Genomic DNA, 57,671 nt, shown 5'->3' with positions numbered 1-57,671 from the left:
GAAGAACCACAAGCGGTATGCTATGACTGGTACGCACGCCACCGCCATACTGCCGCAGATGAATTACAACAATTGCCTTTAATTTTAGTATGTGATGTTGGCGGCGGAACGACAGATTTAAGTTTGATTGAAGCAAAACACTCAGATCAAGGTGAGCTATCACTCGACCGAATCGGCGTGGGTGAACATTTAATGCTAGGGGGTGATAACCTCGACTTAGCCCTCGCGCATTTGGCTGAGCAACGTTTCAATCAATCGAAAAAACTCACAGCCGCAAGTTTAACCAAACTGATTCAACAAACTCGACAAGCCAAAGAGCAGCTGCTTTCAAACCAAGCACCCGATGAAATGAAAATCACGATGCTCGGCAGCGGCTCAAAACTGCTGGGGGGAACAAAAAGTATTTCCCTGACCAAGCAAGAAGTGCATCAAATCGCCCTAGATGGTTTTTTCCCAATATCTTCCTTTAATGACGTTCCAAACAGACGCCGCAGTGCCGTTGTTGAATTTGGTTTGCCTTATGTGGCAGACCCAGCGGTCAGTAAGCATATCGCCGAATTTTTGACCCAGCATCAACACGTGTCACGCAGCGCTCTAAAGCATGAGCAAAACACCCCCGCCATTCCGGTTGGGCTTTTACTTAATGGCGGCGTGTTTAATAGTGAATTAATTACTTCACGCATTATCCAATTACTAACACATTGGCGCGGTTCTGATATCACCGTTCTTGATAACCCTCATCCCGACTGGTCTGTTGCATTGGGTGCGGTTGCCTTTAGTAAAGCTCGCCGGGGTGCACAACTTAAAATTGGCGGGGGATCTGCCCGATCTTATTTCTTGCATCTACCAGAAAGAAATAAACTAGGTAAAGCATTGTGTCTTCTTGCCAAAGGCACAGAAGAAGGACAAGAGATTCGACTCACCAGCCGACGTTTTTCACTCACGTTAGGTGAACCGGTTCGTTTCAACCTATTGACGTCCACTCATGACACATTATCCAACAATACCGCTCTACAAAATGGCATTTTGGTGCCCGTTGATCATGATATGTTTAGCCCTCTCCCGCCTTACATTACGAGCTTGGATGGTACAGATGAACCAACCATGCATGCCAATCAAAAGCAGAGAGTGGAAGTGCAACTGGCTTGCCAGCTGACCGAGGTTGGCACACTAAAAATTGAGTGTGTCAGTGTGGAAGATGAGAGTAAACGCTGGCAACTTGAATTTGAAGTACGTAACCAACAAGCCAGTGATGATGAACAAGTTAAACTTCATCCTCGCTTGCAAGACTCGAAAGATCTGATCACCCGCCTTTACAGCGGCAATAAAAATAGTGCCGATAGTCAGGCAATAAAAACACTCAGCAAAGACTTAGAAAAATGGCTAGGAAAACGAGATGAGTGGGATTTTACTACGCTACGTCACTTATTTGATTCGTTCACACAAGGGAGAAAGCGTCGACGTCGTTCTGAGCAGCATGAGAAAAACTGGCTACGTTTAGCGGGTTTTGCTCTTCGACCTGGGTTTGGTGACCTAACCGATGCATGGCGCATTGAACAAATTTGGAGTTTATACCAACAAGGTATTCAGTTTCAGAATCATCAAGGTTGGAGCGATTGGTGGGTATTTTGGCGACGTATTGCTGGTGGATTAAATCAAGAACAGCAGGAAACCATTTTGTCCGATATTGCCAGATACCTTCATCCTGGAGCAATGAAAAACCCTAAATCGGCACAAGAAGCGCAAAATAAAGGTTATGAATCGATGGTACGACTTGCGGCTTCGCTAGAAAATCTAGAAGTGGAAGATAAAGTGTTATTAGCAAGCTGGTTTTTAAATAAAGCCATCAACCATACTCAATTTGAACAAGCACATTGGTGGGCGGTTGGCCGACTAGCATCTCGCACTCCATTATATGGCAGCCACCATTCGGTTATCCCCCGAGAACAAGCAGAGCAATGGCTTCCTAAAATACTGGAACAAAACTGGCAAAAAGAGCCAATGATAGCCTTTGCTGCAGTGATGATATGCAGAAAAACAGGCGATAGACAGCTTGATATTTCAGATCAATACCGCTCGCAAGTGTTAAGTAAGTTAAAACAGAGTAGAGTCGCGGAATCTTGGGTCGCGCTTGTCGAGGAAGTGAATACTCTTTCAGAAAGTGAATCAAAGCGTGTATTCGGTGATGCCCTGCCAAATGGACTAATTTTACTTAACCAATAACATCAAAAGCACCATATCTTCGATTTTACCTTTTACAAGCCCCCTATGGGAAAAGCTATGAGGTATGGTGCTTTATCTCTAGATGAGTTTATTTCTATTAACTTGATTCGGCAATACAACGAATTATCTCTAAATTTTTCAACAAAAAATCAAATATTTCGATCTCTGCACATATTTAACGCCATGCTAAGCTCGCATTTTTGTATAAACCTTGTAGAATCTCTCATACTCACAGCACATCGAAATGATGATGGATAGCGTGAGATCTATACGTAATTACAATAATTCAACTTTACGTCGTTGGCTGTCATTGTTGGCATTTCATAAATTATGGTGCCGTTTTCATCGGGCAAATAATCTCAATATTTGTTTCAAGTGATGTATTTAACTAATTACTGTAGAAGTCATGAACGAAGATAAATTTACTAATGTCTACCGCCTACCAGGCTCATTACAAATTCGAATTTCCAAATGGCAAAGAACCTTTAAGGGTACGTCAGATTTGGTGCTACACCAAGTATTGGTCGCAAGAAACAAGCAATTTAGGAAACCCAACTTTTTCCCAAAAGGCTGGTGCGTAAACCTATTTGATGAAAATGATATTTCGATTACTCATCATGGCCGTTATATCCAAACGAGCATGAGAACGATGATCGATCGTAAAGTATCGTATAAGCGAGTCTATCTATCACGTGTTCCTCTCGAGCAGGCGGAGCCGGCCTTGCGCAAATATAAGCAAGAATGGATTCGTAACTTTAATCGTATAGCAAAAGAGTATAATCAGAGTAAGAAAAAGCAGTTCTTGAATTTTGCTAGAGAAGAAGCAGAGACACTTTATCCATCAATTCCTAAAGAAGGTTTTGACAAAGCGCTATGGAATAAGTTGGTAGTTTCCAAATTAGGCCCTGCTCAGAAATACAGCAACCCTTATTTCGTTAAGCAGGCTGATTTTTAGTTAGTAAAAAGCCAGAGTAAACACACTCTGGCTTTTCGTCATCGACTTAATGAGACTTTATCAAGTTATCGTGATTATGCGTAATTCGCGTCAACTAATTCACTAACGTCAACTTTGTTTACTTCCGCACGGCTTTCTAGCCATTTCACGACTTGTGCTTTTTCTTCTTCTGTCACTGAACGGTAACGATCCGTTGCACACAAGAATCCTTCGAATAGCTCTAGACCACCGCCGCCGAAGCACAGACCAATGCTGTCTATGTAATCAATAAACTCATCAACGAAGAGATCATATTGCTCGAAATCTTTGATAGATGTCGCGCAGCTAACTTCAAAACCTAAAATCGCAAATTCACCTAAAAATAGTTTTTTACGGATACGGCGGTTTTTGTTTTCTAGCTTCTCAATTTTCATCATCTTCTCTCTTTCGGTTTGAATGGCGCTTTTATACACCTTTCGACTTCATTTCCCAAATGATTCCTAAACAAAACCATCTCAAGTGGCCAATTTCAAAGCAGTCCGTATATTTGACTGGGCACTTCTCTCACTGAAAACACTGCGTTAACTCTACTGTAGCGAATATATAAAACAGTTAAGCCGAATAGCTAAAAGAGAAGAGCCACTTCAACGGCTCCTCTCTCTTTATTAGATTGATGAGTAATTTGATCAATGGTTAATGCTGAACACCAGATGGATTTTCACCAAACTCTGCCTGCTCATAGATATCAGCCAAGCTCTTTGCACGTTTAGCAACCTTGCGACGTTTTGTTGGTTCAAAGTACTGCTCGACTTGTTTTAGCGTTTCTTCATGTTCTTGAGCAGATTGGACAAAGTCTGGATTGGCTAACGCCTCTTGGCGAAGGCGGTTAACTCGTTCTAACGTTTCCCACAACATATTTCACCTCCAACTTTACTGTATATACATACAGATTAGTAGAAGCTATTACGATGTCAAGTTTTTTACTGTTTGTTTATACAGTTTTTTTTGAAAAAATAAATAGATATCAGCAAGTAGCTGATGCTGTTGACTCGCGTTGAATAAGCTGACCTAAATAGCACCGAGCCGTAACTAGTTGAATATTTTTCCTTTCAGCCAGCTGTAGAGCTAATTCCACCGCGTCTTTCGTTAACTGCTCAATCGGTAAAGAGACCGTTGATAAGCTAGGGACTGAATAAGCCGCTGCGGTTCATCATTAATACCAATCACTGACACATCAGAGGGGATCGAAAGACCATGTTCGTGCAGGGCTCTCATCGCTCCTAACGCCATATCATCGTTACAGGCTAAAATAGCACTAAAGATAGCTTTTTGTTCTAAGAACTTCATAACTGCAGCATACCCTGACTGCATCATATTATCGCCTTCAAACGTTAAAGCGGCGTCAAAAGCAATACCAGCTTGTGCAAGTTTGTAGTGGTTGGTGGTTTGGGTAAAAATAATGATCACCAACGCCATCAGTAATCACTCGAGGTACTTCATGAGCCCCTTTCGATAAAACATCAACAATGCTGATGCCTTTACTTGCTTTATCCCAACCACCTTCAACTTGGTGTGCTGCAACCGCACCACCCCATAAAAAATTTTTTGGAAGCCCACTATTTTGCATCGAATCCACCTTTCATTTCACTTTCATTCAGAAAACATAGCCAATGCATGTTGACCACATCATAAACGATTCAACTCACCCATTAAGTAATTATTTAAGCTAAACAACGTAACGTTTCGTTTTGAAGTAATCGCAGACATACATTCCATAGCACTTTCAGCGTGACTGCTGTATGCTTGCGCCTTTCCGCAACATGATGCGGATCACTATTCTTTTACATATCGAGACATTTTAATGAGTTTTGCCTCTCTGGGTTTATCTAATGCTATCCTGAAAGCTGTCGCTTCTCAGGGTTACGAAACACCATCGCCAATTCAGGCGCAAGCCATACCAGCCGTACTTGAAGGCAAAGATGTGATGGCAGCTGCTCAGACAGGCACAGGTAAAACCGCAGGATTCACCCTTCCTATTTTAGATTTACTCGTGAAAGGGCCGAAAGCAGGACCGAACCAAGTTCGTGCTTTAATTCTCACTCCAACCCGTGAGTTAGCAGCCCAAGTTGCCGATAACGTCACCACTTATGGACAGAATTTACCGCTTAAATCTGAAGTGGTTTTTGGTGGGGTCAAAGTGAATCCACAAATGATGAAAATGCGTCGTGGAGTGGACGTTTTGGTTGCCACACCAGGCCGCCTGCTTGATCTCTACAATCAAAAAGCGATTAAATTTAATCAGTTAGAAATATTGGTTCTTGATGAAGCTGACCGCATGCTGGATATGGGTTTTATTCGAGACATCAAAAAGATTCTTGCGTTACTGCCGCCTAAACGTCAAAACCTTTTATTTTCAGCGACATTTTCTGATGAGATAAGACAACTAGCGAAAGGGTTGGTCAATAATCCAGTCGAGATTTCAGTTACACCACGCAACAGTACCGCTAAAACGGTTAAACAGTGGGTTCACCCCGTTGATAAGTCTAAAAAACCGTCGTTGCTGATCAAATTGATCAACGACAATAACTGGAAACAGGCACTGGTTTTCACGCGCACTAAACATGGTGCAAACCGTTTAACTGCCCAGTTAGAGAAAAGTGGCATCGCTGCTGCGGCTATTCACGGAAACAAGAGTCAAGGTGCTCGTACCAAGGCTTTAGCCAACTTTAAAAATGGTGAAATTCGTATTCTTGTTGCAACGGATATCGCTGCACGTGGAATCGATATTGACCAGTTACCACAGGTAGTCAATTTTGAACTGCCGAATGTCCCTGAAGATTATGTACACCGCATTGGTCGTACTGGCCGTGCTGGCGCTGAAGGTAATGCGATTTCTTTAGTGTGCGCTGATGAAGCGAAAGATATGTTTGCTATTGAACGCCTGACGCAAAATGTGCTAGAACGTATTGAAATTGAAGCTTTTTCTCCGGTCAATAAACTGCCAAACTCGCCATCACTTTTGCCTATGAAAGCGAAAAAGCCAAAGAAACCTAAAAAAGATAAGCCAGAGCATAACGATGGTCAACGCTCAGGTAATGTGGCCAACGGTCGCAACGCCAATACGTCGAACAAGCCCAAACGCAACCCAAGCAATGCAGTTACTACCCAAGGTACGAAACCAACTCGTAGTGGTGGACAAAATCGACCTCGACGAGCTCCCAAAAGCGCTCTGGCGTAAGACCATCAATTATCTTTAACGAGAAAAGAGGTGTCTAAGCCTCTTTTCTTGCTTTCACTGAACCATAAACTTGAATGAAAAAAAGCCGATTCCGTGAGTATCCCTTTTAGGTTTTCTCGTTCAAAGCCTTGTTTCGCTTTTCGCTTACTTGGATGCACTTGAATAGAAAGTGGGGTCTCTGCCGCTAGCACTTTAAACAAAAAAGGAAGGTCACCAAAACGTGCCGCCGTGTAGTCACCTAAGATATCCATTTTGTTTTATTCAATAACGTCTGACAGTGGCTCACCAGTTTCATTCAGTCTAGAGCAACCATTAGGGTGAGCACCCATCCAGATCTCAGCCTGTGGTTCTTGAGCCGGATTATTAATACTAAACAGATCATGAATGGAGTTTCTGCTACCCCATGCGTAGTTTTGAATAACATTATCTAGTTTATATAGATACATAACTACTCCTCACTTTAATCTAATATTTTGGCGCCAAGCTTAAGTGTGGCTGCAATATTACGGGCTGTACGAATGAGGTTACTTCTCGCTTCAGTAAGGACTTGTTCTAGTGGTTGCGGAGAACGAACTGTGCCAAAAGTACAATTTATCGTACTGTATAACTCATCAATTTCTTGGCCCAGTGAACCAGCAATGCCAATGATTGGAATGTCTTTACGCAGTGCGCGCTTTGCAATGCCAAAGGGAGCCTTTCCTTCTAAGGTTTGGTTATCCATTTGCCCCTCCCCTGTTATTACAATATCAGCACCTTCTAGTACTTTGTCCGCATCCAGTACATCTAGCACCATCTCAATACCTTGCTTGACTTGAATGTCGAACAAAAGAGATAGTCCCATCGGCGTACCGCCAGCCGCGCCAAAACTCACTGTTCCAGAATGATCGATGGCTGTTGTCTTAGCGCTCACAGCGGCAAAATGTGCAACGGCGATATCTAGCTGTTTAACAAGCTCTGGCGTTGCCCCCTTCTGTGGGCCGAAGGTATAACTCGCACCATTTTCACCAATCAGTGGGTTTTCTACATCACACGCAACGATAAATTCCACCTCCTTTGTTCGCGGGTGGATATCCGAGAAATCAATAGTTGTAATGTCAACCAAGGCAGCACCACCACGAGCCAATTCATTACCTTGTTCATCTATTAGTTTAACGCCCAACGCTTGTACAATTCCTGCACCCGCATCATTGGTCGCACTGCCTCCTAACCCAAGTAAAACCTTAGAAACGCCAAGATTTAACGCTTCCTTAATTAGTTCACCAGTGCCATAACTTGTCGTTAACGCAGGATTTCGTTGCTCATGTGGAACGAGGTCGAGACCTGAAGCAGCAGCAAACTCGATCAGCGCAGTTTGGCCACCATCCAATAGAGCCCATCTGGCTGTGATAACCTCGCCTAAAGGGCCAGTAACTTTAGATTGACGAACCTCACCCTCAAGTCCTTGCATCAATACCTCGACCGTCCCTTCACCTCCATCTGCCAATGGCAAATGAACATATTCGGCTTTGGGGAAGATTTGAGCAAACCCGGCTTCTATGCATTCGCATACTTGTTTAGCTGATAACGACTCTTTAAATGAGTCAGGAGCTATAACAATCTTCATAATTGTGCACCATGTCCGCCCAGTAGCTTGGGCGGAGTCTGTATTGGTTTAGAACTTAACTAGGAACGACTTCGCCTGACACGCTTGGAGCACGCCAAAACTCTGGCTAGCGACTTCAGTATCACGTACTCGTTCATCCATGCTGGTCTCTTGCCATGAAGTGACCGTGCTAGTGAAAGCGACGCCATCTTCTATCTCACCAGTTTCTGCTGGGTTGTAGACACGTAGGATCAGTGCATCTTCATCTTCTGCTTTCTTAAGTACGCTAAGCACCGCGCCTTTCTGCGTTTTAGTAAGAAGCGAGTAAGTTATCGGCTTGTCTTGCTCACCAACGTTTAGCTTCATAGCGTTGTACGGGATCTTGTTGTAACACTCGATTGGCGTTACATAATCTCGTGCTTTAGCCATAACGTTGGCCTCGATATGGTTACCAGCAAAACCAAGTAAGCTGAACTCACACGCTAACTTGCCACGCGTTTGCGAATCTGGAGTTGGGATCTTGATGCCTGAAGGACGTCCCGGACGTAGCAACAGCTCCTCTTTACCCAGTACGCCGACACCACGTAGCAAAGTTAGTGCGAAAGTGTCACGCTCTTCATTGCTTTGGCTCGAAACCACTTCAAACTCACGCAGGCCATTAGTCATGAACGCCAAACCACCAGTTTGATTCTCTACTGCTGCAAAGTTCATCAGTTGATAAACCGGTACTGGAGCTTCTTTCCAGCCTTCTTGCTCCCACACTTGCATCGCAGGGTCGTTGGTTGGACGTGTGATTAGACCAAACTGGTTATCTGCCACCACATTTTCAGATACAAATGGCGTTGGAATTAGCACGCGCACACGGTGATCATCTGCTTGGTTATCTAGCTCCATGCGAACTTCGATACGGCGTGAACCGGCTTTAAGTACCACTTGACAATCGACATCGACAAATCCGTTTCGTCCTGTGCGCTCTTCGCGCTCTTGCAGATTAGCTGGTACATCCATTCGTAGTTTGATGCTAGCAACAGATTGGAAGCCTTCATGTTTAATATCGGTTTCTACCTTGAACTCATCTGAGTAAAGCAGCCACTCCTTACGAGATGGAGAGTAGTCGTACTCATCACCATCATCTGAACCATCTTCAATTCGCAGCACTTGGTCATAAGTCATCTCAGTCTCTTTATCCAAGATGGTTAAGGTACCGTTGTCATTCACTTTAATGGTGTAGAATTCGTTCTCTAGTAGGTAGTCTTTCTGATCGGCAATTTTTTGAGTGCCTTTCTCGTTGCCTTGGATATGCAAAGTGGTAAAGCCCATCGCAGGTACAGATTGTTTAATCTGAATATCGTACTCAATAAACGGATCATAGTTACCATAGTGAACGATTTGGCGGTCAATTTTGCCTGGGTCGATCACTCGCTGATCTTGGATGAAGTACTCAACTGGGTTGCCATTATCATCAAAGATATTGAACTGCTCTGCACGGATAGTGATGGTGGTGTTTATCACCTCTTCACGTTCGTATGGCGATAGGTTGAAGAAGGCTAATTTGTCGCAGCCTTCATGAGCTGGCATATGGTCAACGATTTTACGCTTGTAGAATGTGATCAGATTGCTCGCCATATCGTCGGCTAGGATGTAGCGATTAAGAATCTCAGCGTGCACCTTGTCTGAACAGCAGCAACCGATAGAGTCGTGGGCATGGTTCTTCATGCTCTCTTTCCACATCTTCTCAATCAGACCGTGGTGGTATTCAAAGCCTAGTGACCAAGCGATAGAAGCGAGCGGTTCTAGGATATTGACGATCTTGTTCTCTACCTGAGCATGGATCAGCTTTATATCCATCCGAGTTGACGAAATCGTACGGTGTACACGCATGTATTTACCGTCGTTAAACTCGCCTTTTACGGTGTCTAGTTGATCGCGCTCTTGCTTGATGCGGTCGAATACCTCTTCAAAGCGACTCATCACAAACTCACGTTCCGGGTAAACCTCACGCAGCTTGTCCATCACCTCGAAGATGTCTTGTTGGATTGGCATCTGATCGTGACCATTTGGTAGCAGAATGTCTTTGGTCACTGACGGCTTTTCTAACACAGGGAAGTATTTGTCTAGGCGAGCACGCAACCCTTCTTCATCTTGAGGTAGGTACTTACCAATCGCATAACCAAGAGGCAGTACTTGTGCCGAAACTTCTGAACCATCATTAGATTGCCATAAGAACTCAGTTTTGTTCGTACCGTGACGCTCAGAGCAACCGCGCCAGAACATTGCAGTGTCAATATCAAAGCCGTTATAGATCATTGGCAATTGTGAGCTCATTGAGAATGAGTCTGGCAGGTAGCCAATTTTCATTGGCTCGCCTAACTCTAGACAATCACGTAGGCCATACAACATATTACGAATGATTGACTCACCACCAACCTGCATAGTGTCGGTTTGAGAGTACCAAGGACCAACAATAAGTTTGCCCGCCTGAACTAAGTCACGTACACGCTCTTTGTTTTCAGGCTTGATAGCAAAGTAGTCTTCAAGGACCGCTGTCTGGCCATCGAGTACATAGTATTTGTATTCTGGATCGCTCTCCAGACGTTGCATGATCTCTTCCATGTTGTTCACCAAAAGAATACGAGACTCTTCAGTGGTGAAGTACCATTCACGATCCCAGTGCATGTGTGGGGTAATATGAACGCGTGATTTAGTCATTGTTTTGTACCTGTAAAGACTGTGCTATGCGACTTAAATGAGTAATGGCTTTTGAGTAAACGCTGAGTTATCCAAATAACTTTGAAGCAATAGAGCCAAACAACCCTTTCTTCTCTTCAACTACTGGTGCAGGTTCTTCTGCTACCTCTTCAACTTGCTCTTCCTCATCGCTAAGAAGTGCAAAAATTTCTTCTACAGTAGTCGCGCTAAGTACCGCTTCACGAATTTCATCATCAATCAAAGTGCTTGTCAGCTCGGTCAACAGTTGCATGTGTGTAGAACCCGCTTCAGCATTAGGAATAGCAATTAAGAAGATCAGATTTACATCCTCTTCTTCATCAATGCCCTGCCATTTCAAATCTTGTTTTAGGGTTGCGACAGCAAATGCTGCTTCTTTCACTGCGTCGGTTTTGCCATGTGGAACAGCAAGGCCTTCACCTAACGCCGTTGCTCCATGATCTTCACGGGCAAACACCGCCTTTAAGTATTCTTCTTTGTCGTGCAGCTTGCCCTGTTGATCGAGCTGTTCAGCGAGTGCTTTAATTGCAGCGTCACGACTCTCGAACGTCGTTTGTAGATTAATCAGTGATGAATTTGTAAGCGTTGTAAGGTTCATAGTTTTAGCCCCGTATTCACGTTCTTTTGGGTTATCTGTTTACGTGCCAGCAATAATACCAATCAAATACAAATAAACCGTGATCCAGATCTCGATAACATCACGAAATGTATTAAGTTGGAGTTGGCAAATGATATTTGTATTCTTTTTAATTTGTTAAACTGCGTGAAATTCGTATTATCCAAGTCAAAGGTCACATACGAAGACCTGTTAGAACGGTTCTACAGGTTAATAAGCAAGAGACTATCTAGGATATGACGACAAGATTACCCATGTACCGACAAATCGCTGATGCCATTAGAGATAAGATTAGCACCGGCATCTACAAGGTTGGTGAGGCACTACCCACAGAGGCACAACTGCGTGAAGAGTTCTCTGTCAGCCGAGTAACTATACGCCAAGCCCTTAAGCTTCTAATTGAACAAGAAGAGCTAGAGAGCATTCAAGGTAGTGGCACCTATGTGAAAGAGAGCAAAATAAACTACAACATCTACCAGCAGAGCAGCTTTGCTGAAAAGTGGGCTCATTTGCAGGGAGTAACACACAGTGATGTCTTATCCTTTGAAGTGCGAGCAGCCTCACTAACGATGGCCGAGCACTTGGAAGTCAACGAAGGCGAGCGCGTTTTCTACATCAAGAGGGTGCGATTCCTAAACGAGACCGCCATTACGGTTGAAGAGACTTGGATGCCAACAACTATGTTCCCAGACCTCAGTTACCAAGTGATGCAAGGTTCGAAATATGACTACATCGAAAAACAGAAGAAGATAGTTATAGATAGAAGTGAGCAAGAAATCATGCCCGCACTTCCACCAAGTGACGTGGCGGCATTACTTGGTATCGACCCTACAGAACCCGTTATAGAAAAGCGCACTCGCGGATACCTAGAAAATGACACCATCTTCGAGTACAGCCGAAACTATTTCACGACCAACAATTATAAATTTACCCTCACCGCAAAGCGCCAAAAGAAGAATACAAGCTATTCTATTTAAGTAAGGGGTTTATTATTACATGTCGTCGTGTATTTAATTCATGTTATATTTCAATGCCATAGCGTCATAATGCAATTTTGTATTAGTTTTATATCAACAAAAAGAAAAACAAATTAAAAAATAAATAATACAACTTGTGAGAATTATCACAGATGGTTAAAACAAATTGAGTAAGAATATAATCATTGAGTGACCTATCTGTTACTCAAATGACGAGAGACGACGCAAAGGAACATCAGATGAAAATCTTAGCGATTACAGCATGTACGGCCGGTGTAGCGCACACCTACATGGCGGCTAAAAATTTAGAAAAGAAAGCAGCCGCGCGCGGTTGGGAAATAAAAGTCGAGAAGCAAGGTGCGAATGGCCTTGATGGAAAACTAACCGCACAAGATGTCGCGGAAGCCGATGGTATTATCTACGCTGTTGACGTAGGCGTAATTGAAGCTGAGCGCTTCGAGGGCTTAACGTCTGTGCAAGGTAAGGTTAAAGATGGCATCAAAGCCGCTGATGAAATGCTTGATGCACTCGAAGAGAAGGTCAAAGCGGGTGGCTCAAAAGCAAAAGCAAAAGCAACCACGACTGCCAACAAGTTTGCCGAGAAGGAAGAGAGCAACGACAATATGATCGTTAGCTTCTTGAAACTTTGGTACAAGGGCGCCCTTTCAGGCGTATCTCACATCATTCCTCTTGTTATTATCGGTGGTCTTTGTGTAGGTCTTCTAAACCTATTCTTCGGCTACGATTACACCCACCTTTATGATGAAGCGATACTGGTTGAATACACGGGCAAAACATACGCAGACCTAGGCATTATTAACGCTGCTGAAGGATTAGCTAACAGCGAAATTGGTGCGATTAAGAAAGAAGTTTACGCCGCTATTGCCCAACCGGAGGCCAAAGCGCAGTTTGAGTCTTCGTTCCAAGGTATTATTCACTTCTTATACTACAGCACGTTAAAAGCCTTTAACCCACTGTTAATCTGTGTGCTTGCAGCATTTACAGCTTACGGTATGGTTGGTAAACCTGGTCTAGCTCCTGGTTTCGTCGGTGGTTTCGTCGCTGTTGGTGGCGGATTCGGTAATATCTCTATCGTGACTGGCGGCTTCCTAGGTGGCTTAGTAGCAGGTGCAGCAGCAGCCTTATTTGTTATGCTTGTCCGCCAGATCAAAGTACCGAAAGTACTAGAATCAGTGAAGATGATCATCATCACACCTCTACTAGCCGGCATTGCAACACTGATCTTTATGTATGCAGGCCCTGGTAAGTTCTTTGCGATGCTTAACAGTGGTTTGGTCGATTGGCTAACATCAATGGGGACGAATAACCTACTTATCCTAGGTTTCATCCTCGGTGCTATGGCTTGTTTCGATATGGGCGGCCCTGTAAACAAAGCGGCTTACCTATTCTGTATCGGGGTCGGTACTAGTGGCGACTTTGCTGGTGATGCATCAATCTTCTACGCAGCCTTTACTGCTGCGAAATGTATCCCAGGTATGTCACTAGGTATTATGTCTGTGGTATTCAAACGTTTCTTCGACGAAGAAGATCGCTTGGCAGGTCCTTCAACCGCTATTTTAGGTTTCTGTGGTATCACTGAAGGCGCTATCCCTTATGCTGTAAAAGATCCAATGCGTATCATCCCCGCTCATATGATTGGTGGTGGTGTAGCGGCTGCATTAATTCTTTCTTCTAAGATTACTATTGGTACCGTAGCTGGCGGTGCAGTGTTCATGCTACCTGTTATTGGTAATCCCGCTGCCTGGCTTACTTACTTCATCATTGGTGTCGCCGTTTCAATGGTATTGACTATCGGACTAAAAGTAATGGGAAAGAAGAAGCTAGCTGAAGCGAAAGTTTAGTTCCCCTTAACTCAAGATGCTCCAAAACTCCAAGTCGCCCCCTCGCTTGGAGTTTTTTTGTATTACCCGCTAGATCTTTAGCAACCTTATCTTGTATTCAGTGCTTTAATTCGTATTATTAAGCCTCTAGGGGGAAGCACAAGTTGTTGTTACCCATCTCTTTTGTATTACTTTCGAGGTTTACATGGCAAGACTGCCCCTCTACCGAAAAATAGCTGGCGCCATTCGAGAAAAAATCAGCAGTAAGATTTACAAGGTGGGTGAGGCGCTCCCAACAGAAGCTCAACTATGCGAAGAGTTTTCTGCCAGCCGAGTAACTGTTCGCCAGGCGCTTAAACTCCTGATCGAAAATGAAGAACTAGAGAGCATTCAAGGTAGCGGCACTTACGTTAAAGAGAACAAGGTTAACTACGATATCTACCAACAAAGTAGCTTTGCGGAAAAGTGGGCTCATTTAGGTGGGATAACCCATAGCGATGTGATTGCCTTTGAAATTCAATCTGCCTCATTAACACTAGCAGAGCACTTAGACATCAACGAAGGTGCTCGAATTTTCTACGTAAAGCGAGTTCGTTTTGTCGATGACAACCCAATCACCGTTGAAGAGACATGGATGCCAGTCGAAATGTTTCCTGATCTAACCTATCAAGTGATGCGAGGATCGAAATATGATTATATCGAGAACCAGAAAAAACTGGTGATAGATCGAAGTGAGCAAGAAATCGTTCCAATCCTACCATCTGACGATGTTGCTGAGTTACTAGGCATTAGCCCTGCCGACCCGATCATTGAGAAGCGCACTCGCAGTTACTTACACGACGACACGGTATTTGAATATAGTCGCAACTACTTTAAATCCAGTGACTATAAGTTCACTCTAGTCGCAAAAAGGCGTAAATCTACCCGTTAACCTGTGGACGTTTTGAGTAAAATTGTAGAACGCTCGAACTGACTATTCAGATTACTATTAATAGGACAAACTCTTATTAACAAGATATATACCCTTCCTACTTGAAGTTGCAGCTGTGTTGGCTACGTTCGCTCACCCCAATCACATAGTTTATCTATACTCATAGGGATGAACTCACTTGCCGCCTACCTTCAACTTCAAGTAGTTTAGGTATATATGAGTAAAAACACTAACACCGAATGGGGCAGAAGTAAGTTGAGTTTTAGTGAGCAGTGGCATTGCTCTTTGGCTTTTCTGTATATGGAGGCCCCTCGCTGGCTTGATCTTAAAAGTATCAAACCACCAAGGTATGATTCCGTATTACTAGTTCTGAGCAACTTTGACCATAGTTTCACCATTTATGAGGTCAATGTTATCTCCAAAGTAAGAAGCAATGTCATCAGGTTTGATTTTATCAAGCTTGCTTCCTGAATATTTAAAGGTACCTTCATCACATACGTTATCTGGAGTGCCACACAGTATCTTCACCTTATAATTAGGATGATTTGACTCAAGCATTCTGAAGCCAACACCTCCATCAGGTGCTGAGAGCCACAACATTTCACCAAGCATTTGGTGTTGCGTTGATGCTGTTTCTTCAAACCTGAAGAAGGTGAAGAAAAGAACTAAAAGTGCTAATACCGTTGCTGCTCCTAAGATTAACAACCACCTTATTATTTTTCTCATATTACTCCGATACGACTAACGTATTTGTTGAGAAGTCGTAGTCTAAATCGACTTCAAAAAGTTGAAATTGTTCAATGTAAGCGTTTGGAATTACAACAGGTGGACGCCAGCTTGGGTCCAACTCTAGATGCTCGGCGAGATCTATTACAAATGTCATACAGTTGTGACTATCCAGATCATAAGGGAGTTTGTCAGGACTGTTATTACTGCTCATTTTATTTTTAAGCCAGCTATCTCCCCTTGCAAAAAAGCTTCCCCTTAAGACCACACCAGAGATTCTGCCGCTTTGTTCTGAGCTTTTTGAGATTGATTTCAATATTTTTTTCAGAGAGCTTTCGGTAATCAATCCGTTGATTAGTTTCACATTTGGAATTGAGACCTTTCTGACATTTTCTGGAATATCGGAAGCTCTGTTCGGGTAACGACCATATTCGTAATACCTCGTCACTCCGGTCTCTCCGTTAATCAATATGACCCCAGCATGCCCGAGGTACGGTACTTTCACTTTAGGGGTCGTAATATCTAACCCAAATAGATCGAATGTCTGTTCGCTTGCAACAAGAATTTCGTAATCAGGGAATACTATGGGTATCAGGAAATCTTCTATACCGGAGACATATATTTCATATGGAGTTACATCGGTAACTGGGGTTGAGGATACAGTGTCAGTCATTAATGGCCTCCTAAGAACCATTTCTTAGTTGGTTTAGGCTTGAGAGATACCGTTTTTATCGAAGCACCTTTTGTTAGGCCTTTTATTTCCCCTTTAGCGTTGGACTTTACGACTTCTTTTGTGCCATCACTGAACACACAAATTAACTCCATTTTGGAACATACCGAGCCCGAGGAATCCTTAACCAAAAGATTGATATCATATAGTTCTTCAGCAGCCGCAATAATTATTTTTGCTAAAGCAGCTGAAGGGGCGTCCCCAATATTGACGGTTCCGCTTCCAATAGTAACACCGCCACAGCTTATCGCTCCTCCGGTAATAGCTGCCGCTTTTCCATCGATCTTTACCGCAGATGAGCCTGATGCAATAGCACGATCATGTGGAGGGTGTTTAGGTTTATCATGTGGCTCTAAAGGATCTCCAACTCTAGCTGCAGCTGCGGGAGAACCATCAAAATTGACTGTAGGAGATCCAGCGATTACAGGTGTTGGAGGAAAGCCATCATGCTCGGTTCCTTGAGCCCCCTACTTTAACTGCTTTAGCCATTTCGCAGGTCCTTCACGATACTTATAGTGGGTGAGACTTTAATTTCATATTTATTGTTATACAATGAGGTGCTTTAATAATATGGATGAAGATCAATAGATGTTATTTGAGCCGTTTAGCGTAGTTCTAGGGGTACCTATCCTAAATTATCGTTTACAGCGCTATTTCTGTGATGATTAAGCCTAAATTGAGAAATCTCGTCTAGAGGGGAAAAGTTAGTTCATAGAAAACTATTAAGGTTAGATCGGCTTTCTAAATTGAACATTTGAGGTCAAAAGTAAAAAAATCTGCTACACATTTGCTAAAAAGTAAGGGGCCTGAGAAGAGCTATCACTCTCAGGCATTTCTGTATATCGTGGCCCTCGCAAACTTGAACTGCGGACTAATCGTTTATGAGTAAAGGTCTACTTTCATTCCTGCACTATGTCTAACCGATACTACTGTGATGAAACTTTACGACACTAGGGCGTGTTGATCTTTGCTGCACGTTTTATACTCAGCAATGCATTGGTAGCCACATTAACATAAATGCCAGCGATACTATGCTGGTATAGTTCCTTTTCAACTTGTCATATCTAGTTGATATTGCTCGATAATTCTTGATTTTAGCAAACGCATTTTCAACTAAATGACGATACTTATATAGACACCAATCCATACTTTCCTTGTCTATATCTTGCCCATAGTTGCGTTTAGCTATGACGGTTGTTCCACCTTTTAATTGGACAAAATGTCGAAAGGGGTCACTATCATAGCCGTTGTCACAAACAATGGTATCCACTTCATCTAACGGTTCTACAAGGCTTTCGGCATGGACAATATCGTGTCGTTGCCCCTCAGAAAGGTCAAAACAGATAGGTAATCCACCACTGTCTACAGCTAGATGGATCTTAGTTGAATTACCGCCACGACTCTTTCCAATGCACTCGCTATCTGCTGTCGTTCAACTCAGAGAACAAATGAACTGTATGAAACTGATTTGTTTTTTATTTATAAAAAACATTAAATAAATGCTTTACTTTTAACTTGCACCATGTGAAACTTAATTCGCTCTGTTGAACAGGGTTATTAATGTAACAAGTAAGCCAAAGTTCCCTTTCAGATTCAATTCTAAGTGTCCTCTAGTTTCATAGTCTCATTATAATAATTCGTCTCAAAGCAACACCTGTATTTTAAATTTTTTATAAGGGACATAACATGTCTAACACAACTACTGGCACAGTAAAATGGTTCAACGAAACTAAAGGTTTTGGTTTTATTTCTCAAAGCAATGGCGGTCCAGATGTATTCGTACACTTCCGTGCAATCGCTTCTGAAGGTTTCAAAACTTTAGCTGAAGGCCAAAAAGTATCTTTTGTTGTAGAACAAGGTGCTAAAGGTCCTCAAGCTGCTAACGTTCGTGCTGAATAATTTCGCATAAGCGTATGAGCGTTGGTGACTAGCCAACGCTCTTATAAAACCCGCAAATTAGATTACATTTTCCAAACTTCTCTATCAAACTTCCGCTTAGTTTCTCTCTGTTTTACTCGTTCGAACACTCAGCCATTTTTGAAACAATCGTTTTGACAATTATCATCTAAACAATAATTTTTTATATATGAAGGATATTTATTATTTCTCGTACAACTGGAAGAAAGCGTTTCTGGTTTGCTAAATCTAAAGCAATACCAAAATTACGCCAACAATATGAACATTAACTTTAACATTCAAAATCACTCCTGGAATGCATCAATACACCAACTTAATAGCGATATTTTAACAAGACATATATTAAGCCAAGAAAAATGTATTTTAAATACTCTTCATCTCTATTTTTTATATGATGAAGCGACTCAGCAAGGTGACGTTTTAAATTCTGATAAAGAAAACATCGGTTATTTTAATCTGACAAATTAACACCCAAAAACTTTAATTGCCACCATTAAAGTTATTTGGGCATTATTTTTCTATCTTAACCTTTCAAAAACAATATTTTGGTCAAGCTCACTCTGATATTCTGTATAATCTAAACCTTGATCAAAAATAAACTCCGTAACTAAAGTACGAATAGCTTGAACAAGCTCTTTAGCATTCCAAGGTTTTTCGAAATAGCGCTGTATTCCTGCTGTATTAATCGCATTAATAGTATCAGTGTGGGTTGCCTGCCCTGTTAGTAATACTTTTTTAGTTTTAGCAAATCTTGAATCTGCAGCAATTTCTGTCAGCAGTTCTACGCCGGTTTTACCCGGCATCACATGGTCAGAGATCAATACAGCGATATACTCTCCTTGTGCATCAAACTCATCCATAAGGTCGAGCACTTCATGTGCTGACTCACAGTCCTCAATATTTAACCAGACTGCCAACGGCTGAAGATCTTGCAAAATAGCGCTAAGCACTTCCCTTTGATCGTCGACACAAATAATATTAAGCTTCTCCATAATCGCCCTCAATTGGTAACTTGATTCTAAATATTGTTCGCTCGCTATCACTTTTCAGTGCTACGTTTCCACCATAACCGGAAACAATACGTTTTACTATTGATAGCCCGAGTCCTAAGCCAAACGACAACCCACCTTTTTTTGTTGTAAAGCTAGGTTGAAATATTTTACGTCTGGTTATTTCATCTATTTCTGGCCCATTGTTTGCAATCGTTATTAATATACGTTGCTTACTCAACCTAGTCTGTATTTCTATTTCTGGCTTATCTGTTTCAAGCATTGCATCACAAGCGTTTTTTATAAGGTTCACCCAAATCTGTACTAATTCGGTTTGTGAACCTTTAAATATAGGAAGAGATGCAGGTCTGATACGCACACTAACCCGACGCAAATCACTTTGTAATAAAGCGAGAGCTCTGTTAATGGTATCGTTAATATCGAACTCTTCTTGTTGGGTTATTTCTGTCCGCCCCAATTGTTTAACAGACTTAACGATTCCGACAGTATGTTTAGAAGCTAAACGTAAATCATGTAAGTCTCTCCCCATTTGCCAATAACGAATAGCGAGATGGGGATTCTTTAGCCAGTGTGCCGACAAATAATCGTCAGCAACAGCTTTTGCTAAATCACGAGCAATGGCTTTGGGCAAAGCATATTTTTTTTCAAACAGAACTCCTCTTTTTCTTGCTTCGCTAGACGATACTTTTTGGCCATATAGCAAACCAAAATCAAAAAACTGGCTGGCTTCAGGATGTACTTCTTCAAGTAACTCCATGAACAAGATTTCCAAGCGTTCAGACTTACTACTGACTACACCAATGGCATTATTAAGTTCATGGGCAATGCCCGCGGCTAACTGCCCTAAAGTTGTCATTTGTTCAGCTGAATGAAGTCTTTCTAGCGCTCTTTCTTTAGCTAGAGACTCCTGTGTTGCACGGCGCTGTCTGCGTGAAAGCTCATTAACAATAACAGGCGTAAATTGCGCGGTAAGAGGACCAAATTCTTTTTCATCTAGCACGGTTGTTGAGCGATCAATCCACGCAAGTTCGACGTCGGTTTCGGCCATCACTGTTGACGATGCTGTCCACGTCCCAGAAAAAAAACTGTGTACACCAATAAAAGCTCCCACACTTGCGGTAAACACTTTGGTTTTTCTCTCATCCTTTTCTGAGTAGTGGCCTGAAAGTTCACCAGACCATACATAGTAAAGTCGATCATTATAACCTTCTTGTTCAATCACAACGCTGCCCGCAGGAAGCTTGACCATTCGCTGCGGGTGGTGAAAGTAGCGCTCAATTAATGCCGTAAATTTCTGATCCGCCATAACAGGTTTATCCAATATGACCAACGGTATGTAAAATCCATACCATCAAGAAACTAAGCAATACACCAACGATGCCAAGAATAACGCCGACTTTGGCCATTTGGTTGCTTTGTACATGGCCAGTTGCATGGGCTAGTGCATTAGGAGGGGTGCTAATGGGAAGTGACATTCCCAATGAAGCGGCGAATGTAACAACAAGAATCAAGGTAATCTCTCCACCAAGTGGTGTCAGTGATGCCATAGAAGCCCCTAATGCTGCCATAATCGGCATCAACAAGTTTGCTGTTGCAGTATGAGACATGAAGTTGGCCATCGTCAGACACAAGAATGCCGCACCAAATAAAACAACGTAAGGTGAAAACTGATCAAATGGTATGCTGTTAACCATCAGTTGCGCTAAACCCGTTTTATCAAGCGCCAAGCCTAAAGCGATACCACCGGAAACTAACCACAAAACATCCCAGGAAATCCGTTTTAAATCTTCTTTATTGATAATGCCCGTTAGCGAAAAAATAGCGACAGGTATCAAGGCTACAGTATAAGAATTCATGCCATGAGTTGAACCCATAAGCCAAAGCACAATGGTTAATGCAAAGGTGATGTAAACCATAATCGCTTTCGGCGTTTTTAGAAATTTTCCTTTAATTGTCAATTCAATATGTTGCTGCTCAGCCTTGAACATTGATCCAATTAGAAACCACGCTAATGCCATCATAATAATGACAAACGGTACACCAAATGCCATCCACTCACCGAACGTGATTAGATTTTCGCCAACAAGATATTTAAGCGCAATAGCGTTAGGCGGTGTGCCTATCGGGGTTCCGATCCCACCTATATTAGCCGCGACAGGAATACATAAAGCAAAAGCAATTCGCCCTGGATCTTTGGGACCAAATACAGCTATCACCGGTGTTAGTATCGATAACATCATAGCGGTGGTCGCGGTATTGGACATAAACATCGAAAAAATACCGGTGATCAGCATCAGACCTAACATCACATACTTAGGATTATGACCAAAGGGTTTAAGCAGTACGCGGGCAAGGTTTACATCCAAGCGATATTTTGTGGCTGCCATAGCCAGAAAAAAACCGCCTAAAAACAGCATAATGATAGGGCTGGCAAAGGTCGCCATTATTTCATTGTATTTCAACAAACCTCCGAAATGGGGCTGTCCTTCTTCCAGGCGGAAAAACCATATTCCTTTATCAGATAACATCAGCAGCTCTAACACGATCACCACAACAGAAGTGGCATAAATAGGAATAGGTTCAAATACCCAACAAAGTGCGGCAAGTAAAAATATGGCAATCACTCGTTGCTGAATGATCGTCAACCCATCAAATGGAAACGCCGATACCGGCAGCATTAAAATGGCCAGTGGGATAAGGATTGGGAGAATAAATTTTAAGTAAGGACGTACCATATAAAACTCTTCCTGAGTATTGATTTATATACGTAAATTGGAGCGAAGCCCCAATTTCGAACTGCGTCCCATTATGTGGTATTCGAACAATGCAAAGTTTGGCTTTAGATCAATGAATAAAGGTTACGCGCTAAGCAATTGTGAATAATGTGTGCTAGGTTGCAAATTACACATTCATCCTCAGCACAGGTTTACAATCAATTACTGAGTATTTAGCCACAAAAAATTAACGACAATTGTTTTAAATATCTACTAATCTAATAGAACAAATATCGTTTATTTATTAATTGCATGATATCATGCGCGACTTTCAGGACTTAGCTCACATTGTCATAAAAATGGATGTTGCTCGCTTTGGCGATTTTAGGCAATACGAATCAAAGGTAACTCATTCATGTTCTTACGAAATTTTTCTATTGGCAAAAAAATTGCACTGGCTTTTAGCATCATCGCTATTATCAACTTAGGTTTCGGCTTATTCCTTATCAGCGAACTAGGAAAAGTTAAGAATGAATTACTTAACTATACAGACGATACCCTTCCTGCGCTGCAGAATGTTGATAGCATCAAAGACAAAATGTCTTATTGGCGTCGTACCCAATTTTCCGTTTTACTTCTAAAAGACCCAGCAAAAGTAAGACAAACTCTTAATCGCAATGAACAGGTTCGTAAAGAGATCGAATCGAGTTTAGAAGCGTATGGCAAAACCGTTTGGCCGGGTGAAGAAGAACAAGCCTTTAGACGTTTGATGTCTGGTTGGGATGATTACACGTCGACGATGGAAAAATTCGATACCGCAATGATGGCAGCAGATAGTGATACGGCATACCCACTATTAGCCAACTCGTTGGCTCGTTTTCAAGGTATTGAATCAGAGATGGACTCTCTCATCGCTATTTTACAAAAAGCGATGGATAAAAACCGCGATACTATTTTAGCGTCCGTAACGAATTTAAACACCACCTCTATCATCAGTAATATTGCGATTTTTACGTTTATGTTTTTAATGACTCTGATTTTGACTCGTCTAATTTGTGGTCCTCTGAAAATTGTTGTAGACCAAGCTAATGCTATCGCAGAGGGTAACTTAGCTAATCAGATAGATCGCGATGCTATTGGAAACGACGAGTTGGGTGATCTTGCCGACGCTTCCGAAAAAATGCAGAACAACCTACGTCAATTAATTGAAGAAATTATCGCAGCAGTAACTCAATTAAGCAGTGCCGTCGAAGAAATGACTCAAATATCGGATTTATCAGCGAAAGGCATGAAAGAACAGCAGTATCAAGTTACACAAGTTGCTACCGCGATGACACAAATGAAAGCTGCCGTGGGTGATGTTGCGCGTAATACTGAAGATTCGGCATCACAAGCCATGGATGCAAACGCTAAAGCTCAAGAAGGTGCTCAAGATAATGCAGATATGGTTCAATCTATTCAGCAAGTAGCTACAATTATTACTCAAACGGGCGAAACAGTGTCAGAGCTTGAGAAGCAGTCTACACAGATTAATGTCGTGCTTGATGTCATCCGCAATATTGCTGAACAAACCAACTTATTAGCTCTCAATGCTGCCATTGAGGCGGCTCGAGCAGGAGAATCCGGCCGAGGGTTCGCGGTGGTTGCTGATGAGGTTCGCACCCTTGCAGGTAGAACTCAGGCTTCTACAGGAGAAATTACGACCATCATCGAAAAATTACAATCGATGGCCAAGCAAGCCAAAGAAGCAACGGAGAACTCTCGCGCCAGTATCGAGACTTGTGTGACTCAAGGTAGCCATTCACAACAGTTAATGCTCTCCATCGAAAAATCGATTGCCCAGATTGCTGATATGGGAACCCAAATCGCAAGTGCGTGCAGTGAACAGGATTCTGTTGCCGACGAATTGAGTCGAAATATTGAAAATATCCACGTGGCTTCGCAAGAAGTGGCGGAAGGTTCTGAGCAAACCGCACAAGCGTGTAAAGAACTCAGCCAACTATCTGTGACACTTCAAGATGCGATGGGACGTTTCAAGCTTCACTAATTGCACCTTACCAATACAGAAAGCCCCAGATTGGGGCTTTCTAGTTTCTATATAATAGGAGATTCAATGAACTTAAAAGCTTCTTTTCTCACACTTTCTATTGCTATGGCTTTACCTTCTTTTACCATTTCATCTGCACCTTTAAGCCTAAGTACTCAGCAGCCATCGATTCAAGACATCCAACAGTCCAACTCTTGGCTTGAAATCGATCTCGGCCAATTTAAACAAAATATTGAACAATTTAAAAACCACATCAATGCGGGTACAAAAATATGTGCCGTGATGAAGGCTGATGCTTATGGGAATGGTATACGAGGTTTAATGCCAACCATTCTTGCTCAAGAGATTCCATGCATTGCGATTACAAGTAATGGAGAAGCAAGAGCTGTCCGAGAAAGTGGTTTTAAAGGCCAGTTACTCCGAGTTCGTTCTGCTAGCCTAGATGAAATCGCACAGAGCATAGAATTAGATATTGAAGAGCTTATCGGTAGCCAAGTTCAGGCTGCGCAGCTGGCTCAATTGAGTCAACAAAAAGGCAAAATTCTGAAAGTACATTTGGCATTAAATGATGGCGGCATGGGACGCAACGGCATCGATATGTCGACCGAAGCCGGAAAACAAGAGGCCGTCAACATCGCAACCCAAGACGGTATTAAAATTGTTGGGATAATGACCCACTTTCCAAACTACAATGCTGACGAAATACGTAGCAAATTAGCCAGCTTTAATACCCATTCAGCTTGGTTAATTGAGCAAGCTAAGCTAAAACGTAGTGAACTAATTTTACACGTTGCTAACTCATACACCGCACTAAACGTTCCTGAAGCCCAACTCGATATGGTTCGTCCTGGCGGTGTGTTTTATGGTGATCTACCTACGAACCCTGAATACCCATCAATTGTTTCATTTAAAACTCGCATTGCCTCACTTCATCATTTACCACAAGGCAGCACTGTAGGATACGACAGTACTTACCGAGTGACGAGAGATAGTGTCTTAGCTAATTTACCCGTAGGTTACTCTGATGGTTACCCGCGAAAAATGGGGAATCGCAGTGATGTATTGGTTAACGGACAGCGAGCTCCAGTTATTGGGGTAACCTCGATGAACACCACATTAGTTGATGTTACGAACATAAAAGGGATACTACCAAATCAAGACGTCACTCTGTTTGGCAAGCAGAAGCAAGAACGAATTACCGTTGCTGAAATGGAAGAAAATGCCGAACTGATTTTCCCTGAGTTGTATACCATTTGGGGAACAGCTAACCCACGTTTTTACGTAAAATAATATTAAGCTCACCGTGAGGCTCTAAGCTCTCACGGTGGCTGTATAACAAAATAACTCCCTCCAAATTTATCTATTGCCGAATATATAAACTGGTGTATTTTTCGGGCATAATCGCCGCATTCTCATACTGAGTTGAGCGCACATCTTGCCTATCAAGTCCCCTATATTACTCGCTATACTGTCATTATTTCTAGCGATGACGACTATTCAGTCTGGTGCATCTCTCGCAAAACAACTTTTCCCGATTGTAGGCCCCGGAGGCACCATAGCATTGAGGGTTGGTTTATCTGCTTTGATATTAGTGTTAATTTTTCGTCCGTGGCGCTTAACGCTTTCTCTTACCCAATGGCGATCGATGTTTATTTATGGGGCAAGCTTAGGTGGCATGCAGTTGATGTTCTATTTCGCGATTGAGCGCATTCCTTTAGGCATCGGTGTTGCACTTGAGTTTTCAGGGCCACTGCTAATTGCACTACTCTCGTCAAAACGGAAACGCGATTTTATTTGGGTTACATTGGCTATTTTAGGAATTATCTTCTTATTACCGGACTTAACCGATGTTGATGCGCTTGACCCAATTGGTGTTATGTTAGCGCTTGCAGCCGGAGGTTGCTGGGCTTTGTACATTTGGTTCGGGCAACGAGCAGGTAGTGTCGGATCGGGTGGCGCAACGGTTGCAATTGGCATGAGTATTGCGGCCTTATTCGCTTTTCCCATTGGTGTGTCATTAGCCGAGGCCTCTATTTGGAGCTGGTCGATATTACCCATGGCATTGTTAGTCGCCATACTATCCAGTGCCCTACCCTACTGTCTTGAAATGGTTGCCTTGAATCGGCTGTCTACTCAGCACTTTAGTGTCATGATGAGTTTAGAGCCTGCAATCGCCGCTCTGGCTGGTTTGTTGATTTTGCATGAACAGCTCAATGTGAATCAATGGCTAGCAATAACCATGATCATTACCGCTTCGATGGGGAGCACCTTGTCAGCCAAGAAATAGCTCACAATGCTTATCACCAAAAAAGCAGCCGAGGCTGCTTTTTTTATTATTTTCTATTACCGAGTTTAACTTGGCCGTTTGAATTAAACCACAATGCTTGTGAACGACGTCGACCTAGTAAGATAGGGCCATCGTCGTAGAATAAAAAATTCTTCCAATGTTTCTTAAATGTGACCCACTTGGTTTCAATCACATTGTATTTTTCATAACAAAAGTACACCGTTACATCATCTTGCCAATCAATATGGTCTAAAATGAGCTGCGGCATACTTTCATTATCACTTTCCCATTCACTCATCCAACTGGTATTGCTTATCCAGCTATCTTTTTTACGAGGCCAATCTTGAGAGCTGAGTCGCTCAGAATCAGGGCTTTGTGCACTAATATTTTCAATCCAAAATTGAGCAGATCTAGCCTGAGACATTGGCTTTATTTGAACCAAATCTTGCTCTGAAACTGGCATTGAGTTGTGTGTGAAAATCCATTTTCTTTGGTATTGGTCCAAAGGCAAATAAGACATTGAATTTCCTTAAGGTTTTAACCAACCATTTAAGGTTGCTTGTTCTATCATTTGCTGTGCATGTTGCCACAGCGCATGTGAGCCGTCATCAATACGACGATTCACGGTTAATGCTTGTTGACGTGTTACGCCATGTTCAAGCCAACTTTGGCCTTGATTATGAAAATTAAGCAACATGGGGATAATGCGATCTAATGCTTTGGCAAATAGAGCTTCTGCCGATTGTGCGGCTTCAAACTCTAACCAAACAGCAAGTAGCTCATCACCTTGTTCCTTGGGTAATAAAGCAAATAATCGCTGCGCAGCTTTTAACTCATTTTCTTCTTGCTCTGCCGAGGCTACAACATCATAAACAAAGGTATCGCCTGCATCAATTTCAACAATATCGTGCAGCAATAACATTTTAATAACTTTTGCTATGTCAACGGGTTGGTTAGAATGTTCTTCCATCAAAACGGCCATTAGAGCAACATGCCAGCTGTGTTCAGCGCTATTTTCTAATCGACCATCAGCACTTCTTACTCGAGTACGCCTTAGAACCGATTTTAATCGATCTAGCTCCATCACGAGCTCAAGTTGTTGTCCTAAGCGTAGATCCATTAATCTGCTCTCCAATCTGGATTAATCAAAGCGGTGAGATTATGGTCTTCCCATTTGCCATTTATCAGCAAATAGTTTTTTGCATAGCCTTCTTTTTGGAAGCCCATTTTCATTAAAACCGCTTCACTGCGTTTATTAGATGGCATATACCCAGCCATGATGCGATGCATATTCTGTACGTTAAACATATAGTTACATGCCATACGCAGTGAACGCCCCATAATACCTTTACCTTGGGCATGTTCAGCCAGTGAATACCCTAAATTGCAAGCGTGAAATGGGAAACGCGACATATTACTAAACGAAATGGTGCCAAGCATCTCATTATTGACTTTATCGATAATCAGCAAGTAATAGCCAAGTTGCATTTTGTGCAGCTCATGCAGTTTGATCAGCTTTTGACGCCAACCATTCACGTCAAAGAATGCCGCTTCCCTTTTCGGCTCCCAAGGACGAAGATGTGCTCTGTTCGCATTGAAATAACTCGCAATCATGTCAGCATCGCCGGGTTGAGCAGTTCTTAGCACAATGTCCTCGTCCACTTCATACACTTGTGCAACCGTACTATGAGAGTGCATTAATTTTTCCGAATTCCGTAATCACGTAACTTGTTGGCAATCGACGTATGAGAGACATTCAAGCGTTTTGCCAATTTTCGACTTGAGGGGAACGACTGATACAAACGCTCTAAAATCTGCGCTTCGTATTCTTTCATGATGTCATCTAGTGAACCGTCGATATTGATGTTAGTACTACTTGCCGTCACCGTTTCAAGCTGTGGAAGATGAAAAAGATCAATGCTAAGGACATTGTCAGGCATTTCCGTTAAAGCGCGTAATACCATGTTGTCTAATTGGCGCATATTGCCAGGCCATTGATAAAGCACTAACTGGTCTACAAGATCTTCAGCCAGTTCCGGCTTATTCATTCCCATCTTATTGATATGCTTAGCCATGAACAATTCAAGCAGTGGTTGGACATCATTTGAACGTTCTCGCAATGCGGGAATTCGTAGCGTTAACACATTAAGACGGTAGAACAAATCTTCGCGAAACGCACCAGATTCAGCTAAGTCAGCCAATTTATAGCGTGTAGAAGCAATAACGCGCACATCAACATGCACTTCATGTTCTTCCCCTACGCGGCGGAAAGTGCCATCTTGTAAAAAACGAAGTAGTTTAATCTGTAAATGGGGACTCATTTCACCAATTTCGTCAAGGAAAACGGTACCGCCATTTGCTTGTTCAAATATCCCTTTATGGCCCTGCTGATGGTTAAATGAGCCAGGTGCATGACCAAACAATTCTGTTTCAGCCACATCATCAGGCATTGAAGCACAGCTTAATACCAGAAATGGAAATGCCGCACGATGAGAACGGTTATGGCACGCTTTCGCTAACATTTCTTTACCAGTGCCAGTCTCTCCTTCAATTAATAAAGGCTGTTCGAGCATTGATAGTTTTTTCGCTTGGCTAATAAGTGCTTTGTGACGATTTGAAATACCCACAAAATGTTCAAAGCCTAGATTGTTATGCAATGGCAAGTGATCATCCGTAATAGTCGAGGCACTTTTGGAGCGGATCATCATCATGGTACTGGCTAAAGTGGACTCTTTGGAATCACCCGTAATGTAGACGGGCATCATCTCCATCATGTAATCCAAACCATCCAAAACAATGTCTTCACGCTGACGAACTTTATTGCCTTCTATCCATCGAGAAAAATTGAATGCAGGAAGCAGTGCTGATATGGGGTGGCCAATCACTTCCTTTTCTGCCTTATTAAATAGAGATAAAGCAGAATAGTTTGCCATATCGACAAACCCTTTTAGATCAATGGCAAAAACAGCATCAGGAACGTTATTAAGTAGCGACAGTAATTCAGTATTATGACGTTCCATCGGCATGAACTGAATTTTACGGACATCCTTCACGCCAGAAATTCGGCGAATTTCCGCCATCAATTCACTGAATGTATCAAAATCAATATCAGGGCAGTTGAGGTAAATAATGCCACTCACATCAATTTCTATTCCACGTAAATCGATATTTCTTGAGGCGAGAATATCGAGCAGTTCTCGGGTTAAACCGAGTCTATCTTCACAAAAGACTTCAAGACGCACTTAAAAATCCTAATTGAAAGTGTCAGGAAAAGTTGACAGTAGTTTCTATCAAGCCTTGTAAGGCGTCAAGTCATCTAATGTTTTGCTGTTCACATTCACGCAGTTTTATTGATAAGTGCTGACTATTTCACCACTAAAGTTGCTACCTTAGCCACAATCTGCTTGCGAATGGCGCTCAGTTTTACTTTTCTATCTTGATGCCACGGCATTGGTCTTAGTAAGCTCATCGCTTTTAGCCCCAAACGTGCAGTCAGTATACCAACTCCAAGCCCTTGTCCCGCTCTCGCTGATAGTTTGCCTGCCAAATCCATCGACATTAAATCCATACTGGCATCAATAACCAATTCACTCGCACCTGCCGCGGCCATATTGATCAACACAACTTTAAATAACTTAAGACGCGACCAATAACCTAATTCAACACCATACAATGCGGCCAGTTGATCAATCATCTTAAAATTACGCCATGCGACAAGCAGCATGTCGGCCACAGCCAATGGGCTAATTGCCACCAATGCTGCCGCTTCCGTTGAATATTGAGAAACGATTCGAGTCGCCTTTTTATCTTGCTCTGCCAACACCATCGCGTCATACATATCGAGTACTTCGGCATCACTGTGTGATGCGTTAACACTATTAATCCAACGATCATAAGCGGGGCTTTCTGTTTTAATCCCCCCCTGCTTAGCGATTGCTTGGCAAAATGCCTTACCATGACCAACGCTATCTGACAAAATAAGCTGCTCACTCTGCTCTTGCACACTAAAGTGATGACGTAACGAGCGTAATTTCCAAAGTTCTTTGGTTATAGAACCGATACCTATCGATGCCAAGGCAGTAATAAAACCAGACCAACCTAGAGCTAACCAATCTGCCGATTGAACGGCAGTAATCACCGAATCAATCGCTTGCCATCCGACTAATCCGGAAAAACTGACTAGCAAACCGCTAGCCAACCACTTTCGTCCTCTACTTGGCCTGATCACTTGTTCTAGCTGAGCTTCAGCCTCTTCTTGTGACTCTTTGGCTTCGACTGGAACAAAAACCTCGCTGCTCGTAAATTGCTGCTGCACCGTCAGCTCTTCAGATGCTAAAGATTCAGCGCTGAGTGGCTGCTCGAATACTTGCTTGGTTTTTAAATCACTCATTTCAGCTTATCTCCAATTAGATATTCCAATGCTTTATCTAAACGAATATGAGGACACGGCTCATCGCTGCTATAAGTCTTAGGTCTAAAATGAGTAAATTCGAATCCTTGTTGTTGCCAATACTCTTTATTCGGTAGCTTTTTCGGCACATCACCAGGGAATACGGTAAGCGGTTCACCATTTAAAGTAACCCCTTGCAGTGCGGGCATATTTGTATCACCGCTATTGATAAAACCAGTTTGAGTTGCTTGCACCGATGCCATGCTGATACAGCTCATTTCAATATTTTCGAATGCGGCACTTTGCCAAGCAGGATGAACCATTTGCTGCAACAGTGACACTAAATGTGGGTGCTGCTCTGGTGTTACGTGATCTGATTTCGTTGCGGCAAATAGCACTTTATCTATTTTGGGAGCGAAAAGTCGCTTAAGCAGCCCATTTCTTCCATAGCGAAAGCTATTCATTATCTGCTCTAACGCGCTGCGCATATCTAGAAACGAATCGTAGCCTTCATTCAATGGAGTCAAACAATCAACGAGTACGATTTGTCGATCAAAAGTTGAAAAATGGTGTTTATAAAACGCATTCACTACCTTAGTTTGATACTCCTCATAGCGTGTTTTCAGCATCGAATAATAACTATGCTTGTCTACCTTTCTTTCACCGTAGGGATTTTGACACGGAAAAAACTGCAGGACAGGTGCTCCTTCAAGTTCGCCCGGTAAAACAAAACGCCCCGGTTGTACCCAATGCAGTCCCGCATTTTTGCACTCATGCAAATAATCAGTGTAAAACTTCGCTATCATCGCGAGCTTTTGTTCATTCGACTCATGAGTGAGATCGAGATCGGACAAAGCATCTAACCAAGGTTGCGCTAAGGAAGAACGTATATCTTTTAATGCTGAAAACTGCTTTTCAGACCATTGTTCAAAGGTCATTTCAAGCAGTGGTAAATCAAGCAACCACTCACCGGGATAATCGATAATATCGAGATAAAGTGTAGAAGTATGACCTAATAATTTTTTGCTGCGTTTTTGAGGCTTGTATTTGATTGCAAGGCGAACTTCACTCACATCACGCGTTGGCGTAGGCCATTGAGGTGGATCATTATGCAGTTGCTGCATTGCTTCATCATAAGCAAAGCGAGGAACCATCATATTCGTTTGCGGGACACGCTTTGCACCGACAATACGCCGGTCGCGAGCCACAGACAAAAGCGGCAAATTCGCATGAGTTGAGGTATGCAATAACTGATTAACCAACGAGGTAATGAAAGCCGTTTTCCCTGCTCGTGATAACCCCGTAACGGCAATTCTGACATGAGAATCTAGCCCACGATTGATTAAGTCTGACACTTCTCGACGAATTCGCTTCATTCAACCACTCCAATTTATTCACTGGCGCTATTGTGCATTCATCTATCTTAATACGAGATGAACAAAAAAGCCTCCGAATAAAATCAGAGGCTTAACAAGAGTTGTTGCTACATAAAGACAATACTTATCTTTGGGCTTATATCTTATTCAAGATATAACCTCGAAAGGCCCACTCTTGGAAAGCGTAGAACTCAGTCTTCTTCAATCAGTTTGTAGATCACAAACAAAGCAATTTCTAAAATAAACCATAGTACGCAAGTTATCGTTGCGTACTTCTCATTAAAAATGCTGATGCCGTGTAAAATCAGGTCGTAACCAAGAAAGGCACCGACGACAACGGCTATTGCAATTTGTAAAATCTGAATAAATCGAGGCATCGTGCCCTCCCGACGTTTCTAATAATTAGCGGATTTTCATTAAGTTGAAGACAATAACTGCAGCCGAAGCTGCAGTTATATCTGATCATTATTCGCTTAGACTAAGCTTTGCTTTCCGCTTCGGCAATCTTCACTTTCCATGTGTCAGGGCCGATTTGGTGAGCATTTGCCCCGCGCGAATCGACAGCAACCGTGACCGGCATGTCCTCAACATCGAACTCATAAATCGCTTCCATACCCAAATCTTCAAACGCCACAACGCGTGCTTTCTTAATTGCTTTCGCAACTAAGTATGCAGCGCCGCCAACGGCCATGAGATAAACCGCTTTATGATTTTTGATTGATTCAACGGTAGCAGGACCACGCTCTGCTTTACCAATCATGCCCATAATGCCTGTTTCATCAAGCATCATGTCGGTGAATTTATCCATTCGTGTCGATGTTGTTGGGCCTGCAGGGCCAACAACTTCGTTACCAACCGCATCAACTGGCCCTACGTAGTAAATGAATTTACCTTTGAGGTCGACACCTTTTGGCAAACCTTCACCATTTTGCAGCATGGTTTGAATGCGCTTATGCGCTGCATCACGACCAGTTAAGATTTTGCCGGACAACAGTAATGTTTCGCCTGTTTTCCAATCTTGAACATCTTCTTTAGTTACACTATCAAGATTAACACGACGGGCACTGGCTCCTGCATCCCAAGTGATCTGTGGCCAATCTTCTAGCTTCGGTGGTGTAAGCTCAGCAGGGCCGGAGCCATCTAAAGTGAAATGAACATGGCGCGTCGCCGCACAGTTCGGGATCATGCACACCGGTTTTGAAGCGGCATGCGTTGGCGCTGTTTTAATTTTGACGTCTACCACAGTGGTTAGACCGCCAAGACCTTGCGCACCAATCCCCAATTTGTTGACACGATTAAAGATATCAAGACGTAACTCTTCTTCAGCATTTTGTGGACCACGATCAATCAGTTCTTGAATGTCGATGTGTTCCATCAATGACTCTTTGGCTAATACAGCCGCTTTTTCTGCGGTTCCGCCAATGCCAATCCCAAGCATACCTGGTGGGCACCAGCCAGCGCCCATCAGCGGTAAGGTTTTCTCTACCCACTCAGCAATGTCGTCAGACGGGTTGAGCATGACCATTTTGGTTTTATTTTCGCTACCGCCACCTTTGGCTGCGATTTGGATATCTACTTTATCACCAGGCACCATATTGATATGAACAACCGCTGGCGTATTGTCTTTTGTATTAATACGTTTACCAGCAGGATCCATCAAAACAGAAGCACGCAATGGGTTATCCGGGTTCGTATAAGCCTGACGCACACCTTCATCAACCATTTCTTGCACAGTAAGGTCAGAGTCCCACTGAACATTCATACCGATATTAACAAAACAGGTAACAATGCCAGTATCTTGGCAAATTGGGCGATGCCCCTCAGCTGACATGCGAGAGTTAATCAGTATTTGCGCAATCGCATCTTTTGCGGCTTGGCTTTCTTCTCGGTGGTAAGCTTTTTCTAGGGCTTGAACAAAATCTAGGGGGTGGTAGTAAGAGATATATTGAAGTGCATCAGCGACACTGCTGATCACGTCTTGCTTGCGAATTACCGTCATTGCATGCCTCGTTATTGTTATGCTTCCTTTGACTGTTGCCTGATCCTCAGTCAATAAGCAGCATGCCTAGTGGCGCAATTCGACTTATTGAGGTGATTCAATCAAGTAGCAGCTTTTAATTCGCTTTTTATGATACTCTTGCTTTCCTCAACACGCCATGTAGTGATCGGTCTCTTTGTCACAAATTACACAAATGAATAACAACGAAATTAATAAGATTAATGTCAAATCACTGACTTACCATGTCGATCTCGCTCATCAATTGTTTTCTAAGATCGAACAACTCCCATGGGCAATGCTATTACGCTCCGGTTCAACATCTCACATCGATAGCCGCTTTGATATTATAGTTGCGCAGCCGATTGTTACACTGACAACTCATGGTCATCGCACTACAATATGTGAGCCAAAATACCAGTATCATTCGCAACTTGACCCCTTTAAGCTAATCAGCCAATTGCAGAATCAGTACTTACCCAATATTGAAATTACTGAAGACTTGCCCTTTGTTGGTGGTGCATTAGGCTATTTTGCTTATGACTTGGGCAGACGAGTTGAACAACTTCCGACCATTGCAGAACATGATTTATCGGCACCGGATATGGCGGTTGGATTGTATCAATGGGCGGTCATTGTTGATCATCAAAACCAAAGAGCTTGCGTTGTTGGTGTTGATGTTGAAAACGCCTGGCATTGGTTAAACCACCAACCTTCACTAAATACCGACAACTTTGAGCTAACCTCACCATGGCGCTCAAATATGAACGAGCAACAATACCAAGGTAAGTTTGAGCAAATTCAACGCTATTTATTAGATGGCGACTGCTATCAAATTAATCTCGCGCAACGTTTTCAAGCAACTTACCAAGGCAATGAATGGCATGCTTACCAAAAGCTGGAGGCGGTTAATTCAGCACCTTTTTCGGCATTCATCCGTCTTGCCGAATGTGCCATTATTAGTGTTTCCCCAGAACGATTTATGCAAGTCAAACAAGGCATCATCGAGACCAAGCCAATTAAAGGCACACGTCCCCGCAATCATGACCCTAAAATAGATGCAGAAAATGCCAGCGAACTGGCTTGTGCAGAGAAAGATCAGGCAGAGAATCTGATGATCGTTGACTTACTGCGCAATGATGTCGGGCGAGTCGCAAAGCCTGGAAGTGTGCATGTGCCAAAATTATTTGATATAGAGAGCTTTCCTGCGGTTCATCATTTAGTTAGCACCATTAGAGCAGAGCTCGCAAGCCAATATTCAGCGGCTGATTTATTAAGGGCCAGTTTCCCCGGTGGTTCTATCACTGGCGCACCTAAAGTGCGCGCAATGGAGATTATTGAAGAGTTAGAGCCTCATCGCCGTAGCGCCTATTGCGGTAGTATTGGTTATATCAGTCGCCATGGGCAAATGGATACAAGCATCACCATTCGTACTCTCGTGGCAGAAAATAACCAACTATATGTCTGGGCTGGCGGTGGCATTGTTGCTGATAGCCAATGGGAAGCGGAATACCAAGAAACATTGGATAAACTCAGTCGCATCTTACCCATCCTTACTTAAGGTGTATTCCATCCATTAGCACAGCCATTTGATCAGCATTCGTTCAAGATCGTTGGCTGTGTATGGTTTAGTCAGAATATCGTCCATTCCGCATTGTAAACAACGCTCGCGCTCTTCTAACGTCGTTCCTGCCGTCAATGCAATAATCGGTATAGAATATCCCTTTTCCCGTAACAATTGAGTAGCTTCAAATCCATCCATTTCTGGCATTCGACAATCCATAAAAATCAGGTCATAGGTATTACGCTGTACCGCGTCTACAGCCTCAACCCCGTTGGTAGTAATATCAGGTTGAATGTTCAGCATTTTTAACATTTGATTGATGATAATTTGATTCATTCGGATATCATCCACCACTAAAATAGATCGAGAACTTAGCGGTATTGCATACTCACTCGCTTGCGTCACAGACTCAAGTAACATTTGGCCACTGCAGATTTGCAAAGGTAATGTAATAAAAAACTGGGTTCCTTCACCTTGTTCACTTTCGAACCAAAGTTCCCCTTCCATCAGTTCAACCAAGCTTTTGCAAATAGCAAGTCCTAGCCCAGTACCTTCGAAATTACGTTTACTTGAACGATCTGCTTGCATAAAAGGATCAAATAAATTGGCATGAGCCGACTTTGGAATACCAACTCCCGTATCACTGACAGTGATATTTAAGTGCTTATTGACCCATTTAAGCGTTAATCGTACCTCACCTTGGTGGGTAAACTTGATTGCATTACCAATTAAATTGACCAGAACCTGCTTAAGTCTTTCCACATCACCAACCCACCACTGTGGAAAATCACTTTGCTTTTCGATTACAAAAGAGAGTCGTTTTTCTTGCGCTTTAGGCATTAATATACCCACCAGTGCTTGCTCAAAAATATTCCAATGAAACTGCGTTGGGATCAGTTGCATCATACCAGCATTCATTTTACTAAAATCAAGTAAGTCATTGATAATGATCCGCAGCATATCGCCTGAATGCTTTAAATTGGCTAAGTAATTACACTGCTCTCGGTTCAATGGTGTATCGGCTAATAACTCTGCACTACCTAGTAAACCATTAAGTGGGGTACGCAATTCATGGTTTATCATTGCTACAAATTCTTTGGTCGATTTTTCTGATTCTTCGGCACGCTTACGAGATTCTATATGGCGCGTCATGATCAGTTGCCGACTAATTGCACTGCACAGTAATTCACCCACTAACGCCATTTGGTTAATAATGAAGTCTCTTTCCACACTGTCGAATTTCACTTCGAAAATTAATCGACCGACATACTGTCGCTCAACAATAATTGGCACATAAAGATTATCTTGTTGCCAGTTAATGTCGTGCTGCTCAGAATCAATGGTTTTTAACTGATCGTTGCCAAGTTCAAGACAACTTAAAGTAGGTAAGATTGAATGTGAAAATTGCAAATAGGTCGATTCAATCACTGAGCTTTCACTAAGTCGCTTGATGAACATGGCTAGCAGCGGGTCATCCAACGTTTGACTTAAGAAGGCTCGCCCAAAATAAATCAAGGTTTCGTCGATCTGCTCCTCAAATTCAAATTTTCGCAAATCACGCAATGATTTAATCTCGAGTTGTTTAAGCGCCAAATCAAGCTGTTGGTTCAATTGATACAAGTCGTAACTTTTCTGCTCAAGCAGCTTTTCAGCTTCTTTGCGAGCAGCAATTTCTCTCAATAATTTACGTTCTAATGGGCCTTCGGTGCTCATAATGCCATCAACTCAACATCACAGTAAAACGAACATGACTGCTATCAGCATTTTGCGATTGCATTTCGATCACAACGCTTTGATTAAAGTAATCTGCACACCCTTCAATTAGCCCTAAGCACACATGCGCCATACAACGAGCACTTTTATAGTCGAAAATCAGCTCTGTTTGGCTTTCATTCATAAACTCAAATTTAGGTGGTTTTGCTTCAGGATAGAGTTTTTTTACCTCAATATGGATATAATCTTCAACATGACGAATGAACTGAAAGCAAGTATCACATTGAAACAAGCTTCCATTCGATGGAAGTGAAGCATATAAATTTTTGAAAACATACTCACCAAAGACGCGTTGTAACTCTTCTGCAGATGCACCTGTCATTTTACTCAGCTCAATAATTAATTTGACTAACGCACGGTGATCATAGCTACCCACTGATGTATATATCCCCGAATCCTCAGAACGTTCCAGCACTCCATCTAATACTTCGAGGCCAAATTTCGTTTCCACTAATTCCATAAATTCAGTAAAAATAATTCCTTTCATTGCGATATCCTTGGGTTAATCTAATTAAAGCATGAGCTATAAAATACGTAATTTCAAATAACAGATATTCTAAATTATCAACAGGCTAACTCTTTTATCCTATGATTAATTGTAGTGTTAATAACTATGCTTAGGTGCATGTTATCTACTATCGCTTGCAAGGGAGAAATTGTGTTCAAACTAACTAAAATCGATTTCATTCAAAGCTTTCAACTTAATCGACCTGTGGGATACCATGCTGAATCACTACAAAGAGTGGCTCACCTCTCCTCATCATCTCTACGACGCGCATCCGTACTGGTTGGTTTTGTTGAGCGTGATGGTGGGTTACATGTGGTGTTAACAAAACGCGCAGCTCATTTAAAACATCATCCTGGCCAAATCAGTTTCCCGGGTGGCAAATATGAAGAATGGGATCACTCGTTATACCAAACCGCGATACGAGAAGCAGAAGAAGAAACGGGCATAAAAGCTAGTCAGATCGAAATTTTGGGACATTTGCCAGAACTGGTTACCGTCAGCAAATTTTCTGTCACACCTGTCGTAGCGTTTATCCAACCAGATTATCAAGCCAAATTGGATGATAATGAGGTCGAAGAACTGTTTGAAGTACCAGCTAATTATCTATTTGACCGTACAAAATTATACAGTGGACTGTTTCAAGTAAAAAACCAAGCACATCGTGTGTTTGCCATCCCATATAAACAACATTTCATATGGGGTATGACCGCGCAAATTATTCAGGCGTTACAGACTCATATCATTTCACCCACTTAATCTCACTCATTAGTTTATCCAAACAATCACATTTTCTTTACCGATTGGCATAGTAGCAATCTCCTAGCGTGAGAAAATGTTAATCAAACATCATTTTCAATAACTTTTACTAATCCATCCCATTAACAATCCTCACATGTAGCACGCTATTTTCGTGATCAAAAATTGGTTTTTGATGTATCATTCAATAAGCTAGAGCGTTACATGATTTAGATCTATTTTTCTTATGAGAAAATTATGCAAAATGCCCGCGACTTATTTCCTGTTCCCAAAAATGAGTAACACAAAATGAATAACACAACCACGGCAACTTCTGCCGCACAATCGTCTAGCAAGTGGACTTACAAAGATTTCACTTGGTGTCTTTCCCTCTTTGGTACAGCAGTTGGTGCTGGTGTACTCTTCCTTCCAATTAAAGCTGGCGCTGGTGGTTTTTGGCCATTAGTTATCTTAGCCCTAATTGCTGCACCAATGACTTGGTTTGCGCATAAAGGTCTAGCACGCTTCGTCCTTTCTGCAAAAAGTGTTGATGCAGATATCACAGATACAGTAGAAGAACATTTTGGTAAAACTGGCGCAAATCTTATCACTTTCGCTTACTTTTTCGCCATCTACCCTATTGTTCTTATCTATGGTGTGGGCATCACCAACACTGTGGATTCTTTCCTTGTAAACCAAGTCGGCATGGAATCGATTCCTCGTTGGCTGCTGTCTGGTGCGCTGATTGCTGCTATGACTGCAGGCGTAGTATTTGGTAAAGAGTTGATGCTAAAAGCAACATCAGCCATGGTCTATCCATTGGTGTTGATTTTATTAGCACTATCGTTCTACCTGATTCCAGAATGGAACACTTCAATGATCGAAGTCACACCTGACTGGTCTGCAATGCCAACTATTGTTTGGTTAGCAATTCCAATCATCGTGTTTTCTTTCAACCACAGTCCAATTATCAGTCAGTTCTCTAAAGAACAACGTCTGCAATACGGTGACAATGCAGCGAAAAAAACTGACATGATCACTGGTGGTGCTGCAATGATGCTGATGGGCTTTGTGATGTTCTTCGTGTTCTCAGTGGTTCTTTCTCTATCACCAGAGCAATTAGCTTTAGCAAAAGAACAAAACATATCTGTTCTTTCTTACTTAGCGAACATCCACGAGTCTCCAATGATTTCTTATATGGGTCCTCTCGTTGCTTTCGCGGCAATCACATCAAGCTACTTTGGTCACTTCCTAGGTGCTCATGAAGGTCTAGTTGGTTTGATTAAGTCTCGCTCTAATAGTTCTGTTAGCAAAATTGAAAAAATGTCACTGATTTTCATCGTGTTGACAACATGGGTTGTAGCTATTGTTAACCCAAGTATCCTTGGCATGATCGAAACCATGGGTGCACCAATGATCGCTGGTATCTTATTCCTATTGCCTATCTTTGCTATGCATAAAGTTCCAGCAATGGCTAAGTACAAGACTTCAGCACCAGTACAGATTTTCACAACTATCTGTGGTCTTGCTGCGATTAGTTCTGTAATCTACGGCGCTCTTTAATCTGATGTATTGGCTTCGACTACTGAAGACAATGACTTTGATAACTGAATACAGAATATAACAATAATAAGAAGCCTCCCTCTTTGATAGGGGGGCTTACTTTTGAGGTAATCGATATGATTAGTGTATTTGATATCTATAAAATCGGTGTTGGTCCTTCAAGCTCACACACAGTGGGACCAATGAAAGCGGGTAAAGAATTTATTGATGATTTACGTTCAATGGGAAAATTGCGCGACATCACTAAAATCACCGTGGACGTTTATGGTTCATTATCACTGACAGGGAAAGGTCACCACACCGATATTGCTATCATCATGGGTCTTGCTGGTAATACCCCTGAGAAAGTCGATATAGATGCAATTCCAAGCTTTATTGCTCGTGTTGAAGAAACAGAGCGCCTTCCTGTTGGCATGCATTGCCACACCGTATCATTTCCTAAAGATGGTGGAATGAATTTCCACAAAACTAACTTGTCTTTGCATGAAAATGGTATGCAGATCCACGCGTGGATTGATGACGAAGTGGCTTACTCGAAAACTTATTACTCGATCGGTGGTGGTTTCATCGTTGATGAAGAGAATTTTGGTAAAGAGAAAGAAAACCCAATCAAAGTTCCGTATGTGTTTACCAGTGCTGAAGAACTGATGAACCAATGTAAGGACAATGGTCTTTCCATCAGCACTCTGGTCATGGCGAATGAAAAAGCATTGCACTCTGATGAAGAAGTTCGCACCTATTTTGCTAACATTTGGAAAACCATGCGCGAGTGTATGGATCGTGGTATGAATACGGAAGGAATTTTGCCTGGTCCTCTGCGCGTTCCTCGTCGTGCCGCTGTGCTTCGTCAACAATTAATGACGTCAGAAAAAACAACCAACGATCCAATGGCGGTTGTTGACTGGGTTAATATGTACGCCTTTGCAGTCAATGAAGAAAATGCAGCGGGTGGTCGTGTCGTAACAGCGCCAACCAATGGTGCTTGTGGCATTATCCCTGCCGTTTTAGCGTATTACGATAAATTCATTCAAACTGTTACCGAGAAAGATTACATCCGTTACTTCGCCGCTTCAGGCGCTATCGGTGGTCTATACAAGCGTAATGCTTCAATTTCTGGAGCGGAAGTGGGCTGTCAGGGTGAAGTGGGTGTGGCATGTTCTATGGCAGCAGCAGGTCTTGCTGAGCTGATGGGCGGTAGCCCTGAGCAAGTATGTATGGCAGCAGAAATTGCAATGGAACATAACCTTGGCCTAACCTGTGACCCTGTTGCAGGTCAAGTGCAAGTCCCTTGTATTGAACGTAATGGTATTGCTGCAGTTAAGTCTATTAACTCAACACGTATGGCGCTTCGTCGTTCTTCAGCCCCCCGAGTCTCACTTGATAAAGTTATCGAGACGATGCTGGAAACCGGTAAAGACATGAATGCTAAATACCGTGAAACCTCACAAGGTGGTTTGGCAATTAAAGTTGTGTGCTAACTAAGCCCACATAGATGCCAGAAGCCCAAGCCGAAATGCTTGGGCTTCCTTTTATCAAGCATTTTTCGCTGACTACAGAATATCAAACGTGAGATCTCCCGCATAAAATTGTGAGATATTCCAAGCATGACACGCCAAAATGAGATGTAGCTATAATTTATAAGCTTGATAAATAGTTATCTTGATTGTGATTTAAAAATCCAATGAGAAAATTATGACCATAAAAATAACAAACCTTACCTTACTCACGCTTCTGTGCACTCCTCTGTCTTACGCTCAGGTACAAAATGGTGATTTTGAACAGTGGGTCGGTAATACGCCAACGGACTGGACCACCATAGATTCTGGTATTTCCATTACTCCATCTAGTACACAAATCAGTAACGGCGGACTTTCCGCACAAGTCACCGTTAATACGACAATACAAAGCAATACAGATTTGCTACAGACCCTTAGTGTTGAACAAGGTAAAAGCTACCCATTTTCAGTTTCCATTTATCACACAGAAGGTCACCTACAAGCACGCTTAATTGTTGATGGTTACCAAGGTTACTCTGAACCACAAAAAACGAATCAGTGGCAGACGCTCACCCATAACTACATCGCAACCAGTACTAAAGACATTCAAGTTGGGCTACGTTTTTATGATATGACTGGGTTTGACGGCTCCGAACTCATATATATTGATAACTTTCAGCCGAGCAGTAGCACAATGACACCCCCAACTAACATTTGCGGTGATCACGACCTCACTCTCAATTTAACCACTGACCAGTATGCGGCGGAAACCTCCTGGGAAATAATAAATAGTCAATCTAAAGTTGTTTATTCAGGTAATGGTTACAGTAATTCCACGACTTATAACCAAAACATATGCTTAGCTGATGGTGAATACACATTCACGATCAACGACAGCCATGGCGATGGCATCTGCTGTAGTTTTGGAAACGGTTCTTATTCTTTAGTCAATGGACAACAAACACTATCATCTGGTGGGCAGTTCCAATACAAGCAATCGAATAACTTCTCACTTAGCGAACCATCCCTCTCGCCAAGCACTGACTATTATCAAGCAGCAGCAGGAAAGACTGGTTTTGAATTAAAAAGCGCCTTATACAACATCATTAATAATCATAATAGTCGCGGTTATTCAGCAATTTGGACATTAGTAAAAGATGCAGATCTAGACAACTACTATGAAAATGATGGTTCAATTTTGGATGTCTATTCTGAAAAGCCTGCAAGCAATGATGATGTTAACTTTACCAAAGTCAGCGATCAATGTGGTCAGTATAAGCAAGAGGGTGATTGCTATAACAGAGAACATTCGTTTCCTAAAAGCTGGTTTGGCGGTGCAGTTGAACCGATGTATTCAGATGGCCATCATTTGTTTGCCACTGATGGTTTTGTCAACTCAAAACGCAGTAACTGGCCATTCGGTGAAGTCGGCAATAGCACTTATGTCTCTAGCAACGGCTCTAAACTCGGAACCGCGAGCAGTTCTTTAGGGTATAATGGAACAGTGTTTGAACCAATTGACGAATTTAAAGGCGATTTTGCACGAGCTTATTTTTATATGGCGACCCGCTATGAAAACATAGTCAGTAATTGGCAAGAAAATAGCATTAACTCTGATGCAGTGCTTGATGGTAGTAGTACAACGGTATTTGAACCTTGGCTACTGACGATGCTAAAACGTTGGCACCAAGAAGATCCCGTGAGCGCTAAAGAACACGAGCGTAATGAGGCAATTTATCAATTTCAAGGGAACCGGAATCCATATATCGACCATCCTGAATATGTAAACCAGATCTGGGGTAACTGACCTATCTATTTCATAATTGATGGTTTTTATTTCACCGTGACATCATTTGGTAATAGTAGCTGAAGCCCATAAAACTCAATATACAAAAAAGCGAAGTTCCTGCTTCGCTTTTCTATCTAACCCTATACTTCGCCTTTATAAATACAACCGGCGGTGCATGTCTCTTTAATCTCTACCTTGCTCAATAGTGGGAGTGCGGGTTTCAATTGTTGCCAAATCCATTGTGCTAAAACTTCGCTGGTTGGATTCTCGAGTCCTTCGATATCGTTCAAGTAATAGTGATCCAAACGATCATAAATAGGCTTAAATGCGGCTTTTATTTCCGCAAAGTCAACAACCCATCCTGTATACGGGTTGACCTCCCCTTCTACATACAGACGAACTAAGAAAGAGTGTCCGTGCAAGCGACCACATTTATGTCCTTTAGGTACATGTGGTAAATGATGAGCTGCTTCAAACATAAACTCTTTATATAATTCTGTTTTCATCTTGATTCTCTGGCTTTAGAAAGACACGCAATACTAAGTAATAAGGCCTAATGACACAAGTTCACCTCAATATTAATCTCCAGCAAAACGGTTAAAACTGAACCTTAAAATGGTTATTTCATGTTAGCTGCCAAAAAAATTGCTTTAATGTCAAAAGTTTGATTAGAGAAGTGTAATATCGCAGATACAAAAACCATAATTTGTCTAAGGTCACACTCCCTAAACTACTACTTTTGCAGTAGTTGCAATTAACGCTATATTTACATTGCCTTTAACTTATAACTATAAAATTATCATGAACTCAACAATAACATCTAAATTACTCTTAACCCTCATCTCTGTTTTTGCGGTTGTATTGGCCGTATCAACGACTTATCAATATACCCAACAACGGGATCTGCTCAATTCAGTGCTCAGTGAACAACTGCATGATAAAGCCAGCAACTATTTTGATAGCCTTAATATGATGATGCTCACAGGGACTATGGCACAAAAAGAAACCTTGCGCCAAAAAGCCTTAGCGCAAGACGGCATTGAACAAGTCCGAGTATTACGCGCGGACGCAGTAAGCAAACTCTACGGACCTGGACAAGAAAACCAAAAACCACTTGATGATATTGATAGACGTGCACTCAGCGGCGAAACCATCATAGAACCAATTAGCGCCGATTGGGGTAAAGGATTAGTCGTCGCGCTACCAATGAAGTCAAGCAGCGATTACCGGGGAACCAACTGTGTTGCCTGCCATATGGCTGAAGAAGGCACGGTGTTAGGTGCCATTCGTCTTGAATATAACTTAAGCCATGTCAACCAGATGATGAGCAAGCATACCGTTATCGCAGTTGGTATCATGGCCTCTATCGCTTTTGTTGGTTTTATCATTACCCTCGCCCTGATCCGAAAAATAATTGTACGGCCTATCCAAAAAACGTCACGATTCATGTGTAGCGTGAGTAAAAGTAAAGACTTGTCTCAACGTTTAAGCAGCGATAGAACAGATGAACTCGGTCAACTTGCCCAATCAATTAATTCCCTGATGGATACCGTTTCCGACAGCTTAGTCAAAGTGCAAGACACCTCCCATTCGCTCGCAGAGTCTGCAAATAAATTGACAGATGTAGCACAAGTCACCGACCAAGCAGCAGATAACCAACAACGTGAAACCTCTGATGTACAAATCAACATTGAGGAAATGCAATCTCAACAGCAACAAGTTGAACAAGCAACTATCGATGCATCAACATTAATTAAACACACTGCGAGTGTCGCGCAGCAAAGTGCTCAACAAGCTCATGTGGCAAGTGAATACATCAAAGGGCTAGTTGGTGATATCGAATCCGTTAAGCACAAAATATCTGAGCTAAACGGTCAAACAGGACAAGTTTCCTCAATTCTCGAAACCATTAAAGGCATCGCAGAGCAAACCAATTTACTGGCTCTCAATGCAACAATTGAAGCTGCTCGTGCTGGGGAGCAAGGGCGTGGGTTCGCGGTCGTTGCCGATGAAGTACGTCAACTCGCCTCACTAACTGCAGAAGCGACAGGGAGTATCGAGCAAATTATCGCACAATTTAAACATAACAGTGACGCCTCCCTTTCATCGGTTGATTCTGTCTGCTCACAAGCGCATAAACGCTCAACCGAAGTCGAAGAACTCTCTTCCACTATGACAAATGTCGTTGCAGAGATGAAACAAGTACTGGTTCACGCAACTTCGATTCAAGAACAGACTCGAACAACCACACAAGTTAGCCAAGACGTACAAGGCAAAATTGAAATTATCACACGCCATGCCGACGATACCTCTCAATCGGCCACACAAACTCGCGAGATCAGTGTTGATTTAGAACAGCTTTCACAGCATTTAGAAACATTAATGAATCAATTTACCCTTTCAGCGAAGAATTCTTCGTCTAATCGACAATAAAGGTTGATGCTAGCGAATTGACAGGTAATATGTGCCATTGAATTAAAAAAGTAATAAGCAACCCAATGTTTAGCTTGTTTTTTGTTCACTTATTGAAGCGAAAACACGTTTGAATGTTGGGTTGAGTTTTTACCTCAATGGAGACTATACCTAACATGACTTACGCGCCTGTAACAGACGTATTGAACGGTAAGCTAGCGGTTGACAGTGAAGTCACTGTCCGTGGCTGGATTCGCTCACGTCGTGATTCCAAAGCTGGAATCTCTTTTCTTGCCATTTATGACGGCTCTTGTTTCGACCCGATTCAGGCCGTGGTCCCTAATAATCTTAATAATTACGAAGACGAAGTATTAAAGCTAACCACTGGCTGCTCTGTTGAAGTAACTGGCAAGATTGTTGAGTCCCCTGCTTCTGGTCAAGATTTTGAGCTAGCAGCGACTGAGGTAAAAGTCGTTGGTTGGGTTGAAGATGCCGATACTTATCCAATGGCAAAAACTCGTCACTCGATTGAATATCTCCGTGAAGTTGCACACCTACGCCCACGCACTAACGTTATTGGTGCTGTAGCTCGTGTACGTAACTGTCTGTCTCAAGCAATCCACCGCTTCTATCATGAACAAGGTTACTTCTGGATGTCGGCACCACTGATTACAGCATCCGATGCTGAAGGTGCAGGTGAAATGTTCCGCGTATCAACATTAGATCACGCAAACCTTCCTCTAGATGACAAAGGCAATGTTGATTACAACGAAGATTTCTTTGGTAAAGAGACATTCCTAACCGTATCTGGCCAGTTAAACGCCGAAGCTTACGCTTGTGCATTAAGTAAAGTTTATACTTTTGGCCCTACTTTCCGTGCTGAAAACTCAAATACAAGCCGTCATCTGGCTGAGTTTTGGATGGTTGAACCTGAATTGGCATTTGCAGATCTAAACGATGTTGCAAAATTAGCCGAAGACATGTTGAAATATGTGTTTAAAGCGGTATTAGAAGAGCGTCGTGATGACCTTGAATTCTTTGCATCACGCATTGATAAAGAAGCGATTACGCGTCTTGAGCAATTCGTGAAGTCAGATTTTGCCCAAGTTGATTACACAGATGCAATTCAAATCCTACTCGATTCTGGCCGTAAGTTTGAATTTGACGTGGAATGGGGTATCGACCTTTCTTCAGAACACGAACGCTTCCTTGCAGAAGAACATTTCAAAGCACCAGTTATCGTTAAGAACTATCCAAAAGATATCAAAGCGTTTTACATGCGTCTCAATGAAGATGGTAAAACAGTGGCAGCGATGGATGTTCTAGCGCCGGGTATCGGTGAGATTATTGGTGGTTCTCAACGTGAAGAACGCTTGGATGTGCTTGATGCTCGCATGATCGAGATGGGTATCGACCCTGAACACATGAACTGGTACCGTGATTTACGTCGCTACGGCACAGTTCCACATGCTGGCTTTGGTTTAGGATTCGAGCGTTTGGTGTCATACGTAACAGGCATGGGTAACGTTCGTGACGTAATTCCATTCCCACGCACACCACGTTCAGCAAACTTCTAAACACTATTGCACACTATCGATTTAGAAAGCCTCCAGCCATGGAGGCTTTTTGTGTAATTTATTATTTAATACTATAGATATACTGGTGTTGAACCTATACCCAAACAACTTCAAATAGGAAGGGTATAGCTACCAAATATTTAATAAGTATAGGTAGACTACTTTAGCTTTTTTTTAAAAAAACATTATATTGAATGGCTTAGCTCTCAGATTTTGCCATCATACTTAATTGCCTTGCCATATCTCACCATTAATAAGACTTAAATCACATTAATTTCAATAACCTCTGCTACATTGACTCATGATATCTTGAGGATGCTCACGCTATAATCCTCATTAGGTCAGTATTAACGCTTAGAGAGATAAATAATGAAAAAAATAGAAGCAGAAAACTTGCAATACAAAGGTCAATCTAACGGTGTACATAGTTGGACAACTCCCTCCGGTCAGCCTTATTATTGGCACCCTGATTGGCTGCATATTGCCGAGGATGCGACCGGGCTTCATCCCAAACAAGCGCTGGAAGTGAAAGAAGGCGAAAAAGTGAATCAAACGCACGCTGTCTCTGCTATTTTAAAGCATTTCAATCAATGGGCTGCGGACAAATTAGCAAAACACCCTGACATTGAAACACAAGCCATAGAGTCGGAAATAGAACTGAAAAAATAACGACTAGCATCAGCGCCAGATCAAATATTTTCTAAAATTCTAGACCTCAATCGCCAGCCGATTGGGGTTTTCTTTTAAATAAATGGCCTTTTTTCTAACGATTCATTGCCAAATCAAATTATTTTTAATTTTTCTCTTTTACGCGGTTGTCACAGATATTTCATAAAGGTATAAATACGTTAATTTCTACCTTATTAGACCCCTTTCTTATACTTTACATGGATGAGCGTTATGTTTGAAAAAGTTGTCGCAGCCCCGGCTGACCCTATTCTTGGCTTAACTGAAGAGTTCAAAAAAGACCCTCGCGCAGAGAAAATTAACCTTGGCGTTGGGATCTACAAAAATGAAGCTGGTGAAACCCCAATTCTTGCTACAGTAAAAAAAGCAGAAGCGGCACTACTTGAGTCTGAGAAAACAAAATCTTACCTCACAATTGAAGGTACGGCTGAATACGGCCTTGCTGTGCAAAAACTGCTTTTTGGCACTGAGTCTGACATTGTCACTCAAAAGTTAGCAAAAACAGCTCAAGCTCCAGGTGGTACAGGTGCATTGCGTGTGGCTGGCGAATTCATTAAACGTCAACTGGGTGATGTGAAAATTTGGATCAGTAATCCAACATGGGCTAACCATCATGGGGTGTTTAATGCCGCGGGTCTAGAAACAGCGCAATACTCTTACTACAACGCTGAAGCAAAAGATAAAGATTTCGCTGCTATGCTGGCTGATCTTGCTCAAGCTCAAACGGGAGATATCGTCTTACTACACGGCTGCTGTCATAACCCAACAGGCATCGATCCAACCGCTGAAGAGTGGGAAGCATTAGCTAAACTGATTGCAGAGAAAGGACTACTGCCGCTGTTTGACTTCGCTTATCAAGGCTTTGCTAAAGGCGTAGAAGAGGATGCACAAGGCCTACGTACTTTTGCCAAATACAACAAAGAGATCTTAGTTGCGAGTTCATTCTCTAAAAACTTTGGCTTATACAATGAACGTGTAGGCGCATTCACTATCGTCGCAGCATCGACAGAAACCGTGACCACTGCCTTTTCTCAAGTTAAAGCCATTATCCGCTCTATTTACTCAAACCCACCTGCGCATGGTGCTGCAGTGGTAACGCACATTCTAAATAACGCGGAATTGCGTACAGAATGGGAACAAGAAGTCGCTGAAATGCGTGTCCGTATTCAAGAAATGCGTGAGCTATTTGTTGCTACGTTGAAAGCTGAAGGTGTAGAGGCAGATTTTAGTTTTATTGAACGCCAAAATGGCATGTTCTCTTTCTCTGGCCTAAGCAAAGACAAAGTCACTCGCCTGAAAGATGAGTTTGCTATTTATATTGTCGGCTCTGGTCGAATCAGCGTTGCTGGCATGACGAAATCTAACATGGGGCCATTATGTAAAGGCATCGCTGCTGTTTTATAACCACCCATAAAAATAGGAAATAGCCGGCTCAATGTCGGCTATTTTTCTTTACATCATTGATGAAACTTTCATCTTTAAAGAACGAGCCTTCCCTCGCCCTGCAATTGCTTGTGAATTCATGTAACATAACATTTTGAATTTTTAAGCTAAAAGGAAGCCACGATGGAAGCCGAATTAATAGAAATAAAAAACTTCCTTGCTCAATATCCCCCCTTCAATGAACTTCCTGAAGAGACCCTAGTCGATGTGACACAACACGTCGAAATATCCTACTTTCGTCAAGGCACTCCCATTATTCATTTTGGCGATCACATTCAAGATTTGTACTTAATTCGTAGTGGCGTCGTTGAAGTCTATCGTCGTAAAGGTGAGCTTTACAATCGCTTAACTGAAGGTGGGTTATTTGGACAGATGGGGCTATTAACCAATAACCGAGTTCGCTTTCCCGTCACTGCCATTGAAGATACATTGGTCTACTGCATTCCTGAGAATATCTTTCAAGACTTATATGATAACCATGATAGCTTCGCCGACTTTGTCGAAGTAGAAGATAATGCTCGACTACGTCAAGCTATATCAAGCAAATCAGATCAAAATGATCTCACCACATCGAAAGTGAAAACCCTACTGACTCGTGAAGCACCATTCGTTTATAAAACGGAGACGATACAAAACGCGGCGATCAAGATGGCTGAGGAAAATATCTCCTCCTTATTGGTTATCGACCCAGATATTTTTGAAGACAACGAAGAAGATGCGAGCCCTGTGGTCGGTATTTTGACTGACCGTGATTTATGTACACGCGTATTGGCGGTTGGCGTTGATCCAAGTAAACAGGTCACAGACGTCATGACGGTAGAAGTTGTTTCGCTGGATCACAATGCCTACGTTTACGAGGCCATGCTAACCATGCTTCGCTATAACGTACATCATTTACCCATTTTAAAAGAAAAAAAACCGATAGGAATTATTGAAGCAACTGATATCGTCCGCTACGAATCACAAAACTCACTGCTGCTCGTCAGCCGAATCTTCCAACAACAAAATGTAGAAGAGTTAGCAGCGCTGTCCAATCAAGTCAAAGACAGTTTTGTTCGATTAGTAAATGAGGATGCGAATTCTCACATGGTAGGAACAGCCATGTCGGTCATAGGACGTAGCTTTAAGCAGCGTATTATCGAATTAGCCGAAGAGAACATAGGATCTCCCCCTATTCCTTATTGCTTCCTCGCTTTAGGTTCAATGGGACGCGATGAACAATTAATCGTCACAGATCAAGATAATGCAATGATCTTAGATGATAGTTATGATGAGAAAAAACATGGCGCATACTTCGAAGCACTGGCTAAATTTGTCTGCGATAGCTTAGACCAATGTGGTTACAGTTATTGCACTGGTGACATTATGGCCAGCAACCCAATGTGGCGCATGACCCGTGCACAATGGGAAGAGTGCTTTGCCGATTGGATCGATGACCCCAACCCTAAAGCCTTACTTAATGCATCAATTTTCTTTGATTTATGTGGTGTATATGGTCGAACCAAGTGGGCAGAACAACTCAATGGGTTTATTGTCCGTCGAGCAAGAAAAAATAACCGTTTTCTTGCCTGTTTAGCTCGTAATGCGCTTAATCGAACACCTCCATTAGGATTTTTTAAAGACTTTGTCATGGAAAAAGATGGGCGTCACAACAACACCATTAACTTAAAACGCCGTGGTACAGCCCCGCTGGCTGACCTTATCCGAGTTCATGCTTTAGCCGTAGGCTCTCGTTCTACCAATTCTTTTGAGCGTTTAGATGACATTATCGATGCTGGCATTTTACCAAAAGGCCGAGCTCAAGATTTAAAAGATGCGATGGAGTTTGTCTCTATGGTTCGAATCCGTCACCAAGCCGTTGATGTAGAACAAGCTATTGAACCCGATAACAATATTGAACCTGAGAATTTGTCTGATTTTGAAAGACGTAACTTAAAAGATGCTTTCCAAATACTCAGTAATGCACAGAATTTTCTGAAGTACCGTTATCAAGCCAGTAATAAATTTAAGTGACCGCAATGATTAAACAACTGTTTCAGAAACCGAGTATTGACTGGACCAATAAATATGCCAATAAGCATGATTTGGCGAAACACCCTCTACTGAAAGCATTTTACTCGAAGGCGTTAGTCATTGGTGATACCCCTTTAGATGAAATCGAGTTTGTTGCCCTTGATTTTGAAACCACAGGGTTAAATGCGAGCACTGATGACATTATCACTATTGGAGTCGTGCCTTTTACACTGAATCGAATATTCATTAATCGTGCCCAGCATTGGATTGTTAGACCTCGCCAAATATTAAAAGAGAATTCCGTTGTTATTCATGGCATCACTCATAATGATATTTTAGATGCTCCGGATCTTTCAGAGGTCATTGAACCCGTTCTTAATGCGCTAGCTGGGCGTATTGTGGTGGTTCACTACCGTCACATTGAACGCCGTTTTCTCGATCAGGCGTTAAAGATACGAATTCAGGAAGGGATTGAGTTCCCTGTGATTGACACATTACAACTTGAAACAGATATTCAGAAGCGGTTATACGGAGGGCTGATGAATAAATTGAAAGGTAAATCACCACAATCAGTCCGTTTAGGCCAATCACGGATCAGATATGGTTTACCAGCTTATACCCCGCATCATGCCTTAACAGATGCGATTGCAACCGCTGAATTATTTCAGGCCCAAATCGCGCACCATTTTAATGCTAAGCAAAGCATAAAAGAGTTTTGGTTATAATAACAATCGCAGTCAATAACAAACTAAAAAAGGAACCCGAAAGTTCCTTTTTTTTAGATTTTAATCAATAGGTTATAATGCCAACCCATTTGAATGCTATAACTTAAAGCGGCGGATCTCATTTTCTAATTCATGAGATAATTCTGACAGCTGAGCCGCTTGCTCTGCCGCGCTGTGCGCTTCTAGAGCTAAGTCATTAGAGACATCACGAATCCCTTCGGTATTACGAGTGATCTCAGAAGTTACAGACGCTTGCTCTTCTGCGGCCGAGGCAATCTGTGTCGCCATATCACTAATACGTTCAACTGACTCATGAATCTGCGTTAAGCTTGCCGAAGCCGCATTGGCATCATCGACACTGGTACCTGCAAGCATACGGCTGTCATCCATAATACCGACAGCTTTACCCGTGGTTAATTGTAGGGTTTCAATCATTTGCTGGATTTCTTTTGTCGATGCATGAGTACGTTGACTAAGTACGCGCACTTCGTCGGCAACGACTGCAAATCCACGTCCCTGTTCACCTGCACGAGCCGCTTCAATCGCTGCATTCAATGCGAGTAAGTTAGTTTGCTCTGCAATATTCTGAATCGTCGCCAAGATGGTATTAATGTGCTTACCATGTGCTTCAAGTTCTTGAATCACATCGGTGGCCACTTGTACCTCTTGCGCTAAATTCTGAATTGAACCTTGTGTTTGAGACACTTGGTCAGAACCGTGCACACAGGCGGTTACGGCTTCTCCCGCATTCTGTGCAGTATGGTCAGCATTACCGGCAATTTCTTGAGTGGCTGCGGCCATTTCATTGATGGCAGTCGCCACCATATTAATTTCGTCTTGTTGCAAGCGAATGCGTGAACTACGCTCTTCTGCTTGTGAAGCGGTCTGCTTTGACTGTTCTGACAATGCAGCAGAAATCAAACTTAGCGTTGACACCATAGTATGCATATTACCGACAAATGTATTGAAGTTATGGGCCAATTGCCCTACTTCATCATCACTTCGAGGTTCAAGACGCTGAGTCAAATCACCTTCGCCAGAAGCTATTTCTTCCAATGCTTTTGATACACGGCCTAGGTCTCGGAATAAGAAACTCACTAACCATGACACAAGAACAATGACAACAATGGTAATCATGAACGCGGTAATAATCAGATCTTGAAGCAAAGAGGTATGAGCGGCTTCTTCGGTTGCACGATCCATTTCAATGGCAAAAATCCAATCTGTTTGTGGGACTTTCGCAAAATAAAACAGCTTGTTCTGGCCTTTAATTGTGATCTCTTCAATTGTTGCAGATAACATGGCTTGCTCAATCATGCTCATCTGCAATGTTTTGGAAAGTGATGAGACAGGCTTCAGCAAGTAGTTTTTATCGGGATGTGCGAGGAATGTCCCGTTCTGAGCATCGATTAACATCGCATAAGCATTTTTGCCAGCATCCAAACTGATCACATCATTAATCAGTTGGTCAATCAGGACATCAGCACCAACAACACCGGCAAACTGATCATTTATACGTACAGGTTCAGCAATAGTCACTAATAACGCATTGGTGATAGCATCTTGGTATGCAGTGGTAATAATTTGTTTACCAGCCGAAGAGGCATCTTTATACCAAGGTCGCTGGCGAGGGTCATAGTCAGCACGATTGCGCTCAGGATGAGAGCGGTACATATCACCTTTGGGAGTGCCAAAGAAGATGTCATCAAAACCACCCGCTTTACGCGCTTGTTGTAAAAACGGTACCACGTCGTCTTGCGAGGTGTAATCGTTAAAGGCTGATGAGATATCCTTACGAACGACTATCCACTCAGAAATACCTTCCGCCGCCACGGCTGAAAGACTTGCTGCACGTGAATATACGCCATTTTGAGTTTGTTCAAATAGTTGGTCTGCAGATAGCCAAGTCAATGCGCTCGCCATAACGACGACGGCAGAAAGACTAGCACCTATCAGCTTTTGTTTAAGGGTCAATTTCATGAATTTTCAAAATTTTGGGAACAGAAAAGGTGCCAAATGTTAACTACTTTCCTCAGTACATGCACGAACTAAATATAGTTTTTTGTATCAAGATAACCAATTGCTTTTATTAATGTTTTCAAAAAGATAATCCAATGACAAGCGTCAATTTTTCAGCAAACAAAAAGGGCGACATAACGTCGCCCTTTCAATCAGTTATTAATGCTATTTAATTTTTTCAGTCCGCATACCTAAAATCAAACTAACACACATTAACAGCAGCACAATGGTGAATGGTAATGCCGTTGATATGGCTGCTGCTTGCAGGGCTTGAATGGCATTCGAACCACCAATCCAAAGTAGCGCGATCGCAATCGCACCTTCCATCAGAGCCCAGAAAATGCGCTGTAACACTGGTGCGTCTATCTTACCGCCAGCAGTAATACTATCGATAACCAAAGAACCAGAGTCGGATGAGGTAATAAAGAACACCAAGACTAATACAACAGCAATGATCGATAACGCATTGCCATACGGTAGTGCATCAAACATTTGGAACATTGCTAGCGGCACTTCAGTTAAACCGTTTGCACCCAATTCACCAACATTATTAATAATTTGATCAATTGCCAGGCCACCAAATACTGACATCCAAATTAACGTTACCGATGTTGGTACCAGCAATACCGCCGTCATGAATTCACGGATAGTACGACCTTTTGAAACACGCGCAATAAACATTCCGACAAATGGTGACCATGAAATCCACCAAGCCCAGTAAAAGACTGTCCAGCCTTGGAACCACGCTTCATCAGTACGCCCATGAGGGTTACTTAATGGGATTATATTTTCAATGTACGCCATGAGTGTTGTCGGAATTGAAGCAAAGGTGACCGCGTAGCCAATCAGCGCCACCAAGAGTAGTAACAAAAACGCGATGATCATATTGATGTTACTGATGACTTTCACACCACCATCAATACCCCGCACAACAGACACAACAGCTAGCAAGGTAACAACGGTGATAACGGTAATTTGTAGCCCCATGCCTGCATCAATACCAAATACATGGTGAATACCACTAGCCGCTTGTTGCGCACCAAGGCCAAGCGATGTCGCTAGACCAAACAAGGTTGCAAGCACCGCAAGAATATCGATTACGTGCCCAGCCCAACCCCAAGCGCGATCACCAAGCAAAGGATAGAAAATAGAACGAATAGATAGAGGCAAGCCTTTATTGTAGGCAAAGAAAGCTAATGATAACGCCACCACGCCATAAATGGCCCATGGATGAAGCCCCCAGTGATACATGGTAGCACCCAAGGCCAACTTTGCCGCTTCTGGTGTATTTGCCTCAACACCCAATGGCGTTTCGTACCACCCAGTAAAATAAGCCGCTGGTTCTGCAACACTCCAAAACATAAGGCCAATACCCATTCCCGCAGCAAACAGCATTGAAAGCCATGAAATAAATGAATAATCAGCCGCTGCATCTTGGCCGCCCAAACGGATTTTACCAAATGGTGAGACGATCAAAGCTAAGCAAAACACGACAAAAATGTTGCCCGACCAGATAAACAACCAATCGAATGTGCCGATAATTTGCCACTTAACACCATCAAGCGCAGCCTTAGCCGCTTCCGGCTCAACCAACAGTGTTGCAATTAAAAACAATGCAATTAAGCCAGCACTCCAACCAAAAACAGGGTTATGTACATCGAAACCCCATTTTTGAACATTATCTTGTCCGACCGTATAGTCAGTACTATCGATACTGTATTTATCAATACCTTTTGTCATTTTCCCTCTCTAAAAAATGATTTTCAGTGGAACTCAATAACCATGAGAACGAAACAATTTCCATTTTTAAAATCAGAAATAACTTCGTGCACATAGCAATTTCATTTTTAATTTTATTGCCCACTCTACCACCCTCATCGACAAAATCCACACAACGGTCATTATTTAAACAAAATTAACCAAAAAACCAGACTGAACGGACAAAAATCGCACTAACATCTAACTTGCGCACCACAAAAATACTTTGAACACTAATAATTTTACGTCACAATTGATTTTTAGATTATATTTTGCGTAATAAACCTTGCTCACAGTACTTTTAAAGCATGGAGAACTGCGGTATCGTCGCGACTTATTAATAACATTCATTTTTGGGTAGTGATTTTGGAAAAACACGAAGAAGTTTTAGTCTCAATCCGACAGATCATCCGTGCAATCGATCTGCATTCGAAAAAACTAAGTAAAGATGCTGGACTGACAGGCCCTCAGCTCATTTTAATGCGCTCAATTGAAGATCTCGGTGAAGTGACCATTAGAACCTTGTCTAATCACACCAACATGAGCCAAGCAACAGCGACCACTATCTTGGATAGACTTGAGCGTAACGGTTACGTGCAAAGAATTCGCAGCAATACTGACAAACGTAAAGTGCATGCTCATCTCACGGAAGCCGGAAAAGCATTGCTAGCAAAAGCACCGCAGCCATTACAAGAAAGCTTTGTTGATCAATTTAGACAACTTGCAGAATGGGAACAGAGCCTACTGCTTTCATCTGTGCAACGTTTATCTTCGATGATGAATGCTGAAAACATCGACGTAGCACCAATGCTTGAAATAGGTAGTATCACCAAAGAAGAGTAGCAACCGCGCAGCACCACCTGTTAGGCGGTTATTCTAATATTCCTTTTTGCACTGCGTATTTTGCTAGCTCAGCGGTTGAGTGAATGTCCAATTTATGTTTGATATTCTGTCGGTGAGTTTCAACGGTTCGGTAACTGATATTCAAAAGCGAAGCTACCTTCTTGCTACTACAGCCTTGTGCAACCAATTTTAGTACCACCACCTATCTCCGACTTAGCGGATTTGGTTTTTGTTCAGCGGGTATTACTGGTTGAGTGAATAGTGTTTGAATAACCGATTCGCAAAAATAGGGTCGTGACTCCAATCGGTTGATTCAAAGATAGAATTCTCGTTCAATGAATGTTCCGATCACCTTATCGTGCATCTTCTCCGATTTGGAAAAACCGATTGTTCTACGTACTAAACGTTTTAATCTGGAACGCAGGGTTAGATTGGTTCGCTCAATCCGTTGAGTGAACCTTTTGCCCACAACATGCTTTTCCCTTGGTCATTCTTTTGTGTAAA

44 protein-coding genes and 8 pseudogenes (1 of these 52 running past the window's edge) are annotated in these 57,671 nt (G+C 42.3%); 22 read left to right on the top strand and 30 right to left on the bottom strand.

Translation table 11 applies throughout. The features are described 5' to 3' along the window. Both AACW06_RS09295 and AACW06_RS09290 read left to right on the top strand, forming a co-directional pair. A protein-coding gene (locus tag AACW06_RS09295; protein ID WP_192074848.1) for an Hsp70 family protein crosses the window boundary here: on the top strand, positions 1-2,223 show its 3' portion. It extends 588 nt beyond the left edge of the window; the window shows 2,223 of its 2,811 coding nt (coding positions 589-2,811); the start codon falls outside the window, past its left edge; its stop codon occupies positions 2,221-2,223. Positions 2,224-2,629: 406 nt separating this feature from the next. Continuing rightward, complete coding sequence (locus tag AACW06_RS09290) at positions 2,630-3,178, top strand: MSHA operon transcriptional regulator (protein WP_192074847.1); 549 nt, start codon at positions 2,630-2,632, stop codon at positions 3,176-3,178. A gap of 74 nt (positions 3,179-3,252) precedes the next feature. Here the strand turns inward: AACW06_RS09290 and AACW06_RS09285 are convergent, their stop codons facing one another. The 4 genes and pseudogenes from AACW06_RS09285 to AACW06_RS09270 all read right to left on the bottom strand — a co-directional run. After that, complete coding sequence (locus tag AACW06_RS09285) at positions 3,253-3,591, bottom strand: YggL 50S ribosome-binding family protein (protein WP_192074872.1); 339 nt, start codon at positions 3,589-3,591, stop codon at positions 3,253-3,255. Between the two features lie 259 nt (positions 3,592-3,850). Next, positions 3,851-4,072 (bottom strand): hypothetical protein, encoded by a 222-nt coding sequence (locus AACW06_RS09280; protein ID WP_053312281.1) that lies wholly within the window; start codon positions 4,070-4,072, stop codon positions 3,851-3,853. Positions 4,073-4,181: 109 nt separating this feature from the next. Then, positions 4,182-4,528 (bottom strand): annotated as a pseudogene (locus AACW06_RS09275) (substrate-binding domain-containing protein). Positions 4,529-4,595: 67 nt separating this feature from the next. After that, positions 4,596-4,784, bottom strand: a pseudogene (locus AACW06_RS09270) (family 1 glycosylhydrolase); the annotation flags it as partial. Between the two features lie 234 nt (positions 4,785-5,018). Here AACW06_RS09270 and AACW06_RS09265 point away from each other — a divergent pair. Beyond that, positions 5,019-6,395, top strand: coding sequence for a DEAD/DEAH box helicase (locus AACW06_RS09265; protein ID WP_192074845.1), 1,377 nt, complete (start codon positions 5,019-5,021; stop codon positions 6,393-6,395). Positions 6,396-6,493: 98 nt separating this feature from the next. On the opposite strand, the pseudogene AACW06_RS09260 reads toward AACW06_RS09265, so the two are convergent. The 4 genes and pseudogenes from AACW06_RS09260 to AACW06_RS09245 all read right to left on the bottom strand — a co-directional run. Continuing rightward, positions 6,494-6,841, bottom strand: a pseudogene (locus AACW06_RS09260) (type I phosphomannose isomerase catalytic subunit); the annotation flags it as partial. 14 nt (positions 6,842-6,855) lie between these two features. After that, positions 6,856-7,998, bottom strand: a complete 1,143-nt coding sequence (locus AACW06_RS09255; protein WP_192074844.1) for a glycerate kinase — start codon at positions 7,996-7,998, stop codon at positions 6,856-6,858. Positions 7,999-8,046: 48 nt separating this feature from the next. After that, positions 8,047-10,686, bottom strand: coding sequence for a mannosylglycerate hydrolase (mngB, locus tag AACW06_RS09250; RefSeq protein WP_192074843.1), 2,640 nt, complete (start codon positions 10,684-10,686; stop codon positions 8,047-8,049). Positions 10,687-10,831: 145 nt separating this feature from the next. After that, positions 10,832-11,302 (bottom strand): annotated as a pseudogene (locus AACW06_RS09245) (fructose PTS transporter subunit IIA); the annotation flags it as partial. A gap of 272 nt (positions 11,303-11,574) precedes the next feature. On the opposite strand from AACW06_RS09245, the gene AACW06_RS09240 reads away from it, so the two are divergent. The 3 genes from AACW06_RS09240 (at position 11,575) to AACW06_RS09230 (ending at position 15,069) form a co-directional block, all read left to right on the top strand. Beyond that, positions 11,575-12,297: a GntR family transcriptional regulator gene (locus AACW06_RS09240; protein ID WP_192074842.1), complete on the top strand. Its 723-nt coding sequence runs from the start codon at positions 11,575-11,577 to the stop codon at positions 12,295-12,297. 239 nt (positions 12,298-12,536) lie between these two features. After that, positions 12,537-14,159, top strand: a complete 1,623-nt coding sequence (locus tag AACW06_RS09235) for a PTS fructose transporter subunit IIC (protein ID WP_192074841.1) — start codon at positions 12,537-12,539, stop codon at positions 14,157-14,159. Between the two features lie 184 nt (positions 14,160-14,343). Continuing rightward, positions 14,344-15,069 carry a GntR family transcriptional regulator gene (locus tag AACW06_RS09230; protein ID WP_192074840.1) on the top strand — a complete coding sequence of 242 codons (726 nt, stop codon included), beginning with the start codon at positions 14,344-14,346 and terminating at the stop codon, positions 15,067-15,069. Positions 15,070-15,432: 363 nt separating this feature from the next. Here the strand turns inward: AACW06_RS09230 and AACW06_RS09225 are convergent, their stop codons facing one another. From AACW06_RS09225 to AACW06_RS09210, 4 genes and pseudogenes are all read right to left on the bottom strand, one after another. Beyond that, a complete protein-coding gene (locus AACW06_RS09225; RefSeq protein ID WP_238336664.1) occupies positions 15,433-15,795 on the bottom strand; it encodes a hypothetical protein in 363 nt (120 codons plus the stop codon). A gap of 1 nt (position 15,796) precedes the next feature. Next, a complete protein-coding gene (locus AACW06_RS09220) occupies positions 15,797-16,468 on the bottom strand; it encodes a hypothetical protein (RefSeq protein WP_192074839.1) in 672 nt (223 codons plus the stop codon). 257 nt (positions 16,469-16,725) lie between these two features. Then, a pseudogene (locus AACW06_RS09215) lies at positions 16,726-16,992 on the bottom strand (type VI secretion system PAAR protein); the annotation flags it as partial. A gap of 518 nt (positions 16,993-17,510) precedes the next feature. Further along, positions 17,511-17,954 (bottom strand): annotated as a pseudogene (locus tag AACW06_RS09210) (IS5 family transposase); the annotation flags it as partial. A gap of 257 nt (positions 17,955-18,211) precedes the next feature. On the opposite strand from AACW06_RS09210, the gene cspE reads away from it, so the two are divergent. Beyond that, the gene (gene cspE / locus AACW06_RS09205; protein ID WP_010317961.1) at positions 18,212-18,424 is read left to right on the top strand and encodes a transcription antiterminator/RNA stability regulator CspE; all 213 of its coding nucleotides are present in this window, start codon (positions 18,212-18,214) and stop codon (positions 18,422-18,424) included. Positions 18,425-18,960: 536 nt separating this feature from the next. Here the strand turns inward: cspE and AACW06_RS09200 are convergent. From AACW06_RS09200 to AACW06_RS09190, 3 genes are read right to left on the bottom strand one after another with little or no spacing between them, the layout of a single operon-like run. Next, entirely contained in the window at positions 18,961-19,434 is a 474-nt protein-coding gene (locus tag AACW06_RS09200) for a response regulator (protein ID WP_192074838.1), read from the bottom strand. Then, positions 19,421-20,758, bottom strand: a complete 1,338-nt coding sequence (locus tag AACW06_RS09195; RefSeq protein ID WP_192074869.1) for an ATP-binding protein — start codon at positions 20,756-20,758, stop codon at positions 19,421-19,423. Before AACW06_RS09195 ends, AACW06_RS09200 begins: the two co-directional genes overlap by 14 nt. Before the next feature lie 7 nt (positions 20,759-20,765). Beyond that, a complete protein-coding gene (locus AACW06_RS09190) occupies positions 20,766-22,187 on the bottom strand; it encodes an SLC13 family permease (RefSeq protein ID WP_192074837.1) in 1,422 nt (473 codons plus the stop codon). Between the two features lie 394 nt (positions 22,188-22,581). On the opposite strand from AACW06_RS09190, the gene AACW06_RS09185 reads away from it, so the two are divergent. The 3 genes from AACW06_RS09185 (at position 22,582) to AACW06_RS09175 (ending at position 26,500) form a co-directional block, all read left to right on the top strand. Beyond that, positions 22,582-24,213 carry a methyl-accepting chemotaxis protein gene (locus tag AACW06_RS09185; RefSeq protein ID WP_192074836.1) on the top strand — a complete coding sequence of 544 codons (1,632 nt, stop codon included), beginning with the start codon at positions 22,582-22,584 and terminating at the stop codon, positions 24,211-24,213. A 66-nt stretch (positions 24,214-24,279) separates the two neighbouring features. Continuing rightward, the gene (gene alr / locus AACW06_RS09180) at positions 24,280-25,503 is read left to right on the top strand and encodes an alanine racemase (protein WP_192074835.1); all 1,224 of its coding nucleotides are present in this window, start codon (positions 24,280-24,282) and stop codon (positions 25,501-25,503) included. Positions 25,504-25,648: 145 nt separating this feature from the next. After that, positions 25,649-26,500, top strand: coding sequence for an EamA family transporter (locus tag AACW06_RS09175; RefSeq protein WP_192074834.1), 852 nt, complete (start codon positions 25,649-25,651; stop codon positions 26,498-26,500). Positions 26,501-26,546: 46 nt separating this feature from the next. Here AACW06_RS09175 and AACW06_RS09170 read toward each other — a convergent pair whose 3' ends face one another. The 8 genes from AACW06_RS09170 to AACW06_RS09135 form a co-directional block, all read right to left on the bottom strand. Next, the gene (locus AACW06_RS09170; protein WP_192074833.1) at positions 26,547-27,020 is read right to left on the bottom strand and encodes a DUF2947 domain-containing protein; all 474 of its coding nucleotides are present in this window, start codon (positions 27,018-27,020) and stop codon (positions 26,547-26,549) included. Positions 27,021-27,029: 9 nt separating this feature from the next. After that, complete coding sequence (locus AACW06_RS09165; RefSeq protein WP_192074832.1) at positions 27,030-27,620, bottom strand: HD domain-containing protein; 591 nt, start codon at positions 27,618-27,620, stop codon at positions 27,030-27,032. Next, the gene (rimJ, locus tag AACW06_RS09160; protein ID WP_192074831.1) at positions 27,620-28,198 is read right to left on the bottom strand and encodes a ribosomal protein S5-alanine N-acetyltransferase; all 579 of its coding nucleotides are present in this window, start codon (positions 28,196-28,198) and stop codon (positions 27,620-27,622) included. The genes AACW06_RS09165 and rimJ overlap by 1 nt, the downstream gene beginning before the upstream one ends. Continuing rightward, a complete protein-coding gene (gene tyrR, locus AACW06_RS09155; RefSeq protein WP_192074830.1) occupies positions 28,198-29,742 on the bottom strand; it encodes a transcriptional regulator TyrR in 1,545 nt (514 codons plus the stop codon). The genes rimJ and tyrR overlap by 1 nt, the downstream gene beginning before the upstream one ends. A 122-nt stretch (positions 29,743-29,864) precedes the next feature. After that, positions 29,865-30,890 (bottom strand): YcjF family protein, encoded by a 1,026-nt coding sequence (locus tag AACW06_RS09150; RefSeq protein WP_192074829.1) that lies wholly within the window; start codon positions 30,888-30,890, stop codon positions 29,865-29,867. After that, positions 30,887-32,266 carry a YcjX family protein gene (locus tag AACW06_RS09145; protein ID WP_192074828.1) on the bottom strand — a complete coding sequence of 460 codons (1,380 nt, stop codon included), beginning with the start codon at positions 32,264-32,266 and terminating at the stop codon, positions 30,887-30,889. The genes AACW06_RS09150 and AACW06_RS09145 overlap by 4 nt, the downstream gene beginning before the upstream one ends. 191 nt (positions 32,267-32,457) lie before the next feature. After that, entirely contained in the window at positions 32,458-32,643 is a 186-nt protein-coding gene (locus AACW06_RS09140) for a hypothetical protein (RefSeq protein WP_192074827.1), read from the bottom strand. Between the two features lie 101 nt (positions 32,644-32,744). Next, positions 32,745-34,265: a fumarate hydratase gene (locus AACW06_RS09135; RefSeq protein WP_192074826.1), complete on the bottom strand. Its 1,521-nt coding sequence runs from the start codon at positions 34,263-34,265 to the stop codon at positions 32,745-32,747. Positions 34,266-34,440: 175 nt separating this feature from the next. Between AACW06_RS09135 and pabB the strand changes: the two genes are divergently transcribed. Further along, a complete protein-coding gene (gene pabB, locus AACW06_RS09130) occupies positions 34,441-35,823 on the top strand; it encodes an aminodeoxychorismate synthase component 1 (protein WP_192074825.1) in 1,383 nt (460 codons plus the stop codon). 15 nt (positions 35,824-35,838) lie between these two features. Here pabB and AACW06_RS09125 read toward each other — a convergent pair whose 3' ends face one another. After that, the gene (locus tag AACW06_RS09125; protein WP_192074824.1) at positions 35,839-37,539 is read right to left on the bottom strand and encodes an ATP-binding protein; all 1,701 of its coding nucleotides are present in this window, start codon (positions 37,537-37,539) and stop codon (positions 35,839-35,841) included. A 7-nt stretch (positions 37,540-37,546) separates the two neighbouring features. Further along, the gene (locus tag AACW06_RS09120; RefSeq protein ID WP_192074823.1) at positions 37,547-38,086 is read right to left on the bottom strand and encodes a heme NO-binding domain-containing protein; all 540 of its coding nucleotides are present in this window, start codon (positions 38,084-38,086) and stop codon (positions 37,547-37,549) included. A 171-nt stretch (positions 38,087-38,257) separates the two neighbouring features. Here AACW06_RS09120 and AACW06_RS09115 point away from each other — a divergent pair, with 171 nt between their 5' ends. The 4 genes from AACW06_RS09115 (at position 38,258) to AACW06_RS09100 (ending at position 43,708) form a co-directional block, all read left to right on the top strand. Beyond that, positions 38,258-38,863 (top strand): CoA pyrophosphatase, encoded by a 606-nt coding sequence (locus AACW06_RS09115; protein ID WP_192074822.1) that lies wholly within the window; start codon positions 38,258-38,260, stop codon positions 38,861-38,863. Between the two features lie 288 nt (positions 38,864-39,151). Further along, entirely contained in the window at positions 39,152-40,405 is a 1,254-nt protein-coding gene (locus AACW06_RS09110) for an aromatic amino acid transport family protein (RefSeq protein ID WP_192074821.1), read from the top strand. Positions 40,406-40,521: 116 nt separating this feature from the next. After that, positions 40,522-41,883 carry an L-serine ammonia-lyase gene (locus AACW06_RS09105; protein ID WP_192074820.1) on the top strand — a complete coding sequence of 454 codons (1,362 nt, stop codon included), beginning with the start codon at positions 40,522-40,524 and terminating at the stop codon, positions 41,881-41,883. Positions 41,884-42,097: 214 nt separating this feature from the next. Beyond that, on the top strand, positions 42,098-43,708 hold the full coding sequence (locus AACW06_RS09100) for an endonuclease (RefSeq protein ID WP_192074819.1): 1,611 nt from the start codon (positions 42,098-42,100) through the stop codon (positions 43,706-43,708). Between the two features lie 122 nt (positions 43,709-43,830). Here AACW06_RS09100 and queD read toward each other — a convergent pair whose 3' ends face one another. Continuing rightward, positions 43,831-44,196, bottom strand: a complete 366-nt coding sequence (gene queD, locus AACW06_RS09095) for a 6-carboxytetrahydropterin synthase QueD (RefSeq protein WP_192074818.1) — start codon at positions 44,194-44,196, stop codon at positions 43,831-43,833. Between the two features lie 295 nt (positions 44,197-44,491). Here queD and AACW06_RS09090 point away from each other — a divergent pair, with 295 nt between their 5' ends. From AACW06_RS09090 to AACW06_RS09065, 6 genes are all read left to right on the top strand, one after another. Then, positions 44,492-46,123: a methyl-accepting chemotaxis protein gene (locus tag AACW06_RS09090; RefSeq protein WP_192074817.1), complete on the top strand. Its 1,632-nt coding sequence runs from the start codon at positions 44,492-44,494 to the stop codon at positions 46,121-46,123. A 155-nt stretch (positions 46,124-46,278) separates the two neighbouring features. Further along, a complete protein-coding gene (gene asnS / locus AACW06_RS09085) occupies positions 46,279-47,679 on the top strand; it encodes an asparagine--tRNA ligase (RefSeq protein WP_192074816.1) in 1,401 nt (466 codons plus the stop codon). A gap of 369 nt (positions 47,680-48,048) precedes the next feature. Beyond that, positions 48,049-48,348, top strand: a complete 300-nt coding sequence (locus AACW06_RS09080; RefSeq protein ID WP_168522043.1) for a hypothetical protein — start codon at positions 48,049-48,051, stop codon at positions 48,346-48,348. A 231-nt stretch (positions 48,349-48,579) separates the two neighbouring features. Next, on the top strand, positions 48,580-49,770 hold the full coding sequence (locus tag AACW06_RS09075; protein WP_443263165.1) for an amino acid aminotransferase: 1,191 nt from the start codon (positions 48,580-48,582) through the stop codon (positions 49,768-49,770). A gap of 162 nt (positions 49,771-49,932) precedes the next feature. After that, positions 49,933-51,822: a putative nucleotidyltransferase substrate binding domain-containing protein gene (locus AACW06_RS09070; RefSeq protein ID WP_171980285.1), complete on the top strand. Its 1,890-nt coding sequence runs from the start codon at positions 49,933-49,935 to the stop codon at positions 51,820-51,822. Between the two features lie 8 nt (positions 51,823-51,830). Then, a complete protein-coding gene (locus AACW06_RS09065; RefSeq protein ID WP_261915583.1) occupies positions 51,831-52,547 on the top strand; it encodes a 3'-5' exonuclease in 717 nt (238 codons plus the stop codon). Between the two features lie 96 nt (positions 52,548-52,643). Here AACW06_RS09065 and AACW06_RS09060 read toward each other — a convergent pair whose 3' ends face one another. Both AACW06_RS09060 and AACW06_RS09055 read right to left on the bottom strand, forming a co-directional pair. Beyond that, positions 52,644-54,527: a methyl-accepting chemotaxis protein gene (locus AACW06_RS09060; protein ID WP_192074814.1), complete on the bottom strand. Its 1,884-nt coding sequence runs from the start codon at positions 54,525-54,527 to the stop codon at positions 52,644-52,646. Positions 54,528-54,731: 204 nt separating this feature from the next. Then, the gene (locus tag AACW06_RS09055; protein WP_192074813.1) at positions 54,732-56,306 is read right to left on the bottom strand and encodes a BCCT family transporter; all 1,575 of its coding nucleotides are present in this window, start codon (positions 56,304-56,306) and stop codon (positions 54,732-54,734) included. A gap of 384 nt (positions 56,307-56,690) precedes the next feature. Between AACW06_RS09055 and AACW06_RS09050 the strand changes: the two genes are divergently transcribed. Next, entirely contained in the window at positions 56,691-57,167 is a 477-nt protein-coding gene (locus AACW06_RS09050; RefSeq protein WP_192074812.1) for a MarR family winged helix-turn-helix transcriptional regulator, read from the top strand. 28 nt (positions 57,168-57,195) lie between these two features. On the opposite strand, the pseudogene AACW06_RS09045 reads toward AACW06_RS09050, so the two are convergent. Beyond that, a pseudogene (locus tag AACW06_RS09045) lies at positions 57,196-57,456 on the bottom strand (response regulator transcription factor); the annotation flags it as partial. Positions 57,457-57,480: 24 nt separating this feature from the next. After that, positions 57,481-57,654: pseudogene (locus AACW06_RS09040) on the bottom strand (IS1 family transposase); the annotation flags it as partial. Positions 57,655-57,671: the final 17 nt, after the last annotated feature.

Source organism: Vibrio sp. S12_S33, from assembly GCF_963889785.1.
Classification (GTDB): domain Bacteria; phylum Pseudomonadota; class Gammaproteobacteria; order Enterobacterales; family Vibrionaceae; genus Vibrio; species Vibrio aestuarianus.
Note: the sequence above shows the minus strand (reverse complement) of the source record. Positions and strands in the feature narration are given on the sequence as shown.

Excerpts from the sequence above, each read along its gene's own strand:
- AACW06_RS09170 (WP_192074833.1), bottom strand. The coding sequence starts at position 27,020 with ATGTCTTATTTGCCTTTGGACCAATACCAAAGAAAATGGATTTTCACA.
- mngB (WP_192074843.1), bottom strand. The coding sequence starts at position 10,686 with ATGACTAAATCACGCGTTCATATTACCCCACACATGCACTGGGATCGT.
- AACW06_RS09220 (WP_192074839.1), bottom strand. The coding sequence starts at position 16,468 with ATGACTGACACTGTATCCTCAACCCCAGTTACCGATGTAACTCCATAT.
- AACW06_RS09135 (WP_192074826.1), bottom strand. The coding sequence starts at position 34,265 with ATGACGGTAATTCGCAAGCAAGACGTGATCAGCAGTGTCGCTGATGCA.
- AACW06_RS09105 (WP_192074820.1), top strand. The coding sequence starts at position 40,522 with ATGATTAGTGTATTTGATATCTATAAAATCGGTGTTGGTCCTTCAAGC.
- AACW06_RS09100 (WP_192074819.1), top strand. The coding sequence starts at position 42,098 with ATGACCATAAAAATAACAAACCTTACCTTACTCACGCTTCTGTGCACT.
- AACW06_RS09125 (WP_192074824.1), bottom strand. The coding sequence starts at position 37,539 with ATGAGCACCGAAGGCCCATTAGAACGTAAATTATTGAGAGAAATTGCT.
- AACW06_RS09080 (WP_168522043.1), top strand. The coding sequence starts at position 48,049 with ATGAAAAAAATAGAAGCAGAAAACTTGCAATACAAAGGTCAATCTAAC.
- AACW06_RS09235 (WP_192074841.1), top strand. The coding sequence starts at position 12,537 with ATGAAAATCTTAGCGATTACAGCATGTACGGCCGGTGTAGCGCACACC.
- asnS (WP_192074816.1), top strand. The coding sequence starts at position 46,279 with ATGACTTACGCGCCTGTAACAGACGTATTGAACGGTAAGCTAGCGGTT.
- cspE (WP_010317961.1), top strand. The coding sequence starts at position 18,212 with ATGTCTAACACAACTACTGGCACAGTAAAATGGTTCAACGAAACTAAA.
- AACW06_RS09280 (WP_053312281.1), bottom strand. The coding sequence starts at position 4,072 with ATGTTGTGGGAAACGTTAGAACGAGTTAACCGCCTTCGCCAAGAGGCG.
- AACW06_RS09070 (WP_171980285.1), top strand. The coding sequence starts at position 49,933 with ATGGAAGCCGAATTAATAGAAATAAAAAACTTCCTTGCTCAATATCCC.
- AACW06_RS09120 (WP_192074823.1), bottom strand. The coding sequence starts at position 38,086 with ATGAAAGGAATTATTTTTACTGAATTTATGGAATTAGTGGAAACGAAA.
- AACW06_RS09150 (WP_192074829.1), bottom strand. The coding sequence starts at position 30,890 with ATGAGTGATTTAAAAACCAAGCAAGTATTCGAGCAGCCACTCAGCGCT.
- AACW06_RS09075 (WP_443263165.1), top strand. The coding sequence starts at position 48,580 with ATGTTTGAAAAAGTTGTCGCAGCCCCGGCTGACCCTATTCTTGGCTTA.
- AACW06_RS09110 (WP_192074821.1), top strand. The coding sequence starts at position 39,152 with ATGAATAACACAACCACGGCAACTTCTGCCGCACAATCGTCTAGCAAG.
- AACW06_RS09290 (WP_192074847.1), top strand. The coding sequence starts at position 2,630 with ATGAACGAAGATAAATTTACTAATGTCTACCGCCTACCAGGCTCATTA.
- AACW06_RS09060 (WP_192074814.1), bottom strand. The coding sequence starts at position 54,527 with ATGAAATTGACCCTTAAACAAAAGCTGATAGGTGCTAGTCTTTCTGCC.
- AACW06_RS09145 (WP_192074828.1), bottom strand. The coding sequence starts at position 32,266 with ATGAAGCGAATTCGTCGAGAAGTGTCAGACTTAATCAATCGTGGGCTA.
- AACW06_RS09225 (WP_238336664.1), bottom strand. The coding sequence starts at position 15,795 with ATGAGAAAAATAATAAGGTGGTTGTTAATCTTAGGAGCAGCAACGGTA.
- rimJ (WP_192074831.1), bottom strand. The coding sequence starts at position 28,198 with ATGCACTCTCATAGTACGGTTGCACAAGTGTATGAAGTGGACGAGGAC.
- AACW06_RS09195 (WP_192074869.1), bottom strand. The coding sequence starts at position 20,758 with ATGGCGGATCAGAAATTTACGGCATTAATTGAGCGCTACTTTCACCAC.
- AACW06_RS09090 (WP_192074817.1), top strand. The coding sequence starts at position 44,492 with ATGAACTCAACAATAACATCTAAATTACTCTTAACCCTCATCTCTGTT.
- AACW06_RS09240 (WP_192074842.1), top strand. The coding sequence starts at position 11,575 with ATGTACCGACAAATCGCTGATGCCATTAGAGATAAGATTAGCACCGGC.
- AACW06_RS09200 (WP_192074838.1), bottom strand. The coding sequence starts at position 19,434 with ATGGAGAAGCTTAATATTATTTGTGTCGACGATCAAAGGGAAGTGCTT.
- AACW06_RS09185 (WP_192074836.1), top strand. The coding sequence starts at position 22,582 with ATGTTCTTACGAAATTTTTCTATTGGCAAAAAAATTGCACTGGCTTTT.
- AACW06_RS09265 (WP_192074845.1), top strand. The coding sequence starts at position 5,019 with ATGAGTTTTGCCTCTCTGGGTTTATCTAATGCTATCCTGAAAGCTGTC.
- AACW06_RS09230 (WP_192074840.1), top strand. The coding sequence starts at position 14,344 with ATGGCAAGACTGCCCCTCTACCGAAAAATAGCTGGCGCCATTCGAGAA.
- AACW06_RS09165 (WP_192074832.1), bottom strand. The coding sequence starts at position 27,620 with ATGGATCTACGCTTAGGACAACAACTTGAGCTCGTGATGGAGCTAGAT.
- AACW06_RS09255 (WP_192074844.1), bottom strand. The coding sequence starts at position 7,998 with ATGAAGATTGTTATAGCTCCTGACTCATTTAAAGAGTCGTTATCAGCT.
- AACW06_RS09140 (WP_192074827.1), bottom strand. The coding sequence starts at position 32,643 with ATGCCTCGATTTATTCAGATTTTACAAATTGCAATAGCCGTTGTCGTC.
- AACW06_RS09285 (WP_192074872.1), bottom strand. The coding sequence starts at position 3,591 with ATGAAAATTGAGAAGCTAGAAAACAAAAACCGCCGTATCCGTAAAAAA.
- AACW06_RS09055 (WP_192074813.1), bottom strand. The coding sequence starts at position 56,306 with ATGACAAAAGGTATTGATAAATACAGTATCGATAGTACTGACTATACG.
- alr (WP_192074835.1), top strand. The coding sequence starts at position 24,280 with ATGAACTTAAAAGCTTCTTTTCTCACACTTTCTATTGCTATGGCTTTA.
- AACW06_RS09190 (WP_192074837.1), bottom strand. The coding sequence starts at position 22,187 with ATGGTACGTCCTTACTTAAAATTTATTCTCCCAATCCTTATCCCACTG.
- queD (WP_192074818.1), bottom strand. The coding sequence starts at position 44,196 with ATGAAAACAGAATTATATAAAGAGTTTATGTTTGAAGCAGCTCATCAT.